Here is a 56309-nt window from a genome sequence, read left to right on the forward strand (position 1 = left end):
AGCCGCAGCGAAAGTCCGAATGTACGGGTGCAATCGAACCTTCAAGTCATCATCAACTGACTGCCTGGCATATTGGGGGGCGTCCATGTACGGACATTCAAACTTGATCATGAGCTTACTTGCACCAGTACCACTCTCTTGGTGTCTTGCTGCCGGCCTTAGCCTTCCTGTAGTGGCTATTGCTCAAGATCAAATGAGCCAACCGGGCTACGAAAAATTCGATGCTGAACGAAGCATCATGAAGCAGCGCTTCTCCGGGGATTTGGAGTTGCGAGGCAAACCTTTGCCGGAGGCACTCGCCTTGTTGATGCAACAGCATTTTCTTTGCGGTATCGGCAGCGACGAGGTTCCGGGGTTTGAACCTGAGCGATGGGGTTCGCCCAGAAAGATGGTCTGTGTGCAACGCCCGTCATTTGATGAAGCGAATTGCAGAGAGCAAAAACTATCTTTAATAGGAAGCTGGCCCACGTCTACTCTGTCCCCAGAGCAGATCTACGACCAATTGGAGACATCGATAGTCAAAGGTTACAACGTGATATGCCCGTGGCCTCAAAGGGTCTCGCTGCAATCTTTGATGATCGAGCGACCTAAGGCCGAGGTGAAGTTCGCAGCGTCAATAGAGCGATTGATGCTTGCAGGAGGATCTGCACGCGAGGCCTACGGCCATTTCATGAAAGACCGCTTCAACTGTGGTTTACAAGTGGAGGAAGGAGCGGCAACGGCCGGCCAATCGCCACAACTGGTATGCGCCAGAACGCCGTCAAGGATCACTGGATGTTGGGAGGGGCGGGTAACGATGACTGTGCAGTGGCCTGACCCAACCAAAATTTCTTCCAACGTGTTCCATCAAATGGATACGGCGCGTGTCTCTATGGTCAAGACGGAGTGTGCCGTCCCCTACGATCTGGAAGATTCGAACAAGAGCCTCAAGGGCTAGTCACTGCTGCCCTGATCTGTCTGAATTAGCTCAACGGAAGATATCTTGAGAGGCCGCCATCGGGGAGGCGCGGTGACTGCAACGGGCCCAACACGGCCGTACGTTTTTCTCCGAAGCCGTCATTCAAGAACGTATAGATGCGGTTTAAGCCAAAACCATACTGCTGCGCCCACGGCCAGCCACAGGACCGCGACGAGGAGTGCGCCGGCCCTGCTGCTTGGCTTCGAGCCCTTCGTCTGCATCCACTCGTCTGCTTGGCTGCGACATTCCGCGAGGACTTCAGGCGGCAGCAGCCTGATGGTCAGCCAGATTAAGACGGGAAGTAGCAGAACGTCATCGACGTAGCCCAGCACGGGGATAAAGTCTGGAATCAGGTCAATGGGACTCAGCGCATAGGCAACCACAAAAACACCCAACGCCTTCGCGTACCAAGGCGTTCGAGGATTTTTGCCTGCAAACCAAAGCGTCACGCCGTCGCGTTTGATTCGCTTGGCCCAAGTCTTCAAGTTGTCGCTGATTCGCATGGGCGCAAGCATGCCAGGGTCACGTGGCCGAACTCTGCCCGCGGCTTCGAAGGACTGCTGATCGCCGATAGTACCCGTCCGCACACACCCTATCGAACAACAGCGACGAGCCTGAAGCGGGGGCGGAGCCTGATCTCAAACGACCGTTCTTGGTACTGGCGTCCACAATTGGCAAAGCCTCATCCAAAACCCGTCCAGCCGCGTACACGCACCCACGGCACACACTCCGAAGTGCCCCCAAACGAGGAAACCGCACATGCCGCAGGACATCGCATTCGCCATCCGCTGGGTCGAAAAGGGCCTGGTGCCTGACACCGTCGTCCGCCAGGGCATCCGCCGCCTGCTGAAAGACCGGCTCGCCGAACTGCACGCCGGCAACGCCCTGGCCGTGGCCGATCTGACGCAAGACTTCGTCGCCCGCATGGCCGCTGAAAACCTGGCGCCGCTGCCCGAAAAGGCCAACGAACAGCACTACGAAGTGCCCGCCGCCTTCTTCGCCGAGGTGCTGGGCAATCACCGCAAGTACAGCAGCTGCTACTGGCCCGAGGGCACCCGCACGCTGGAAGATGCCGAGTCCGCCGCGCTGGCCGCCACCTGCGAGCGCGCCGGCCTGGGTAACGGGCAAGACGTGCTGGAGCTGGGCTGTGGCTGGGGTTCGCTCACGCTGTGGATGGCCGAGCGCTATCCGGGCAGCCGGATCACGGCGCTGTCTAACTCGAATTCGCAGCGCGAGTACATCGAGACGCAGGCGGCGCAGCGGGGGCTGGGCAATGTGCGCGTGCTGACGCGCGACATCAACGTCTTCGACACGGACGAGCGCTTCGACCGCGTGGTGTCCGTCGAAATGTTCGAGCACCTGCGCAACTGGCCGCAGGCGTTTGCCAACGTGGCGCGCTGGCTCAAGCCCGGAGGGCGCTTCTTCATGCACGTGTTTGCCCATCGCGAGGCGCCGTACCCTTTCGAGGTGCGCGACCCGAGCGACTGGATGAGCAAGTACTTTTTCTCCGGCGGCATGATGCCCAGCGACGATCTGGCGCTGCACTGCCAGGACGACTTGCGGCTGCTGCGCCGCTGGCGTTGGGAAGGCAGCCACTACCAGCGCACGGCCGAGGCCTGGCTGCGCAACATGGACGAGCGTCGTGACGCGCTGCGTCCGTTGTTCCAGGCCACGTACGGCGCCGAGGCCAATGTGTGGTGGACGCGCTGGCGGCTGTTCTTCATGTCGGTGGCGGAGCTGTTCGGCTTCGACCATGGGCAGCGCTGGTGGGTGAGCCACTATCTTTTCGAGCGCAGGGCATGAGCGGCGTGGCAGAGGTAGCGCTGGCGGGCCTGGCATGGACCGCATCGCTGGCGCTGCTGACGTGGGTGGCGAGCCTCGTGCGGCACGACGCGAGCCTTGTCGATCGCATGTGGCCGGTCTTCATCGTTGGCGCGGGCCTCGTGTATTTCGCGCTGCTGCCGGTGCAGACGGTGCGCGGGTTGTGGATGGCCGTGCTCGGCGCGGCGTGGGCAGTGCGGCTGTGCCTGTACATCACCTGGCGCAACTGGGGCCATGGCGAGGACCGGCGCTATCAGGCGATTCGCGCACGCAACCAGCCGAACTTCGGCTTCAGGAGCCTGTATCTCGTGTTCGCCCTGCAGGCGGTGCTGGCGTGGATCGTCTCCGCGCCGTTTCTGCCGGGCATGTTGGCGGCACGACCGCTGGGCGTGCTCGATGTGTCGGGCGTGGCGCTGGCGCTGTTCGGCATCTTCTTCGAGGCCATCGGCGATGCGCAGATGGCGCGTTTCAGGGCCGACCCGAAGAATGCGGGCCAGGTAATGGACCGCGGCCTGTGGCGCTACACACGGCACCCTAACTACTTCGGTGAGGCCTGCGTCTGGTGGGGCATCTGGCTGATGGCCATGGGCGGGGCAGGGTGGAGCGGCGCGTGGAGCGTGGTGTCGCCGCTGCTCATGACGTGGTTGCTGCTCAAGGTCTCGGGCGTGCGCATGCTCGAGGCCGACATCGGCGAGCGTCGCCCCGCATACCGCGAGTACATCGCGCGCACCAATGCCTTTGTTCCGGGGCCGGTGCGGCGGTGGCACTATCCGGATCAGTGAAGCCCTCGTTCAAAAGTCTGCTGATGCGCATCGTCCTCTGGAGCACGGCAATCGTCGTGCTGGTCGTCCTCGTGGGCGTGGTGTACGAGCAGGTCGGCCGCTACCGCGCGGCGCGCGACTTTCCCGCACCGGGGAAGATGGTCGACATCGGCGGGCGAAAAATCCAGCTGGATTGCCGGGGCTCCGGCTCGCCCACTGTCGTGTTCGAGGCGGGGCTGAGCGTCGACGGCTCGTTGAGCTGGTCGGCCGTGCAGTCGAAGATCGCGGCACACACGCGTGCTTGCTCGTACAGCCGCGCGGGCTTGATGTGGAGTGACGCTTCGGATGCGCCCTATAGCGCCAGGCAGGTGGCGCAAGACCTTCACGAGGCCCTGACCCGTGCGGGCGAGCACGGCCCCTTCCTGCTGGTCGGCCAGTCGCTGGGCGGTCTTTATGCGACGAGCTTCACGAAGTACTTCGGCGCCGAGGTGGCGGGGCTGGTTCTTGTCGACCCATCGCATCCGGGCCAGGTCGCGCGTGTCGCGGCTTTCATGACGGAGACGCGGTCGTTGCGGTCTCGCATCGCCGTGTGGCTTGCGTGGTCCGGCCTGTTGCGCGCGGCGGCCCCCTCGCTGCTGCCGCAGGCACCGAACCAGACGGCGCGCGATTCACAGGCGGTTCACGCCTTTGCGCCGAAGTCGATGGTCACGCAACTGGTGGAGAGCGATGCGACCGATGCGTCGCTCGCCGAGGCCGGTGCCTTTCGCGATCTGGGCAACCGGCCGCTGGTGGTGCTCACCGCCATGGCACCGTACACCGAAGCGGAACTCCGGGGAATGAAGATCACGCCCGAGCAGGGCAAGCAGGTGCAGGCCATCTGGGAGAAGCTGCACGAGGACATGGCGACATGGTCCTCGCGAAGCACGCACCGGCTGTTGCCGAACGCCGGGCACGACATCCAGTTCGACGACCCGGCTGCGGTGATCGACGCGGTGATGTCAGTCGTCGAAACGGTCCGTGCGGACCGCGACAACGGATCGCACTGACGCCGCGCCTCACCAGCGGATCTTCACGCCCACGCTGCCGTTGACTCCGCTCTTCGTGCGCGTCGCGCCGCCCGAGTCCCACAGCTTGCCCAGTTCCGCATACACGCTCGTGCTTTGCGTCAGCTGCAGCGTGGCGCCTACCGCGAGCTCGGTGCTCGTGCCGCCTGTGCGTGTGGCAATGTCGGTGTACGCGGCCGGGCCGATGAAGCGGCTGACGTCGGTGCCGCTGCTGCTGCGGTAGACATTGGCCCGCACATAGGGCTGCAGCAGGCCGGCGGAAGTGGCGATCTCGCCCTTGACCCGCACGCCCGCGCGCGCCAGCCAGCCGTTGTGGCTGTCTTGTTGCACCAGGGCGCCCGTGATGCTGCCGTCGTCGAAGTTCACGCGCTGATGCACCAACTGCAACTGGGGCTCGATGGTCCAGCCCGGGGCGATGTTAAAGGCCTGGCCCACCTCGATGGAGGCCAGCAGGCTGCTGCCCTTGCCGGAGCTGCCGAAGCCCAGCGTGGGCGACACGGTGTAGCGGTGGCGCCCGGCCTGCAGCACGCCGTCGACGTACAGGCCGCTGTCGTTCTTCCAGGTGGCGTAGGCGCCCAGGTACTGGCTGCGCAGGTCGTTGGAGCCGGCTGCGTAGTTCACGATGCCGCGCGCGAAGCCGGTCACGCTCATGTCGCCGTCGAGCTGGCCGACGTAGACGCCGGCGCGCCAGTTGGCGTCGGCCCACAGGTCGGTGCCGGCCTGGAAGCCCGTGAGGCGCCCCTTGCTGGTGGGGCTGACGGTGCCGCTCTGGCTGATGGTGCGGTCGGTGCTGATGATGCGGGCCCAGGCCTGGCGGTAGCCCTGGTCTGGCGTGGCGGTGTTGGCGCCGGTCGGGCCGTCGTCGCCAACGCGTTGGTGCATGTTGCCGAGCATCGCCAGGTTGGACTGGCGGAACTGCTCGGGCAGCGCGGCGTAGAGCGGCACCTCGGTGCGGTAGGTGGGCACGGTCACGCCGCCGCTTCCGCCACCGCTGGCCGGTGGAACGACGGTGGCAGTGGAGCGCAAGTACCAGTTCTCGCCCGCGCCACTTGCGTCGGCGGCGTACAGCCGGTACTCGTAGGCGCCGGCATCGACGTGGCCGCCTGCCAGGGCGAAGGCGCTCTTCGTGGTCTGTGCGGTGGTCGTCGCCCCGTTCAGCGCGCTGACGACTTCAATGCCGCTGCCGCTGGTCAGCGCGCCCAGGCCTCCGAGGTTGGTGATCTGCACGTTGGTCGTGCCGCTGGCAATGGCGGTGCTGCCGCTGAGGATCAGCCGGTCGCTTGCGCTGCTGCTGTCGCCCAGCGCCGTGCCAAGGCGCAGCGTGCCGCCGCTGCCCACCCACGGGCCGGTCACCGTGAGGGTGGTTCCGGGCACGGTGCCCACCAGCGAGACGGTGCCGCCGTTGGCCATCGACGCGATGGTCTGGCTTCGGCCGGCCAGGTCGAGCGTGGCGCCCGATGCGACCGTGAAGGCGCTGGCGCTGCTGAGTGCGTTCGCCGCACCGGCGCGCAAGGTGCCGGCGGCGACGTTGGTGGCGCCGGTGTAGATGTTGGCGCCGGCCAGGGTCAGGGTGCCCGCGCCGCTCTTCACCAGGTCGCCGGCGCCCGAGATCGGGCCCGACCAGCCCATGTCGTGGCCGTTGGTGTTGATTGTGCCCGTGCCGCCCAGCAGCAGGGCATTGCTCATGCTCAGGCCGTCGGCGCCGGCAATCACGCTGGCGGTGGCGCCACTGTCGATGGCAACGGCGCCCGTCAGCGCCGCGCCGGCGTTCAGGGTCAGGCTGTTGCTGCCGCCGGTGAATTCCACGGCCGACGCACGGGTGAGGCCGTCGCCGGCCAGCCCGCCCGAGATGCTGCCGCTGTTGGCAATGGTGAGGTTGGCGCCCATCACGCCGACGCCGCCCACACCGTTGGCGCCGCTCGCGCCCCCGTTGCTGTTGGCGCCACCGGTGCTGCCGGCCCCGCCGGTGATGGAGCCGCTGTTGGTGATCGTTGCGCTGGCGCCCGTGGCCCACAGGCCGATGCCGCCGTCGCCGCCGGCCCCCGGCGCACCGGTGCCGCCCGCGCCGCCGCCACCGGCTCCGCCTGCACCCCCTGCGCCACCAGTGACCGTGCCGGTGTTGGTCACCGACACCGCGCTGCCTGCGAGCGTGATGCCGTTGCCGCCGGCCCCGCCGCCGCCGCCCGATGCGTTGCTGCGCGCCGGCAGCAGTTCTGCCCCGCCGGTGCCGCCCGCACCGCCAGCGATCGTGCCGCTGTTGGTGAAGGTGAGCCCCGCCGTCGTGGCATTCAGGAAGAACCCGCCGCCGCCACTGCCGCCGCCGCCGGCTTGCGAGAAGGCATTGCCGCCATTGCCGCCCGCGCCGCCCGTGGAACTGCCGGAAGCCGTGTAGTTGCCGGTCGGCCCGATGAGGATGGAGCCGAAGCCGCCTGCGCCGCCGCCGCCGGCGGCCCAATAACCGTTGCCGCCCACGCCCCCGGTGCCGCCGGTGTAGCTGTTGGAAGAGGAGGTAACGGCGCTGCCGATCGACGAGCCCTGGAATCCGCCGCCACCGCCGCCACCGTATCCGTTGCCGTTGGCGGCGTCGCCGGTCTGCGATTGGCCCGCGCCGCCGTTGTCGCCCTGCAGCACGCCGGGGCTGACGACGTTGCTGGTCGTGCCCGCCGCGCCGCCCGTGCCTGCGGTAGCGCCGGCAAAGGAGCCGATGTTGGCCGTGGAGCCCGCCGTAACGCCGGCATCGGTCGACGATCCGCCGGCTCCGCCGTTCGCGCCCACCGTGGTGTCGTTGAGCCCGCCGCTGCCACCGCTGCCGTTGCTGCCGCCCGCGCCGGCGTGCAGCGAAGGGTCGCCGACGGGCTGGCCGCCAGCGCCGCCGGCCGCCATCGCCGGCCCGGCGCCCAGGAGCAGCACCGCGACGGCGACGGCTCCCAGTTCGCCCAGTCTGGCTGACCGTGCGTGGCCGCGAGATGTTTCAGGAGCGGCTACCCAAGTGCCGAGCGTTGGATTCCAGAGGGTGCGAAAAATCTTGTTCATGGCTTCAATTTGTTCGTTTGTTGTTACCTGACAGGCAGGCTCCCGTGCGCAGGTGCGCTCTCTCTTGCGTCTGCGCGTTCCGTCGTTTTCCATTTACAAGTCAAAAATGTAAGTACGCGTACACGCTGGCGATATGCCTGAAAGCGGGTACCCCCTGAGGGAGTGATTGGCGAGGAACGGGAGCACCAGGCCCGTCCCGAGGCTGCGTACTGAGGCCTACGGCACTACAGGCGCAGCGCCGGCTGACGCAGGTCTACCCTGAACTGCGTCTGAAAGTAACCAATGATTCGCGGCGGATACAAAGGTCCGGCTCGCGAGGCGAGCTACGTGCCCGGCCTTTGGGAGATCGCCAGACGTGCGGCCAGGCCGGCCAGCACCGAGCCCATCGCATAGCGCTGCACGGCCAGCCAATGCGGGTTGTGCTCGAACCATCCGGCAATGCGGGAGGCAGACATCGCCATGGTCAGCAGCACGACAAAGCTGATCGCGATCTGCGTGGCGCCGAGGATCAGGCTCTGCGCGAACAAGGAGCCGTGCTCCGGCGAAATGAACTGCGGGAACAGCGAGAGATAGAAGAACGCGACCTTCGGATTCAGCAGGTTCGTCAGCAACCCCATGACGAAGAGCTTGCGGGGCGAGTCATGCGGCAGCTGCCGCCCCTGGAACGGCGAGCGCGCGCCGGGCCGAACAGCCTGCCAGGCCAAATACGCCAGGTACACAGCGCCCGCCCACTTCAGCAGCTCATACGCCAGCGGCACGGTCACGAACAACGCCGAGAGGCCCAGCGCGGCCGCCATCATGTGCGCGATGAACCCGGCGAGCACGCCGAGCAGCGAAACAAAACCGGCCTGTCGGCCCTGGCAGATCGACCGCGAGATCAGATACACCATGTTGGGCCCCGGCGTGATGGCCAGCAGAACCACCGCACCGGCAAAGATCGCCAGATCGGTCAGGGGGACCATGGCAGCCTCCGTGCGGAAGACGACGTGACGATGCGCAGCACCGCGGCGCTTGCTCCATCGCTCTGCACCACGACCGGTCCGTTGTGCTGCAGCAGCAGCGATTCGCCGCTGGCGACGAAGTGGTCGTCGAGATCGCCGGGTTCGGTGAGCCACACGCGGCCGCTCGTCACTTCGAGGCGTGCGCCGGCGCGGTGGCGCAGCGTGCGTGCCTCGCCGATGGGTAGCGTCATGAGAGACGGGGCGGATGCGCCGTGGCGTGTTCCGGGCGATGGGGTGTGAGTGAGTGTGTTCATGGACTCGACAGTAGAGATCGGGCGTCGAGCCGCACAGCCACAGGCATTCGCCATCTGGAGTGGTACAGACCGGGCGCAGCCGCATCTGTGCCAGTCGCGGCGGCCGTCATCTGTACCTGTCGGGCCACTTCGGCGCGGTACAGAATGCGGCCATGCCCGAGCACGACCAAGCCGAGGTGCTGTACCTGCAGATCGCCGAATCGATCGCCATGCCGATCCGCGCCGGCACGCTCGCGCGGGGCGAGCGCATTCCGTCGGTGCGCGAACTGGCGCGGCATCACAGCGTGTCGCTGGGCACGGTGGTGCAGGCCTACCGCATGCTGGAGGATTCGCGCCTGATCGTGGCGCGGCCGCGCTCGGGCTACTTCGTCGCGGCCCGCCCGCCGAGGCCACCCGAGCCAGAAACCTCGAACCCGCCTGCGGACTCGATGGCAGTGGACGTCAGTTCGCTCGCAGCGCGCGTGATGCAGCTCGCGCACGACCCGGGCTACGTCTCTTTCGGCGCCGCATGCCCGAGCGCCGACCTGTTTGCCGAAGAGCGCGTGCGCCGCGCAACCAGCCGCGCCATGCAGCGCCATCGCGCAACGCTCACCCAATACATCGTCGGCTCCGGCGATGAGAGCCTGCGCCGCGCGATTGCGCGCCATGCGCTGCGCATGGGCTGCCAGCTCGACGCGCGCGACATCGTCGTGACGAACAGCTGCCTCGAATCGATCACGCTCTGCCTGCGCGCGGTAACGCAGCCCGGCGACGTGGTCGCGCTCGAATCGCCAACGCTCTTCAGCTTTCTGGAGATCCTCGAAGACCTGCACCTGCGTGCGCTGGAAATTCCGACGCATCCGCGCACCGGGCTCTCGCTCGACGCGCTGCAGCTGGCCTTCGAAACGCAGCCGGTGAAAGCCGTGCTCGCCGTACCCACGCTCTCCAATCCGATGGGCGCGAGCATGCCGCCGGCCGACCGGCGCCGCCTCGCGCAGATGGTTGCCGAGCGTGGCATCCCGCTGATCGAGGACGTCACCTACAACGACCTTGCCGAGCAGGACGAGCAGCGCCGTGCCGTGCGCTCCTTCGACACCACGGGGCACGTGATGCTGTGCTCCTCGTTCTCCAAGACGGTCGCACCCGGGCTGCGATTAGGCTGGGTCGATGCCGGGCGCTGGGGTACGAAGGTCGCGCGCATGAAGCAGGTGACCAGCGGCAGCCAGTCAGCGATGCTGCAGCGCGCAATGGCCGACCTGCTGATGCAGCCGGGCATCGAGGCCAACTATCGCCAGATGCGCTCGACCATCGCGGCGCGCGTCGATGAAGTGCGCGGGCTCATCGCACAGCACTTTCCGAAGGGCACGCGCGTCACCGATCCTCCGGGCGGGTTCATCCTGTGGGTCGAACTGCCGCATGGCACCGATTCGCTCGCGCTGTTCCAGGCCTGTCTTGCCGAGGGCATCGTCATTGCTCCAGGCACGATGTTCAGCGCCACGAACCACTTTCGCCACTGCATCCGGCTGGGGCTCGCCGGCCGCTGGGACGACGCCCATCGCCATGCACTGCGGCGTGTGGGCGCGTTGGCGGAGGTCATGTCAACGCCGCGCTGAACGGCTGGTGCGTTTCTTCTGGCCGTGCCCGAGGCTTTGGAGGTACGCGCAGAACATGTCGGCCATGGCGTCTGCGTAGGCTTCGATCTCCGCGTCGGTTCGCGGGCTTTCCGAGAACTGCTTTCCCACCGCGCTGAACGTCGTCGTGATCAGGTCGCCGGCCAACGCGCGCGTGGCTTCGGAGGCATCGGGCAGGGCCTCTTGCATGAAGGCCTGCACGGTGCGGTCTCCGGCGGCCCTGGCCTCATGCGCCTCGGGTGCGTCCCGGTAGAGCGGGGCGGCGTCGCTCAGCGCCACGCGCATTCCGGCTTCTTCGCACTCCGAGCGGATGAAGGCGTGCACCAGCATGCGCAGCCGCTCCAGCGGCGGCCTTTGTGCGTCTTCGAGGATGCCGCACAGCATCTCCGTCGTCTGCCGCCATTCGTCGCTCTGGAGGCGAAAGAGGATCGACGCCTTGTTCGGAAAGTACTGATACACCGACCCGACACTGACGCCGGCCCTCTCGGCCACTCGCGTAGTGGTGAAGCGGTTTGCGCCTTCCTTCGCCAAAACCTGAAGGGCGGCTTCGAGGATCGTGGCGACGAGCCCGGTCGAGCGGGCCTGCTTGGGCTGTCTTCTAGAGGAGATCGGTGCGTTTCGGCGTTCGGTCATCGGTGGGGCTCGCAACGCGAATAGGAAATGTGAATGTTCCTTCATATTATGAGTGCTCGTTCACTCCAACACGAAGACCCCTGTGACAACCCTGACCACCACACCGCTCGAGCCCTTGCTGGAGCGCCTGTTCGAAGAGGCCGCCGCCGCGTCGCCTGCAATGAGCTCCGCAGTTGCCGATCTCTCCAGCGAAGAGCGCACGCGCCTGATGCGCAGCAAGACCGACTACCTCGACTTCTACGCAAAGCTGAAGGACGTTCCGCTCCCCGTCTCGCGCGAGACGGGCGCGCTGCTCTACATGCTGGCGCGCAACAGTGGCGCGCGAACTGTCGTCGAGTTCGGAACCTCGTTCGGCATCTCGACCCTGCACCTCGCCGCGGCCCTTCGGGACAACGGCGGCGGCCGCCTCATCACCACCGAGTTCGAGCCGTCCAAGGTGGCGAGGGCTCGCCAGAACCTGGCGGCCGGCGGCCTCGACGACCTGGTCGAAATCCGTGAGGGAGACGCGCTGCAGACGCTTGCCGCCAACCTCCCGGATTCGATCGACCTGCTGCTGCTCGACGGTGCCAAGGCCCTCTATCCCGAGATCCTGGAGCTGGTCGAAAGCCGCCTCAGGCCGGGCGCTTTCATCGTCGCCGACAACGCCGACTACAGCCCCGAGTACCTGGCGCACGTGCGTTCGCCTGAAGCGGGCTACATGTCCACGCCGTTCGGCGGAGATGTCGAGCTGTCGATGCGGCTCGGCTGACAACAACACCAGCGCGGACACAGCGTCCGCGGTGCCAGTCGCACTGGCCGTAAGCGTCTGACGTCAAGCAACGCACTCAACGATCCTCGTCGGTCGGAGTGCGTTCGTTTGCGCGCTCCGATCGATAGGGAGCAGCCTGGACAACACCATGACTTCTCAATCGACACAGTCGACAACATCTTCGACACGTCACCCGGCGCAGGGCCGCCTGCTGCTGCTGACGGCCATCCTCTTCATTTCCTATCTTTGCGTCGGCATGTCCCTGCCCATCGTGCCGATCTTCGTGACCGGGCGGCTGGGGCTCGGCAATGTGTGGGCCGGGCTCGGCGTCGGCATCGCCTTTCTTGCCACCGTCGTCAGCCGGGCGCATGCCGGCAGCCTTTCGGACCGTCGCGGGGCCAAGGTCGCGGTGGCGCGCGGGCTGGCTTTCTATGTGGGCGGGGCGGTGGTCTCGCTGATTGCGGGGCTGTCGTTCCTGGCGCCGTGGACGGCCTTTCTTGTCCTCATCGCCGGCCGGCTGCTCATCGGGCTTGGCGAGAGCCTTGTTGCGGTCGGCGTGATCGGCTGGGGCATCGGCCTCGTCGGCCCCGCCCGTTCGGGGCAGGTGCTGGCATTGGTTGGCGCCGCCATCTACGGCGCTCTGGCAGTTGGCGGGCCCATCGGCCTGGCATTGCTCGACCGGTTCGGATTTGCCGGCGCGATGGGCGTCAGTGCGATCCTGCCCTGCCTCGGGCTGCTGACCGTCTGGCGCATCGCAGGCGTTGCCGCGCACCCTGGCACAGAGCGCCCGCCGTTCTGGCGCGTGATCGGCAGGATCTGGCCGCATGGTTCCATCGTCTGCCTCCAGGGCATCGGCTTCGCCGCGATCGGGGCGTTCTTCACGCTCCATTTTCTGGATCAGCACTGGCGCTATGCTGGGCTGGGCCTGACAGCCTTCGGCAGCGGATTCGTTCTGGTCCGCGTGCTCTTCGGCCATCTGCCGGACCGCGTGGGCGGCCTGCCCGTGGCGATCGGATCGCTCGCCGTCGAGACGCTCGGTCAGGTCCTGATCTGGAGTGCGACCGATCCGGTGCTTGCCCTTGTCGGCGCGTTTCTCACAGGGCTCGGCTGCTCGATGATCTTTCCGGCCATGGGGCGCGAAGTCGTGCGCCTTGTGGAGCCGCATCTGCGCGGCACAGCGCTGGGCGGGTTCTCGGCATTCCAGGACATCGCCTACGGCCTGACGGGTCCCGTGGCCGGGCTTCTGGCCGACCGGGCGGGTTACAGCGGCGTCTTCCTCATCGGCGCAGGTGCTGCGGCGGCGGGTCTTGTGATTGCGATCAGTCTCCGCCGGGTGCAGACAACTGCTCCAGGTTGATTTCGCAGGCCGCCTTCAAAGCGGCCGCGACCTTCTCCGGCTCCAGGCGCAATTCCGCGATGTCGCGCTCCCCGACGCAAAGGCCGTCGAGCCGCACGTAGATGCGTGAGAAGTCTCCACCGAGCGCCCGCGCCACGTCGCTCAGGCAGTCGGCAAGCGTGGCGAAGCCGCCGTCGCGGTACGAACTGGGCGGTATCACGCCCTTGGACCGCGGCGCGCGAACGGAATACGCGTACGCCGCCGCTTCCTTCCGGAGCTCCACCACGGGCTGCAGGCAGCGTTGAACTTCCCCGGTCTTTTTCATGAACTCAGTTTAGATGCGGCGCTGCGCCCCATCCAGCTAGCGCGTGCGCTGCTTTGCAACGAATTCCGGCGTCACCGTGCCCTGCTTGTTGCCGAACTGCGCGATAACGTAGTTGGCGAGCGCCGCAACTTCGGTATCGGTGTAGGCCTTGCCGAACGCCGGCATGTAGACCTCCCTGTCGTGCACGTGCATCCGCACGCCCTGCAGGATCATCTGCGTGACGTTGGAGCCGTCGGGGTCGTTCACGCCGCGCGTTCCGAGCAGCGACGCGTTGGCGGTCTGCTGGCCTTGTCCGTTCCACTGGTGGCAGCTCGCGCATGCCGCCGCGAAGAGCCTCAGGCCTTGCTCGTGGCCTTCGGCCGTGTTGGCGGCAGGCGCCGCCGCGCTCGCGGCCACGGCCCATGGCGCCTTCGCATCGACCTCGATCGGGTCTTTGCCGGCCTTTGCGGGCACCGTGCGCAGATAGCTCACCAGCGCCGAGGCGTCCTCCGGCTTCAGGTACTGCAGGCTGTGCTCCACAGCCTCGCCCATGGGGCCAGAGGCCGAGCCGCGGCCATCGGCGTGCCCGGTCGTCAGGTACGAGGCAATCTCTGCATCGCTCCACGCGCCGATGCCGTTCTTCGCATCCGACGTGATGTTGTAGGCGCGCCAGCCCTGGATCGATTCGCCCGCGAGGTTATTACCCGCATCCATCGCGAAGGCGAAGTTGCGTGGCGTGTGGCATTCAGCGCAGTGGCCCAGCGCCGTGGCGAGGTACTTGCCCTGGTTCCACGCAAGCGGTTTCGACGCGTCGGCCTCGAAGCGGCTGCTCTTGAAGAAGGCCGCGTTCCAGAAGCCCATGGCCCAGCGCTGGTTGAACGGGAAGCCCAGGTCGGCCTCCTTGTTCGGCTGGTTCACCTTGGGCAGGCTGAAGATGTAGGCCTTGATCGCGAGCACGTCGTTGCGGCTCAGCGTGGTGTACGAGGTGTACGGGAACGCCGGGTACAGGCGCTTTCCGTCCGCGCGCACACCGTCGTGCAGCGCGCGCACGAAGTCATCGTCGCTCCATTTGCCGATGCCCGTCTCCGGGTCGGCGGTGATGTTCGACGAGTAGATCGTGCCGAAGGGCAGCACGAAGGGCAGGCCGCCTGCAAAGGGCTGCCCCTTGCCGCCGGGCACCGTGTGGCAAGCGATGCAGTCGGCGGCCTTGGTGAGGTATTCGCCGCGCACGAGCAGCGCCGCGTCGCTGGGCGCGCCGGCCAGCACCGGCGCCTCGCCCTCGGACTTGTCGGTGCGGTTCAAAAAGAAATACAGCGCCGCCCCAACGACGAACACCGCCACCAGAAGTTTGAGAAGCCGCTTCATGCTGCGCTCCTTTCGCCAAGCCCTGCACTGGCGATCTTTTTCTTCAGCGCCTCCTTGTCCTGCGCCAGCAGCGCGCGGTTCACCGGCAGCTCGCGCAGGCGCACGCCCGTTGCCGCGAAGATCGCGTTGGCCAGCGCCGGTGCGGCAATGGCGGTGCCGACTTCGCCGAGCCCGCCGGGGGCCTCGCCGCTCTTGACGGTGTGCACCTCTATCGGCGGTGCCTCGTTGATGCGCAGCATCCGGTAGTCGTGGAAGTTGCTCTGCTCGATGGCGCCGTCGCGCACCGTGATCTCGCTGAACAGCGCCGAGCTCAGCCCGAACAGCAGCCCGCCCTGGATCTGCGCCTCGATGGAGCTCGCGTTCACCGCAATGCCGCAGTCGAGCCCGACCACCGCGCGCCGCATGCGCACTTCGCCCTGCGGCGTGACCTCGGCCTCGACGATGGCGCACACGCGGCTGCCGAAGGCATCGCCCACGGCCACGCCGCGCCCGACGCGCGCCGGCAACGTGCCCTGGCCCCAGCCGATCTTGCTTGCCGCCAGGTCGAGCACCGCGAGCGTGCGCGGGTTCTTCTTCAGCATGGCGCGCCGGTAGGCCACCGGGTCTTTCTTCGCGCGGTGCGCCAGCTCGTCGATGAAGCTTTCCATGACGAAGAGGTTGTGCGTCGGCCCCACGCCGCGCCACCAGCCGACGTTCAGGCCGGCCGGCATGTCGTGCCGTACCCATTCGACCTTGAGGTTCGGCAGGTCGTAGCAGGGCTCGGCCACGCATTCGATCAGGTCGCCGTCCATGCCGTCCTTGCCCATGAAGGCGGGAGCCCAGCGGCCCAGCACCGTGCCGCCCGAGATGCGGTCGCCGAACCAGAGGATCTGGCCCTCGCCATCGACCACGGCCGAGATGTCGTCGTGGTACATCGGCCGCACGATGTCGTGGCGGATGTCTTCCTCGCGCGTCCACACCACCTTGAGCGGGTAGGGCACCTGCTTGGCGAAGGCCACGGCCTGCTCGACCGAATCGGTCTCCAGCCGTCGGCCGAAGCCGCCGCCCAGGTACTGGTTGTGCACCACGACCTTGTCTTCGGCCAGGCCGGTGATCTTGGCCGCGGCGGTCACGCAGCGCGTGGGCACCTGCGTGCCGACCCAGATCTCGCACTGGTCGGGCCGCACGTGCACCGTGGTGTTGAGCGGCTCCATGGTCGCGTGGGCCAGCATCGGAAGGTCGTAGGTGGCCTGCACCAGCGTGCCCTCGGGCCGCTTGCCGGCTTCCTTGCCGATGATGGCCTTGTCTTTTGCCAGCGCGTTGGCCAGCGCCGCACGCAACTGCTGCGTGGTGAGCGTGGCGTTCTGCCCCGGCGTCCACTGGATCTTCAATGCATCGAGGCCCCGCTTCGCGGCCCAGAAATGCTCGCCCACCACGGCGACCGCGTCCTTGATGCGCAGCACGTCGATCACGCCGGGAATCGCCCGTGCCGCCTTGTCGTCCACAGAGGCCAGCACGCCGCCGAGCGTGGGAGAGGCCTTGACCGTCGCCACCTTCATGCCCGGCAGGCGCACGTCGATGCCGAATTGGGTGGTGCCGTTGACCTTGCCGGCCGAGTCGACTCGCCGCAGCGGCTGGCCGATCAGCTTGAAATCCTTCGGCTCCTTCAGCGTCACCTTTTCCGGCATCGGCAGCTTGGCGGCGGCGCTGGCAAGCGCGCCGAAGCCGAGCTGCCGGCTGGATGCCGCATGGCTCACCACGCCGCGCGCGACCGTGCAGCTCGCAGCGTCGACCTTCCACTGCGCGGCGGCGGCGCTCACCAGCAGCGTGCGCGCCACGGCGCCAGCTTCGCGCAGCACGCCATAGGTGCCGCGCGTGCTGGTCGAGCCGCCGGTGATCTGCCCGCCGAGCAGCGGCATGCCGTAGAGCGCTTCGTTCGGCGGCGAATGCTCCACGCGCACCTGGTCGAGCTCGACGCCCAGTTCCTCGGCCAGCAGCATCGCCGAGCCGGTGTAGATCGCCTGGCCCATCTCGGCCATCGGCATCACGAGGCGCACGCCGCCGTCGGCATCGATGCGGATGAAGGCATTCGGCGCGAATGCCGGGTTGCCGTCGGCGAGCGCGGCGGCCGCGTCGGCCGGCTGCTGCCTGGGGCTGATCGCGGCGAAGGCCTTGCTGCCTCCGACCCAGGTGAAAGCCAGCGCAAGGCCGCCGGCCTGCAGGGCGGCGCGCCTGCTGATGCCACCGATGCCGGCGGCCTTCACGATGCGCTCCTTGCCGGCATCGCGACCACCGACTGCAGCACTTCGGCCTTGCCGGTGGCGGCCTGCTTGATGGCCGCACGAATGCGCGAGTAGGTACAGCATCGACAGACGTTGCCCGACATGGCCAGGTCGATGTCGGCGTCGCTCGGGTTGGGCGTGCGCTGTATCAGCGCTGCTGCCGACATGATCTGGCCGGACTGGCAGTAGCCGCACTGCACCACGTCGACATCGAGCCAGGCCTTCTGGATGCTCTTGCCCGCAGGGGTCTGCGAGACGGCTTCGATGGTGGTGACGGCTTTCTTGCCGATGGAGCCGACCGGCAGCACGCATGAGCGCACGGGCTGGCCGTCGAGGTGCACGGTGCAGGCGCCGCACTGCGCGATGCCGCAGCCGAACTTGGTGCCGGTCAGGCCGACGATGTCGCGCAATGCCCAGAGCAGGGGCATGTCCTCGGGCGCGTTGAGGGCAACGGACTGGCCGTTGATGTTGAGATCGATCATGGGCCCCGCCTTTTTTCTGGTTCGCCGTGGGTGGCAGCGCGAACCATAGCGCGACTTCGGAAAGTGCGCTTGGCGGGCAGGGCAACGCTCAACCGGGTTACCCGGATTTCATCGACGGGCGCTCATCGAAAGCACCCGAAGGTATTCATCGCCGTGCAGGATCGTCAGGCGGGCACCTTCTGCGCGGGCGCCTGCAGCGGCGGCGTGCCGGTCTTGAACAGGCTTGCCAGCTGCGTGCGCAATTCCGGCGTGTCGGCATGGCCGTGGACGGCCACGGCGTGCTGCACGGCAGCATCGAGCAGTTCGCTCTCGGAGTCGGCAGATAGCGCGACGCTGCAGTTCGTCGTGCTCGGATACTCGCGGCAGTCGATGTATTGGCGTGACATGGTGGCTCCTGGAATGTCCTTACGGACGTGCTTCGAAGATCAGGTTGAACGGGGTCTCGCTGGCGCGGCGGAAGTGCGAGAAGCCGCCTTGCGTGACCACCTCGCGAAGGCGCGCTTCGCCGGCCTGCGCACCCAGGCAGAGGCCCACTTCCTGCGAGCGCGAGGCCGGCGTGCAGATGAAGCTCGAGGCCGAATAGAACACGCGCCCTACGGGGTTGATGTTGTCCTCCAGCCGGTCGTTGGCAAAGGGCTCGACGATCATCCAGGTGCCCTGCGGCTTCAGGCTGCGCCGCACGTGCGCCGCCGCGCCGACGGGGTCGCCCATGTCGTGCAGGCAGTCGAAGACCGCGACGAGGTCGTAGTTTTCTCCGGGGAAATCCTTGGCGCTCGCGACCTGGAAGCGCAGGCGCTTTTCATCGTCGACACCGGCCTTGCGTGCCGTTTCGCGGGCACGTTCGATCGAAGGCGCGTGATAGTCGAAGCCGACGAAGCTGGACTCGGGATAGGCCTGCGCCATCAGCAGCGTCGATGCACCGTGCCCGCAGCCCACGTCCGCCACGCGCGCGCCGCGCTTCAGCAGGGGCTCGATGCCTTCGAGCGCCGGGATCCACTGGCTCACCAGGTTGGCCGCGTAGCCGGGCCGGAAGAAGCGCTCGGTGCCATGGAAGAGGGCCGCATCGTGCTCGTGCCAGCCGATGCCCAGGCCCGTGCGCATGGCCTGGACCATCTTGGGAATGATCTTGAACTGCGCCACCGCGATCTGGAAGGCGCCGGGCACGAAGGCCGGGCTGCCTTCCTCGGCGAGCGCGAAGGCCTGTTCCTCGGTCAGCGAGAACAGCTCGCCTTTGGGGTCGTACTCGACGTAGCCGCTGGCGGCCTGGGCCGAGAGCCATTCGCGCAGGTAGCGCGGATCGGTCTCGGTGCGGCGGGCCAGTGCCTCCGCGGTGGAGGGGCCTTCGGCCAGCGCCTTGTACAGGCCGAGCTGGTCGCCGACGACGATGGTTGCCGCGTGCATCACGGCGCCGATGTCGTGGACGAAGTTACCCATGAACGCGTTAAGCCGTGTTTCGTCGATAGCCATGTGTATCTCCTTCGCCGGTGGGCGGCCCGCGCGCCCCCCGCCTGCCTATACTGTTCGCGGCAAAGGGCCTGCAAGCATCCTGCGTCTCGATGCGTGCAGGCGCCATACGCAGCAATGCGTATGCACCGTGAAAGGGGCATGCCATGACGAACCTGACGCGCAACAATCGCGCGAGCGCACTTCGCCTGCTGGCGCAACTGGAGTCCGGGCATTCGCCCGTGCGGCATCACGGCGCCGGCAACGATGGCTTGCGCGCAACCCACCGCATCGCAACAAAGTCGCCGGGCCGGCGCGAATTCCGCCGCGCTGCGCTGCAGGCCGACTACTACCGGCGCGCGGGGTTGGAGCACGCGGTGGCGGTTGCCTTCCTGTACCGGCTGGCCTGCCGCGCCGAGGCGCCGTTGCCCGAAGCACCGCCTGCCGGCCTCACGCCCCGCGAGGGCGACGTCATGCACTGGCTCTCGCGCGGAAAGACCGATGCCGAGATCGCCGCCTTGCTGGAGATAAGCCCACGCACCGTGCACAAGCACCTGGAGCATGTGTACGTGAAGCTGGGCGTCGAGACGCGCACGGCGGCCGTGATGCGTGCGCTCGGCATGGACAGGAGCCCGTAGGGAAGGAGCAGCCGGGGCCGGCCGGCCCTCGCCGTCAGCGCGAGGCCACCGCCACCGGCGCATCGGCCGGCGAGGCAGACCGCCCGATCATCCACGCGCACACCGCCGACACCACGCCTGCGAACAGCACGTACAGGCAGATCTGCCACGGCTCGCCGCCGCCAGACTTGAGCAGCGCGGTCGCGATGATCGGCGTGATGCCCGAGGCGAAGATGCCCGAGAACTGGTAGACGAAGCTGATGCCCGTGTAGCGCACCTTCGCATCGAACAGGTCGCAGAACAAAGCAGCCTCGGGCCCGTACACAGATGCATACAGGATGCCGAAGGGCACGATGATCGACAGCCAGATCAGCATCACGTTGCCGCCGCTGTGCGTCATGAGCCAGAAGCCCGGGAACGCCGACACCGCAGTAATGAGCGAACCCCACATGTACACCCGCGGCCGCCCCAGCCGGTCAGACATGCGCCCGAAGAAGGGAATGGCAAAGCACATCACCACAGCAGCGGCCATCACGCCCAGCAGCGCTTCGGTGCGGCTGATCTTGATGGTGGTCGTGAGGTAGTTGATGGAGAACACGCCGAAGATGTTGAAGAACACGCCGTCGATGTAGCGCGCGCCCATGCCCTTCAGAACATTGCCCGGGTAGCGCCGGATCATGTCCATGAACGGAATGCGCAGCTCGGCGTTGCGCGCCTTCACGGCCGCGAACTCGGGCGTTTCCTTCACGTGCAGGCGGATGTACATGCCCACCATCACCATCGCGCCGGAGATGAGAAAGGCGATGCGCCAGCCCCAGGCCAGGAACTGCTCGTCGGTGAGCAGCGACGACAGCAGCGCCACCACGCCGGAGGCCAGGCACAGGCCGATGGCCAGCCCGATCTGCGGCAGCGAGGCATAGAAGCCGCGCTTTTCCTTCGGCGCGTATTCGTATGCCATCAGCACCGCGCCGCCCCATTCGCCGCCCAGGCCGATGCCCTGCGCCACGCGAAGCAGCAAGAGCAGCAGCGGCGCCGCGATGCCGATCTGCGCATAGGTGGGCACCAGCCCTATGAGGAAGGTGGCCACGCCCATGATCATCAGCGTGATGATGAGCATGCTCTTGCGGCCGATCTTGTCGCCGAAGTGGCCGAAGATCACGCCGCCCAGCGGCCGCGTGACGAAGCCCACCGCGAAGGTCGTGTACGCCAGCAAGGTCGACACCACCGGGTCGCTGCCCGGAAAGTAGAGCTTGTTGAACACGATGCCGGCCACCACGCCGTACAGGAAGAAGTCATACCACTCGATGGTGGCGCCCACCAGGGCCGAGACCACCACCCTGCGAATCGCTTTCTCGTCGCTTGCGCTCATGTCGTTGTCTCCGATGAGGTTGTCGTGGCGGCCTCTGCGGGCCTTGGGTTTGCAAAAAACAAAAAACTCAGTGCGCGGCTGCTGCCGCTCTCGCGTCCTCTCTGATCAGGTCGACGGCTTTCTCAGCCATCATCACGGCGGGTGCGTTGGTGTTGCCCGACACCAGCGTCGGCATCGCCGAACAGTCGATCACGCGCAGGCCCGCCACGCCGTGCACGCGCAGGCGCGCATCGACCACGGCGAGCGCATCGCTGCCCATGCGGCAGGTGCCGGTGGGATGGAAGATGGTGGCGCCGTTGTTGCGGCAAAACTCCAGCAGGTCGGCGTCGCTCGCGGCATCGGGGCCGGGCTTCACCTCACGCTTCACGTAGGGGCGCATTGCGGGTGAATCGGCAATCGCGCGCGCGGCCTTCACGCCGGCCACGGTGGTCGCGCGGTCGAGCTCGGTGGCGAGATAGTTCGGCTGCATCTCCGGGGGTTCGGCCGCGTCGAGCGAGCGGATGCGCACGTGGCCGCGCGACTCGGGCCGCAGCTGGCACACCGACATCGTGAAGCCCGAGTACGGATGCACCTTGCCGCCCGCCATGTCGGCCGAGAGCGTGGCCACGTGGAACTGGATGTCGGGCGTGGCTGCCATCGGGTTGCCGCTTTCATCCTTCAGCGCACGCATGAAGCAGCCGCCCTGGTTGATGCCCACCGCCAGCGGGCCGGTGCGGTGAAGCAGCCATTCCAGCCCCATGCCCATCTGGCCGAACCAGGAGTTGAGCTGGTCGTTGGTGGTGATGGGCTTGGTGCATTCGTAGCCCAGGCGAATCTGAAGATGGTCCTGCAGGTTCTCGCCGACGCCGGGCAGCTCGTGCATCACCGGGATGCCGAAACGATCGAGCAGCGCGCGCGGCCCGATGCCCGAGAGCTGCAGCAGCTGCGGCGACTGGATCGAGCCGGCCGACAGCAGCACCTCGGCGCGGCAGCGCGCGGTCTTCAGCTCGCCGCCTTGCCGGTACGTGACACCGGCGGCGCGCTGGCCATCGAACACCAGCTTCTGCGCCATCGCCTCGGTCTCGATGCGCAGGTTGGGGCGGCGCTTCACGGCCGGCGTCAGGTAGGCCTTGGCCGTGCTGCAGCGCCAGCCCCTGTGCGTGGTCAGCTGGTAGTAGCCCGCGCCTTCCTGCGCGGCGCCGTTGAAGTCGTCGGTGCGCGGCACGCCTGTCTGCCCGGCGCCGTCGATGAAGGCCTCGATCAGCTCGTGCTTCGCGGCGATGTCCGAAACCCTCAGCGGGCCGTTGCCGCCGTGGAAGGCGTCGCCGCCGCGCCGGTTGCCTTCTGATTTGATGAAGTAGGGCAGCACGTCGTCGTAGCCCCAGCCGGCGTTGCCCAGTGCGGCCCAGTGGTCGTAGTCCTCGCGCTGGCCGCGGATGTAGATCAGCCCGTTGATCGCGCTCGATCCGCCCAGCGTCTTGCCGCGCGGCCAGTAGATGCGCCGGCCGTTCATGTTCGGGTCTGGGTCGGTCTCGAAGCGCCAGTTGTAGGTGGGGCTCCACATCGTCTTGCCGTAGCCGATGGGCAGGTGGATCCACAGCGAGCGGTCGGCGGGCCCTGCTTCGAGCAGCAGCACGCGCGCGGCCGGGTCTTCGCTCAGCCGGCCGGCCAGCACGCAGCCGGCCGAGCCGGCGCCGACGACGATGTAGTCGAACTCTTCTTCAGGCATGAAGGGGTCCTGTAGGGGCCTGTGGGGTCCGGGAGTGGAACAATCGCTTCGCTCGGCCGCATCCTAGGCTAATGATTTTCGGAACGCAATGTTCCATTTTTAAGGTTTACCCGCATGCCCCGTTCCGCGCGCACGCCCGCCGCAGTGATCCCCGCAGTGATTTCTCCGGAGGAGGCGGAGTCCGCTTCCGGCTCCGGTTCGTCGGCCGAGCGCAGCCTGCGCCTGCTGGCGCTGCTGGCCAACGAAGGCCGCGCGCTCACGCTCGCTGAACTGGCCGCGCAGCTCGGCCTGCCCAAGGGCACCGCGCACCGCATCTGCACCCAGTTGCTGGCCACGGGCTTCCTGGCGCGCGACGTGGACGAGCGCTCCTTCAGTGTCGGCCCCGCGCTGCGCAAGCTCGCCTTCGACACGCTGAACCACGGCGTGGTGCGCGGGCTGCGGCACGAGGTGCTGTCGGAACTGGTGCGCCAGGTGGGCGAAACCTGCAACCTCACCACGCTCGACGGCGCGCAGGTGCTCTACCTCGACCGCGTCGAAGCGCAATGGCCGCTGCGGCTGACGCTCGACGTGGGCTCGCACGTGCCGCTGCACTGCACCGCCAGCGGCAAGTTGTTTCTCGCGCAGATGCCGAAGAAGGAACGCGATGCGCTCATCGACAAGCTGCCGCTGGAACGCATGACGGCCAACACCATCACCAAGGCCGCTGCGCTGCGCACCGAGTGCGAGGCGGTTGCGAAGAGTGGTTACTCGTGCGACCGCGAAGAGTTCATCGCCGGGTTGGTGGCCGTGGCCGTGCCGGTGTGCGATGCGGCGGGCGCGGTGCGCGCCGCGCTCGCGGTGCATGCGCCGACCGCGCGCATGTCGATGGACGATGCAGTGAAGCGCATCGATGCGCTGAAGGCGGCGGCGGAGAAGATGAGCGGGCTGCTCTGAGCTTGTCGGCCTGCTCTTACTCTTCGTAGCCGATGTCCAGCCTCACCATGGCGCCGTCGCTGTCGATTCTTTCCGCGCGGAAGTAATAGCGCCCGCGGTAGCTCTCGAAATGAAGGGGAAGGGCGACGGGTTCGTCCCAGCTCGTCAGCGCGAAGCCCTGGTTGCGCAGTTCATGCAACAGCGCATCCAGGCGCTGTGGATCGGGGTCGACGCGAATGTCCGCATCGGCCGGCGGTGTGCCTTGCGGGTCGTGCAGCCATCGCGCGAAGCTGCCGATCAGGGTGAAGACATGGCCCTGTGCGCGGAGGGCGTCGAGCAACCGGGCTGTGCCCTGCAGGTCGATGCGCGCGCGCTGCTTGCGAAACACCAGCGCGTATTCGTGGCGGCGATCCGTGCGCGCTGGGAAAGCTTCGCTGACGGCAGTCGCTTCGCTCTCATGCGGATAGATCAGCACACGCTCTTCTTCCATGGTGAAGAGCGCACCGAGGATGCGCGCGAGGTCGAAGGCCAGGGGCAGCACGCGATCGCCGAGGCGAATGTTCTGCACCATCGCAATGCAATGGCCGCCTTCGCGCAAGCGCGTGCGAACGGCGTGGAACACGTTGCGCAGGCCCTCCAGGTGCTGCGCATAGCTGCGGCTGTCGTAGAGCTGCGAAGCCGTGGAGGCGCCCGACCACTGGCATCCGAAATAGGGCACGTTGGTAAGGCAAAGCTCGAAGGGCAGCAGCGCGGTGGTGTCGAGCGTGTCGCATGAGCCGTGCAGCAGGGTGATGTCACTGTCGCCGATGCCGTGGCGCGTCAGCCGTTCGCGTATGAGCTGGATGCGGTCCGCGTCGATTTCGCAGCCTGCCGCCAGCCGGTTTTCCAGGCGCGTCGCAAGCAAGGTCGTGCCAAAGCCCGCGAAGGGATCGAAGACCGTGTCGCCGCGCTGCGAGAACTGGCGCACGAACGGCGTCATCTGCTCGACCCATCCGCAGTCGCGCGCGCCCAGCGGGTCGCGCGCACGCAGGTCGTCGGGCAGGCGGTGGAGCGGCGACTCGTGGTCGAGCATCAGCCAGCTGTGGCTAGGCATCGGCATGCTCCTGCATCGAACGGGTGTCGAGCAGCACGTCGCGCCCGGGCTCCCAGCCGGCGCACAGCCGTCCATCGGGAAAGTAGACCAGCTTGTAGATGTCTTCGGTCGCATGGCGCGCGTGCATGGCGCCGTAGTCGGAACTCTCGAAGATCACGGACAGGCCATTCGCGGTGCGCAGGCGCAGGTTCCAGAAGTAGTAGCCCTCGGTCAGGCTCTCGACAGTCCATCCGCGCGAGACGGCGGCGTCGTCGAGGCAGGCTGTCAACAGCGCGTCCATTGGCACCCGCTGGGCGTGCAGGTAGCGCGCCGTGGCGTTGTCCCGGTAGTTGCCGTCGAGCCGGGAGAACTCACGGAAGACGACGGTGCCGGCGCCGCAGTGCTGCTGCGCCCACGAGAGGTAGGCCGAAACGTCCCGTGGCTGTGCGACGCCGCTGCGCTGAAGAATGCACACCAGGCGCAACGGCATCGTATCGGCCAGTTGCCGCGCGGTGCGTTCGAACACCGCCTGATCGCTGATTTCCAGACCGGGCCTGAAACGCATGATGGCCTGGTTGGTTGCACCTTCGTGGTGGTGGCGGGACAGTTCGAGCCAGCTCAGTCCGAAGTCTTGCAGCGCACGCGTCAGAGTGGCGCCGCCTGCCTTGGCAAAGCCGGCACCGTTGGTGTACAGCACGCGGTCTTCGACGCGCGGGCCGTCGCTTGCTTCGGCCGCGGCCAGCGTGGCCAGCAGTTGCAGCATCCAGCCGGCGTCGTCGCTGGTCTCCAGGCCCGAGAGCGACCACGAGAGCGGCACGCCGCGCAAGGCCCGAAGCGCACGGGCAAGACCGTCGAAGTACGTGCCGTCGGGCCGCAGCCGGGAGGCCGGCACACCGCCATAGGTCTTGCGAAGATTTTCCGAGCAGAAGCCGCAGCGCGCCGAGCATGGCTGAACGGCCGCATAGGGCGTGAAGGTCAGGGGTTGCGCAAGGCGCCGCCGGACACCGCCAATGGTGTGCGAGTGCCAGCGCGCCGCCTGCCGTGGGTCGGGCGCACGCAGGTTGACCTGTGCGGCAGCGGTGCGAAGGCGCTCGAAGAACGGGGAACTCGCGCTGCGTGGCAGGTCGGCGACGGCCACGCTGTCCATGGGGACGGTGAGGGCGCGCGTGGCACTGTCGGAAGGCATTGCGGAAGGCATGTCGGGCGGAGGAGCCAGGAGTCGATGCACCCGCAACGATACGACACTGCGCTGCGCGCGTTGAACGAGAATCTGCCGCTCACCAACGGGAGAAGCAACGCCATGGCGAATGTCGTCAAAACCATCCGCAACTTCAACGCCGGTCGCGACCCCGAGCGCCTGGCGATGAAGTACGAGAAGCTGCGCTCCAGTCCGTTTGTCTTCCTGCGCGGTACCTGCCACCTGTTCTACGACCGCCTGCCGGCCGATGCGCTGTTCACCAGCAAGGCACCGACGGCATGGCTGTGCGGCGACGCCCATCTGGAGAACTTCGGCAGCTACAAGGGTGACAACCGGCTCGCGTACTTCGATCTCAACGACTTCGACGAAGCGGCCCTCGCGCCGGTAACGTGGGAACTGGTGCGCTTCCTCACGAGCATCCTGGTGGCCGGCGACAGCCTGCGCGCCTCGCGCGACGATGCGAATGCGCTGTGCAAGGTGTTTCTTGAAGGCTATGCCGGCGCATTGGCGCTCGGCAAGGCCCGCTGGGTGGAGCGCGACACAGCCAGTGGCCTGATCCATGAACTGCTCGCGAAACTCAAGGCCCGCAGCCGCCCCGATTTCCTGAACAAGCGCACCGAACGGAAGAACGGTCGCCGAAGCATCCTGCGCGACGGCGAGCATGCGTTGCCAGTCGACAAGGTCGGGCGCGAACGGGCGAAGAATCTGATCGGCGCATTCGCGGCAACGCATGACAACCCCGACTTCTTCAAGGTGCTCGACGTGGCGCGGCGCATCGCCGGCACTGGCAGCCTGGGCGTGGAGCGCTATGTTGTCCTCGTCAAAGGCAAGGGATCGCCCGACGGCAACTACCTGCTCGACCTGAAGCAGGCGCCCGTGTCGTCGTTAGTGCCGCACCTGAAGAAGATCAAGCAGCCCTCATGGCAGTCGAATGCGCACCGCATCGTGGGGCTGCAGCGCCGCATGCAGGCCGTGTCGATGGCCTTCCTGCACCCGATCGTCGATGGCAAGTCTTCCTACGTGCTGCGCGACCTGCAGCCCAGCGAAGACCGGGTGACCCTCGACGTGCGTCACACCGGGCTCGACCAGGTCCGCGACGTGATCGGGGAGATGGGGCAGATGATGGCCTGGGCGCACCTGCGCAGCTCGGGGCGCCAGGGCTCGGCCATCGCGGATGCGTTGGTCGACTTCGGCGCTTCGGCGAAGTCGTGGCGGCGCGATCTGCTGGATGCGGCGCACCAGTGCGCGGCGCAGGTCGAGAGTGACTGGGAGGTCTACAGCGAGGCTTATGACGCGGGGGCGATAGTGCCTGCGAAGGCGAAGCCCTAGCCGTGCTACTCCTATGAACTCAATGACTGACAACGCGCCCAAGCCCTCAAAGCCTCTGCCTGAAAAGAAATACTGCTTGCGGAGCGAGTCGAATGGCGACGACATCGTCCTATTCTTTGATTCGGTCGAGGGGCTGCCCGACGGGTGTATCGAAAAAGAAGGCACCGAGACCGAAGACTTGCTCCTTGTCATCGAAGGCATGGAGGCGCCGAAAAACTGCCCGGCGTTGAGAGAGGGGGCTGTCTACACGATCTGCAGAGTCATCGGTGATATCGAGGTGGACGTCGCGGGAATCCATTGCAAGCAACTGCTGCATCGCGCGGGAACGCGTCACCATTGGCTCATCTCGGTTGGCTGGGCCCGCATGCCGCTTGCTCTTATCCTGGATGCTTGGCTGGGCGGCGTTCCCGTTGGGTGGCGTGCGCTGAATCCGTTGTACAGGCCCTCGTGGATCGAGGCCTGCATGAAGTTGGCTGCATCTCGAAACTGGCGGCAGGTACTGGTAACAGAGCGTGTGGTGCTGAGCGTGACAGGGCTGCAAGCAATAGAAGACTTTTATTGCCATCTGGGGGAAGCGCTCTTTGGTGATTGGGGTTATGCGGGTAACAGCAACCTCGATGCCTTCGAGGAAGTGCTGAGAGCCAACCAACCCGAGCGCATCCTGTTCTGTATTCCGGACGAGGCTGGGTTTGACGCGTTCCTTGCGCGAACTACGGGCAGACCAGACTACGCCACTGTCTTCAAGCAGATCGTCATTGAGGCCGGAGCTCGTCTGAGCACGGCGTGTTAAAGCTGGAGGGTTTACAGCGAGGCCGTTGAAACTAGGCGTGGTCCGGACTTCGCCTGCACCGGGCGGCTGACGCATCTACCCGTTCGGCACCTGAGCATTTCCGCGCCCGTGAGGGGGATGGCTCACCCGATCAGACCCACCACCGACCGCACCACACTCACCAGCGCCAGCGCAATCAGCAGGTTCAGCACATGCCTCCTGAACTGCTCCGGCGAAACCCCCTTGAACGAGCGCTGTCCGTACCAGATGCCGGCAAGCATCGCCGGTGCCAGCCACAGCGCCCACTTGAGGGTGTCCGGCCCCAGCAGGTTGCCGGACGCGTGGGTTGAAGAAGGCATCAGCGCCGCGCAGATCAGCGACACCACGTCGCTGAACAGCAGCAGCGCAATCAGCGTGGCCCGCAGCGCGGCCGGTGCCATCTTCGCGGTGCTGAGCAACACCGCGATAGCGATGCCGCCAATGGCCGCCACGCCGTTGATGAAGCCAGAGGCCAGCCCTGCCGCCAGCCGCACGCCGCGCGTGGGCACCAGCGTGACGTGCGCGCCGCCGCGCAGCAGCAGCGCGGCCGCCATCAGCAGCGCGCCGATCAGCAGGCGCAGCGGCGTCTCGGGCAGCCATGCGAGCAGCGCCACGCCGATGGGAATGCAGATCAGGTTGCCCAGCATCAGCCAGCTGAGCCAAGGCATGTCGACATCGCGCGCGATGCCGCGCAGCTGGCTCAGGCTTGCCAGGATTTCGAGCATGAAGATCGCGGGCACGACCAGCGCGGGTGACACCACCAGCGACATGCCCGCCACGGTGACGGCCGAGAAGCCGAAGCCCGCGAAGCCGCGCACGATGCCGGCGGCGAACACTACGCACAGGCTGTAGACCAGCGTTACCGGCGCCAGCGGCGGCACCAGCAGTTCAGCCGCCGTCATGCCTCGAAAAGCGGCAACAGCTTCAGGCGCTGCACCTTTCCAGAGGGGCCGCGTGGCAGGTCTTGCACGAAGCGGTAGTGGCCGGGCGCCTTGTAGCGGCCGAGCGTGGTGGCGCTGAACTCGCGCAGCTCGTCTTCGGTGCAGGCGCAGCCTTCGCGCAGCACGATGCACACGCCGATCTCCTGACCGTAGTGGCGGTCGGGTACGCCCACGGCAGCGGCTTCGAGCACGGCGGGATGTTGCAGCAGGGCTTCGTCGATCTCGCGCGGCGCGATGTTCTCGCCGCCCTTGATGATCAGCTCCTTGATGCGGCCGGTGACGAAGAAGAAGCCGTCTTCGTCGCGATGGCCGAGGTCGCCGGTGCGCAGCCAGCCATCGGGCGTGAAGCTTGCGCGGGTGGCTTCCTCGTTCTTGTAGTAGCCGAGCATCACGTTGGGCCCGCGGATCACGATCTCGCCGGTCACGCCGGTGGGTACGGCTGCGAGCGTGGCATCGACCACGCCGGCCATGCAGCCCGACGCGCGGCCCACCGAACCGAGCTTGCGCGCGGCCGGGTCCATGGGGTTGGAGAACGAAGGCGCGGCCGTCTCGGTGAGGCCCATGGTTTCGACGATGCCGATGCCGAACATCCGCTCGAACGCACGCAGGTGCTCGGGCGGCAGCGCGGCCGAGGCCGAGCGGCAGAAGCGGATGGCCAGCGTCTGCGCCAGCGGCGGCTTCGGGCCTTCGAGCAGGTACGAGATCATGGTGGGCACCACGTTGATCCAGCTGCACTGCGTTTGCGTGGCCTGCTCCCAGAAGCGGCCGGCCGAGAACTTCGGTGGCATCGCCAGGCTGCCGCCGTGCGCGAGCGGCGCGAGCATGGTCACGGCAAAGGCGTTGATGTGATACAGCGGCAGCACGGCGAGCACACGGTCGGAGGGGCGCAGCGCGTGCTCGACGCTGATGGCGTGCGCGTTTGCCGCGAGGTTGCGCTGCGTGAGCATCACGCCCTTGGGCATGCCCGTGGTGCCGGAGGTGTACATCAGCAGCGCGACGGCATCGGGCGAGGGCGGCGGTGTGTCGACGGCCGGTTCTTCCTCGTCGGGCAATGCATCGCCTTCGGGGTCGACCACGACCAGCGTCACGGGCCGGTCGAAGCCTTCGACGATGCCGCGCACACGCTCTTCCCACTCGGGCGCAACGCAGACCACGCGGCAGTCGGAGTGCGAGAGCACATAGCGCATCTGCTCCGGCTGCGAGAGCAGGTTGACCGGGTTCACGCAGAAGCCGCCGTGCATCGCGCCCAGCAGCAGCCGCAGGGTCTGCAGGCCGTTGGGCATGACGACGGACACCGTGTCGCCGGGCTGCATGCCGAGGCCGTGCAGTACGGCCGCCACGCGGCGGCAACCGGTCGCGAGCTCGCCGTAGCCCAGGTGGCGTTCGGTCTCGGTGGCGCGGGCATACACCGCGTGCGGCTGCTGCCGCGCCTGTTGCTCGATCAGCGCATGAACCGTTGTTGCAGCCGCCGTCATGCTTACTTCGCGCCGTGCTCGGCGAAGAAGGCGCCGAAGATTTCTTCCTCGCTCGGCACCTTCTCCGGAATCGGCCGTGACACGCGCGTGATGTTCAGGTAGTGGCGGTAGTTCATGTTGTCCGAGAAGTTGTTCTTGCCCCAGGTGCCACAGCCCATCGACAGCGAGAACGGCAGGCCGTTGTCGAAGCTGCCGCCGGTGGCAATGCAGTGCGCCTGGTCGACGATGACGCGCGACACCGGCAGCGTGAGGCCCAGCGTGAGCGCGCGTTCGGGCACCGCACTGTGCAGGCCCACCGAGTGGCCCGCGCCTTCGTACGCGTAGATGCGTTCGACGGTGGCCATGGCGTGCGCGAAGTCGCGCGCCGCATACACCGCGAGCACCGGGCTCAGCTTCTCGCCCGAGAACGGATGGTCGTGGCCCACGCCGTCTTCGGCCACCATGAGGATGCGCGGATCGGCATCGGCAATTGCCAGCCAGGCGGCGCGGTTGGCGCCGTCGATGGCGGCCGCTCGCTCGGCGATGGTGCGTGCCGACTGGCCGATGACGGCGGGCGAGAGCTTGCCTTCGGGCCACATCAGCGCCTGCAGCGTGGCCTTCTGCGCGTCGGCGAGCATGACGGCGCCGCGGTCTTTCAGCGCGGCGAGCGTCTGCGCGCGCACTGCGTCGATGATGACGAGGCTGTTTTCCGACGAGCAACTGGTCGCGTTGTCGAAAGTCTTCGAACGCACGATGCGGTCTGCGGCCGCGGCGATGTCCGCCGTTTCGTCGACGATGCCCGCCACGTTGCCCGCGCCCACGCCGAAGGCCGGCGTGCCGCTCGCATAGGCCGCGCGCACGTTGGCCTGCGAGCCGGTTGCAACCACAAGGTCGCACAGGCGCATCAGCTCGGCGGTCGATTGCTTGTTGACCGGCGAGGGCAGCAGTTGCACCAGGTCGCGCGGCGCGCCGATGCGGTCGAACTGCTGGTGGATGAATTCGATGAGCCGCGCCGCCGTTGACCAGCCCTTGGGCGATGGCGCGACGATGACCGCGTTGCGCCCCTTGAGCGCATTGATGATCTTGTTGGCCGGCGTGGCACCCGGGTTGGTCGATGGCGTGACGGCGCACACCACGCCCACGGGCCGCGCAATTTCGACGATGCCGCGTGCCGGGTCTTCTGCGATCACGCCGACCGAGCGCGCCCCGTGCAGGTCGCGCAACAGGCCGAAGGTCTTGCGGTGGTTCTTGCGCACCTTGTCCTCGACGTTGCCCACGCCGGTGGCAGCCACGGCCAGTTCGGCCAGTTCGCGGTTGCGCGCCGGCTCGATGATGGCCCAGCCGGCCGCGACCACGGCGGTGTCGACCTGTGCCTGCGACCAGGTTTCGTAGATGCGCTGCGCGGCGCGTGCGCGCGCCACGAGTTCGGCGATGGGGGAAGAGGGGGCTGCGTTTTCCATGAGTCTGTCCGTGTCGATCAATCGACTTTGATGCTGGCTTCCTTGGCGAGCTTTTGCCAGCGCACGAGTTCTGTGGTGACGACCTTGCCGAGTTGCTCGGGTGTGCCGCCGACGCCTTCGCTGCCCTGTGCGAGCAGCTTGTCGCGGATGTCCGGTTCCTTCACCACCGTGTTGATCACGCGGTTGAGCTTGTCGATGGCGGGCTGCGGCGTCTTCGCGGGCACGAACACGGCGTACCACGAGTCCACGTCGAAGTCGGGCACGCCGGCTTCCTGCATCGTCGGCACGTCGGGGAAGGCCGCGCTGCGCTTGGTGGTGGACACTGCGAGTGCCTTGAGCTTGCCTGCCTTCACGAACTGCGCGGCCGCCGGAATCGACACCCACAGCAGCGGCACCTGCCCGCCCATCACGTCGGTCACGGCCGGGCCGCCGCCGCGGTAGGGAATGTGCGTCATGTGCGTGCCGGTGCGCAGCTTCAGCAGTTCGCCCGCCAGGTGCCCGGGCGAGCCGTTGCCCACCGAGGCGAAGGCGACGCTGTCGGGCTTGGCCTTGGCCAGCGCGATGAGTTCGGCCACGGTGTTGGGCGCGAACTGCGTGTTGGCCACCAGGATCTGCGGCAGCGAGGCGACCATGCCGACCGGAGCGAAGTCTTTCGCGGTGTCGAAGCTCAGCTTGGCGTAGATGGCCGGGTTGATGGTGTGCGAAGACAGCGTGAACAGCACCGTGTAGCCGTCGGGCGCCGACTTGGCAACCACCTCGGTGCCGATGGAGCCGGCTGCGCCACCGCGGTTGTCGATCAGCACCGGCTGGCCCAGCAGCGTTTGAAAGCGCTCCTGCACGATGCGCGCAATCACGTCGGTGCCGCCGCCGGGCGGGTAGGGCACGATCAGGCGGATCGGCTTCGTCGGGTAGTCGCTGCCGTTCTGCGCCTGTGCGGCGAAGGGCGACGACAAGGCGGCGAGAGCCAGCAGCCCGGCGTGCAGCCAGGGGGCGAAGAACAACTTCATTCCGATCTCCTTCTCTTTGTGATGGGCGTCGACGGCAACGGCGCGGCCGGTGCGGCGTTCAAGCGATAGCCCAGCGTGACGCTGGCGTCGCGCGCGCAGGCCATCAGGTGATCTGCCAGCCCGCGTGCCTGTGTGCGCGCAAAGCGGATCGAGGGCACGCTCATGCCGACGGCCGCCACAGCTTCGCCGCGCGCATTGAGCACGGGCACGCCGAGGCCGCAGACGCCGATGCGCCATTCCTCGCGGTTCTCGGCATAGCCGCGTGCGCGCGAGCGTTCCAGTTCGCTGAAGAGGGCGTCGAAGTCGGTGATGCTGTTCTTCGTGTGCGCGACCAGCGTGCCCAGCCGCTCCTGCAGCGCCGGCACGTCGAGCGCGGCCGCAGCGAGCAGCGCCTTGCCCGAGGCCACGCAGTACGCCGCCGCCCGGCCGCCGATGCGTGAGTACGCGGCCACGGGCAGCGGGCTGTCGAACTTGTCGAGGTAGACGATCTCGGCGTCGTCCAGCACTGCGAGGTGGATGGTCTCGCCCGTGGCTTGTGCCAGCAGCGCGAGGTGGGGCCGCAGCAGCGCGCCGATGTCCGATGCATCGGACACCATGGCCCCCAGCTCGAACAGCCGCAGGCTTGGCCGGTAGGCGCTCGTGTCCGGGTCTTGCACGGCCCAGCCGCATTCGACGAGCGTCTGCAGCGTGCGGTGCGCATTGCTGCGTGCCATGCCAAAGGCTTGGGCCAGTTCGGTGACGCGGCAGTCGCGCTGTTGGCGCACCATCCATTCGATGGCGGCGAGGCCCTTGGCAAGCGTGGAGTCCATGAGGCTTTCTATGGGATATCCGATGTTCCAAATATTGGAACTGCGTTCTCGGATGTGAAACGCAATGTAAGAACGCTGGGTGCCCTTTGTCAATCAGGGACTTGGATGTAATGCCAAACGTCTCAGGTTGCAGGCCTCAGCGGCGATGGCGCCCGGCCATGAGTTCGATCACCTCGCGGAAGATGGTGTTGCCGCTGGAGGTGGCCAGGTCGAGCACGTGACTGCGGCTGTAGTAGGGGCTCAGGTCGAGGCCCACGCCGATGCCCGCAATAGCGATGTCGCCGCGCTGCTCCTGGCGCGCGACCACGTCGCGCAGGTGGTGGTCGAGGTAGTGCGCGTCGTTGGCCAGATGCGTGGCGCTGTCCATCGGCGAGCCGTCGGAAATCACGAGCAGCAGCTTGCGCGCCTCGCTGCGCTGGCGCAGCCGCATGCACGCCCAGTCGATGGCCTCGCCATCGATGCCTTCGCGGAACAGGTCGGCTTTCAGCAGAGCCGCCATTGCGGGGCGTGCACGCCGCCATGGCGTAGCAGCACTCTTGAAGACAAGGTGGCAGCGCTCGTTGAGCCGGCCCGGATGCGGTGGCCGGCCGGCGCGCACCCATTCGCGCTGCGGGCGTCCGCCGTTCCACGCGCCGGTGGTGAAGCCCAGCACCTCGCTGGTCACGCCGGCCTGTTCGAGCGCACGCGCGAACACGTCGGCCATCATCGCGACCGACTCGGCATGCTCCTTCATCGAGCCCGAGCAGTCGATGAGAAAGGTGACGATGCAGTCGGCCACCGGCTCCATGCGCTCGGTGCGGAACAGGCGGCGCTCGGTAGGCGAGGCCACGAGCTGCGCGAGGCGGCGGCCGTCGATCAGGCCTTCTTCCTGGGCACCGTCCCAGCCGTCGCGCTCGGGCTCGGCCAGCAGGGCGCGCAGCTCACGCGCGAGGCGGGCGATGTTCACTCCCTGCGCGGCAATGCGGCGATCGAGCTTCTCGCGGTGGTCGGCGAGCACTTCCTTGCGCGCGAGCGTGGCGGCGTCGTGTTCGCGGTCGTAGGCGTTGGAGAAGACGCGGTAGGCGCCACCTGCGTCGTCGAGCACCGCGCTGCGGCCCGACTCGGCGGTGGTGAAGCGCTCGACGATCTCCTGGTCCATGTCGGCCACGAGGCTGAACACGCTGCGCTTGTCGTCCACATGCGGGTCGCGCGCGGCGTTGCTGCCTTTTTCATCGGCTTCGTGCAGCATCGCGGCGACGGTGCGCGCGATGGCACGGGCGTGCACTGAGTAGGCGGCCTGGTCGGCGCGGTCCTTGCGCAAACCTGCCAGCGCATGGCCGATCAGCGGTGCGAGCGCGAAGCGCGTGGCTTCGAGCATGTCTTCGGTTTCTTCCACCACCTGCTGGCCGCTGACGCGGGCGCGGCAGATCTGCGCCACAGCGTACAGCAGCAGCCCGCGCGCGGTGTCGGTCAGGCCCGAGTGATGAAAGGCGAGCGACCACTGTTCGTGCCGGTGCCGCAGGTTGTGCCGCATGCCGGCCATGACTTCGGGCGCCATCGCCTCGACGCGGAACTGCTCGAGCATTTCGAACAGCATGCGTTCGACCGGCTCTTCGGGGCGCAGGCTTTCGTGCAGTGCTGCGTCCGATTCGGTGAGCCGCAGCGCGAGCCCGTCGGCCACGCCACGGAACGAAGCGAAGTCGTCGGTGTCGGGCGAGGGATGCAGGTGCGGCGCAAACCACGGCAGCGCCACGCGGCCACGGTGCAGCCGCCGGCCGCGAAAGTGCAGGTCGCGCTCGCCGCTGAAGGCGCGCACCACGCCCGCGCAAAGCTCCGCGACCTGTTCTTCTTGCCGCACGCGACGCTGCATCGCGCTCGCGGGTTCGGCATTCATTCGCGCGGGCCTTCAGAGAGCTGGTGCGACTCCTTCAGTTCGCGGTCGAAGCAGCGCTGGAAGTATTCGGCGACCAGGGGCCGCTCGGCGTCGTCGCACTTGTTGACGAAGGACAGGCGAAACGCCAGCGCCGGGTCCTTGAAGATCTCGATGTTCTCTGCCCAGGTGATCACGGTGCGTGGCGACATCAGCGTAGAGAGGTCGCCCGCCGCGAAGCCCTTGCGAGTGAGGTCGGCCACCGCCACCATCGACGCGACCAGCTTCGTGCCCGCCTCGTCGGCCAACGATGGCACGCGCGCCTGCACGATGGCGATCTCTTCATCGGCCGGCAGGTAGTTGAGCGAGGCCACGATGTTCCAGCGGTCGATCTGCGCATGGTTGAGCCGCTGCGCGCCGTGGTACAGGCCGTTGAGGTTGCCCAGGCCCACCGTGTTGGCGGTGGCGAACAGGCGGAAGAAGGGGTGCGGCCGCAGCACCTTGTTCTGGTCCATCAGCGTGAACTTTCCGTCGCGCTCCAGGATGCGCTGGATGACGAACATCACGTCGGGCCGGCCCGCGTCGTACTCGTCGAAGACCAGCGCCACGGGGCGTTGCAGCGACCACGGCACGATGCCTTCCTGGAACTCGGTGACCTGCTTGCCTTCGCGCAGCACCACTGCGTCCTTGCCGACGAGGTCGAGCCGGCTGATGTGGCCGTCGAGGTTGAGCCGCACGCAGGGCCAGTTCAGCCGCGCCGCCACCTGCTCTATGTGCGTCGACTTGCCGGTGCCGTGCAGGCCCTGCACCATCACGCGCCGGTCGCGCGTGAAGCCCGCGAGGATGGCGAGCGTCACGTCGGGGTTGAAGCGGTAGACCGCGTCGACCTCGGGCACGTGGTCGTCACGTTCGCTGAAGGCTGGCACCCGCAGGTCGGTGTCGATGCCGAACACATCGCGCACGCTGAGCATCCGGTCGGGTCGAAGGTCGGCGGTATCGGTCATGGCGGCTTTCGGGGAATGTGAGGTTCTTCAGGCCTGCGCGCGATCGGAGGCCGCGTCGGCATCGATGCGGCTCAGCGCCTGTGCGGCGCGTTGCAGGGCGGGCAGCAGCGTCTTCGCCTTGGCGGCGTCGAGACGCATCACCGGCGCCTGTACAGCGATGCACAGGTTGGAAGGCGCGTCGTCGCCCGAAGGCACCAGCGTGGCGATGCACAGCAGGCCCGGCAGGAACTCTTCATGGTCGATGGCGTAGCCGTCCTTGCGCACGCGCTGCACTTCCTTCTCCAGCGCCTCGGGGTCGGTCAGCGTCCGGGGCGTGTAGGGCTCCAGCGGCGCGTTCGACAGCAACCGGCGGCGCTGAGCCGCGCTCATCTGCGAAAGAAAGATCTTGCCGCTGGCCGAGCAGTGCACCGGCACGCGCGAACCCGAGTGCAGGTAGAAGCGCAGCGGCGCGGCGGTTTCCACGCGGTCGAGGTACACGACCTCGCTGCCCGAAAGGGCGGTGAGGTTGCAGCTCTCGCCGATCTCTTCCACCAGCTGGCGCAGCACCGTGTGGCGCGCACCGTGCAGGCTGTCGTTGAGCAGCAGGTTCTCGGCCAGCCGCCGCAGCCGCGTGCCGATGCCGTAGTGCCGGCCGTCGCCTTCGCGCTGCAGCAGCCCCGCGCCTTCGAGCTGCTGGAGCATGCGGTGCAGCGTGGGTTTTGGCAGGCCGGTTTCTTCCACCAGGCCCTGCAGCGAGTAGCGCTGGTCTTTCGCGGCCATGACTTCGAGCAGCGCGAACAGGCGCATGGTGGGCGTGTCGCCCGCCGGTTCCTGCGCTTCCGGTGAGAGGCCTTTGACGATCTTCATGGGGCCGGATTATATTCTTTTTACGAAAAACAAGACAATACGTTCCGATTTTTGTAAATTGTTTGACGCCGCGGCGATGCCGACCTATATTCCGCCGGAATGAAATCCGGAACGAGAAGTTCCGACTTTTGACGCGCAACCACTGCCCACTTTCCTTCAGGAGACGCCTTCCATGAGCCAGAAGCAACCCGCAGCACCCACACGCGAAGCCGTCACCGGCGTGCAGAAGATGACGCCCTCCGAGGCCTTCGTCGAGACCATGGTCGCCAACGGCGTGACCGACATCTTCGGCATCATGGGCTCGGCCTTCATGGATGCGATGGACATCTTCGCGCCCGCCGGCATCCGGCTGATTCCGGTGGTGCACGAGCAGGGCGGCGCCCACATGGCCGACGGCTATGCGCGCGTGTCGGGCCGTCACGGCCTCGTGATCGGCCAGAACGGCCCCGGCATCAGCAATTGCGTGACGGCCATTGCGGCCGCCTACTGGGCGCACAGCCCGGTCGTGATGATCACGCCCGAGACCGGCACCATGGGCATGGGCCTCGGCGGCTTCCAGGAGGCCAACCAGCTGCCGATGTTCCAGGAGTTCACCAAGTACCAGGGCCACGTGAACAACCCCAAGCGCATGGCCGAGTACACGGCGCGCTGCTTCGACCGCGCCATCTCCGAGATGGGCCCCACGCAGCTGAACATTCCGCGCGACTACTTCTACGGCGAGATCACCACGGAGATCCCGAAGCCGATGCGCGTCGAGCGGGGCGCGGGCGGCGAGAACAGCCTGAACGCTGCCGTCGAACTGCTGGCTTCGGCGAAGTTTCCGGTCATTCTCTCGGGCGGCGGCGTGGTCATGGGCGATGCGGTGGCCGAGTGCCAGGCACTGGCCGAGCGCCTGGGTGCGCCGGTGGCCAACGGCTACCTGCGCAACGACTCCTTCCCCGCGAGCCACCCGCTGTGGGCCGGCCCGCTGGGCTACCAGGGCTCCAAGGCCGCGATGAAGCTCATCGCGCAGGCCGACGTGGTGCTCGCGCTCGGTTCGCGCATGGGCCCCTTCGGCACGCTGCCGCAGCACGGCATGGACTACTGGCCGAAGGACGCGAAGATCATCCAGGTCGAGGCCGACCACACCAACCTCGGCCTCGTGAAGAAGATCACCGTGGGCATCCACGGCGACGCCAAGGCCACGGCCAAGGAACTGCTCAAGCGCCTGCAGGGCAAGACGCTGGCCTGCGATGCCAGCAAGGCCGAGCGCGCCGCGAAGATCAAGGCCGAAAAAGCTGCGTGGGAAAAAGAGCTCGACGAGTGGACCCACGAGCGCGACCAGTTCAGCCTCGATGCCATCGAGGAAGCCAAGGGCGAGAAGACGCCCACCGGCGGCAGCTACCTGCACCCGCGCCAGGTGCTGCGCGAACTCGAAAAGGCCATGCCGCCGCGCGTGATGGTCTCGACCGACATCGGCAACATCAACGCCATTGCCAACAGCTACCTGCGCTTCGAGGAGCCGCGCAGCTTCTTCGCGCCGATGAGCTTCGGCAACTGCGGCTACTCGCTGCCGACCATGATCGGCGCCAAGTGCGCGGCGCCCGACCGTCCGGCCGTGGCCTATGCCGGCGACGGCGCCTGGGGCATGAGCATGGTGGAAATCATGACGGCCGTGCGCCACGACATTCCGGTGACGGCCGTGGTCTTCCACAACCGGCAGTGGGGCGCGGAGAAGAAGAACCAGGTCGACTTCTACAATCGCCGCTTCGTGGCCGGCGAACTCGAAAGCGAAAGCTTCGCAGGCATTGCCAAGGCCATGGGCGCCGAGGGCATCGTGGTCGACAAGCTCGAAGACGTGGGCCCGGCGCTGAAGAAGGCCATCGACATGCAGATGAACGAAGGCAAGACCTGCGTGATAGAGATCATGTGCACGCGCGAGTTGGGAGACCCCTTCCGCCGCGACGCGCTGTCGAAGCCGGTGCGCTTCCTCGACAAGTACAAGGACTACGTCTGAGCCATTCCATGACCGACTCGTTGCTGACGCTGAACGCGGGTTCTTCGTCGATCAAAGTCGCATTGTTCGATGCGGCTGGTGACGGCGATGCCTCGTTGCCGGCGGCGCGTTGGTCGGGGCAGGCGGATGGACTCGGCGCGGGCCTGAAGGCGCGGCTGCATGTGCGCGATGCCCAGGGGCAGACGCTGCACGATGCGGCGCTCGATGGCGCGCAGGCTTCGCATCAAGGCGCGCTTGCGGCCTTGCTCGAATGGCATGCGCAGCAGGCCGATGGCCGGCGCATCGCGGCGGTCGGGCACCGCATCGTGCATGGTGGTGCGGACTTCGTTGCGCCGGTGCGCATCGATGCCTCGGTGCTCGATGCGCTCACCAAGCTTGAGCCATTGGCTCCGCTGCACCAGCCGCACAACCTTGCGGGCGTGCGCGCGGCGATGGCAGCGTTCGAAGGTGTGCCGCAGGTCGCGTGCTTCGACACGGCCTTTCATGCGGAGCAGCCCGAGGTCAACCGCCGCTTCGCGCTGCCACGTGCGCTGCATGACGCGGGCGTGCGACGCTACGGCTTTCACGGCCTTTCCTACGAATCGATCGTTGCGCAGTTCGCAGGCATCGCGCCCGAGCTGGCGCAGCGGCGCGTGATCGTCGCGCACCTCGGCAATGGTGCGTCAATGTGCGGCATCGCGCAGGGCCGCTCCGTCGCGACGACCATGACCTTCTCGCCGCTCGACGGGCTGACCATGGGCACGCGCTGCGGCCACATCGACGCGGCCGTCGTGCTGTACCTGATGCGCTCGCACGGCATGTCGGCCGACCGGGTCGAGGCGCTGCTGTTCCGCGAATCGGGCCTGCTCGGCATCTCGGGCGTGTCGAGCGACATGCGCGCGCTGGAGGCATCGGCCGAGCCTGCTGCGGCCGAGGCCATCGGGCATTTCGCCGAGCAGGTGGTGCAGCACATGGGCAGCCTCGCGGCCGCGCTGCGCGGTGTCGACGCCATCGTGTTCACCGGCGGCATCGGCGAGAACGCGGCCCCGCTGCGTGAGCGCATCCTCGAAGACTGCGAATGGTTGGGTGTGAACGTCGATGCGGCCGCTAATCGCAGCGGCGCCGCGCGGCTCACCACTGCCGAGAGTCCTGTCAGCGCGTGGGTGCTGCGCACTGACGAGGAGGCGGTCATTGCGCGCCACACGGCGAACGTGCTGCGCGCTGCTGGCTGAGGGCTTTCTAGCGCGCCGATGAAGCGCGCGGCACGCTGGCGCCGCAGTGGCGCAGGAAGTCGGCCGTCGCGCGGCCCAGCAGCTTGTCGCGGTGCATCACCGTTGCCAGCCGCCGTGTGCCCGCCGGCAGTCGCGTGCGCAGCTCGACCAGGTGGCCGTCTTCCAGCGCCTGCGCCACCGTGTAGCGCGACAGGCACGCCAGCCCGGTGCCCGAGGCCACCACACGCTTGATCGCCTCGGTGCTGCCCAGCTCGAAGCCCACGCGCACCTGCTCGAGGTTCTGGATCAGCCATGCGTCCGTTACCTGCCGTGTGCCCGAGCCATGCTCGCGCAGCACCCACGTGGCTTGCGACAGCTGCCTGTGCGTGGCGACACGGCCCGCCAGTGCATGGTTGGGCGCGGCGACGATCACCAGCTCGTCTTCGCGCCAGGCGCGCACCACGAGGTCGGGGTGCGTCTGCGGGCCTTCGATGAAGCCGACGTCCACGTCGAAGCCCGCGACCGCCTGGATCACGTCGTGCGTGTTCGCGATGTGCAGGTGCACCTGGCTCTGCGGATGCAGGTGCGTCCATTGCGACACCTTCTCGGGCAGCAGGTACTCGCCGATGGTGAAGCTGGCCGCCACGCGCAGCGGCGCCGCATGCTCGCCGCTGAACAGCGCCTCGACCTCGCCCGCCTGATCGAGCAGCGCCTGTGCCTTGGGCAGCAGCGCGCGGCCGTTCTCGTTGAGCACCAGCCGGCGCCCGAGCCGGTCGAAGAGCAAAACGCCCACTGAAGACTCCAGGTCGGCCAGCGCGCTGCTCGCGGCCGATTGCGAACGCGCGATGCGGTCGGCTGCGGCACGGGTGCTGCCTTCGCGCGCGGTGGCGACGAACACCTCCAGCTGCCGCAGGTTGAGGCGCAGGCGCTGGCTCGAAGCCTGACTCTGACTCTGAAGCTGATCTGTTTTTCCGGTCATGGTGAGCGATATTCTCTGCTTTTTCGTTTGATCGAGGCTGCATAACATCGCACGGACCCCGCCTGAAAACAAAGGACCGCCAGTGTTCAGCTTCCTGTCTCGCGAGCCGGTGCACGACCCGCTGGTCGCGCCCACGCCCACGGCCGACACCACGGTCAAGACCACCACCTGCTACATGTGCGCCTGCCGCTGCGGCATTCGCGTGCACCTGCGTGAAGGCGAAAAGGGTCCCGAGGTTCGCTACATCGACGGCAACCCGAACCATCCGCTGAACCAGGGCGTGATCTGCGCCAAGGGCTCGTCGGGAATCATGAAGCAGGTGTCGCCGGCACGTATCACGCAGCCGCTGCTGCGCAAGGCCGGCAGCGAGCGCGGAGCCGGCGAGTTCGAGCCCATCAGCTGGGAGCGCGCCTACGACATGCTCACCGAGCGGCTCGGCAAGATCCGCGCGACCGACCCGAAGAAGTTCGCGCTGTTCACGGGGCGCGACCAGATGCAGGCACTCACGGGCCTGTTCGCGCGGCAGTTCGGCACGCCCAACTACGCGGCGCACGGCGGCTTCTGCTCGGTCAACATGGCCGCGGGAATGATCTACACCATCGGCGGCAGCTTCTGGGAATTCGGTGGGCCCGACCTGGAGCGCGCCAAGCTGTTCGTGATGATCGGCACTGCCGAAGATCATCACAGCAATCCGATGAAGATCGCGATCAGCAAGTTCAAGCGGGCTGGCGGTCGCTTCATTTCGATCAATCCGGTGCGCACGGGCTATTCGGCGATTGCCGACGAGTGGATTCCGATCAAGCCGGGGACCGACGGCGCGCTGTTCATGGCGCTGCTGCATGAGCTGATAGCCAACGAGCTTGTGGACCACGCCTTCCTCAAGCGCTTTACCAACGCACCGCAGCTCGTGGTGCTCGACAACTGCGAGCGCGAAGGCTTGTTTGCCTTCGACCCTGAACGCGGCCCACCGGGCGACGGCCGTAACCCGCACAACAAGCTGGTGTGGGACAAGGCCAGCGGCACGGTGATGCCCGCGTATCCCGAAGGCATTGCCGACGGCTGCGATCCGGCGCTCGAAGGCCACTACACGCTGGCCGACGGTACGCGCGTCGCGCCTTCATTCCAGCTGCTGCGCGAGCGGGTAGCGAGCTGCACGCCCGAGTGGGCGCAGGCCATCACCGGCATCGACGCGGCGCGCATTCGCAAGCTGGCGCGCGAGATGGGCGAGACGGCGCTGCAGCAGGCCTTCGAGCTGCCCATTCCGTGGACCGATGCATGGGGCAAGCACCACGCCACCACGCAGGCGCGCCCCGTGGCCTTCCATGCGATGCGCGGGCTGGCGGCGCACTCCAACGGCTTCCAGACCGTGCGTGCGCTGGCCGTGCTGATGAGCGTGCTCGGCACCATCGACGCACCGGGCGGCTTCAGGCACAAGGCGCCGTATCCGCGTCACATCGTGCCGAACTACCGGGCCTTCAACGACCCTGGAATGATCCAGCCGAACACGCCGCTCAATGCGGCACCGCTGGGCTTTCCGGCCAGCCCGGAGGAGCTGGCGATCAACCCCGATGGTTCGCCGATCCGCATCGACCATGCGTTTTCGTGGGAGCACCCGTTGTCGGCGCATGGGCTGATGCACAACGTGATCACCAATGCGGCTAAGGGCGACCCGTACCGCATCGACACGCTGCTGATCTTCATGGCCAACATGGCGTGGAACTCCAGCATGAACACGATGGCGGTGCGCGAGATGCTCAACCGCAAGGACGAGAAGGGCGAGCACATGATTCCCTTCCTCGTGGTGTGCGACGCCTTCCAGAGCGAGACAGTGGCCTTTGCCGACCTGGTGCTGCCCGACACCACGTACCTCGAGCGCCATGACGTCATGGGCATGCTCGACCGGCCGATCTCCGAATTCGACGGGCCGGTGGACTCGGTGCGCGTGCCGGTGGTGCCACCGACGGGGGAGTGCAGGCCCTTCCAGGAAGTGCTGATCGAGCTGGCTTCGCGGCTGAAGTTTCCGGCTTTCACCACGCCGGAAGGCGGGCGCAAGTTCACGGGCTACCCCGACTTCGTCGTCAACTTCGAGCCGCAGCCGGGCATCGGCTTTCTCATGGGCTGGCGCGGCAAAGACGGCACCGAGCACCTGCGCGGCGCGCCCAATCCGAAGCAGTGGGAGGCGTACGCGCAGAACAATTGCGTGTTCCAGTACCACATGCCCGAGACCATGCACTACATGCGCAACTGGAACCGGGAATACCTGGACTTCGCAAAAGACAAGGGCTGGCGCCAGCGCAACGACCCGGTGCAGCTGGCGCTGTACTCCGACACGCTGCAGAGCTTTCGCCTTGCGGCGCAGGGCAAGAGCGCGGGGCGGCAGCCGCCCGATGCGCTGCGTGAGCGCATCGACAAATACTTCGACCCGCTGCCGTTCTGGTATGCGCCGCTCGAGGAGGCTGCGACCGATCTCGATGCGTACCCGCTCAATGCGCTCACGCAGCGGCCGATGGCGATGTACCACTCGTGGGACTCGCAGAACGCGTGGCTGCGGCAGATACACAGCCACAACTACCTGCACGTGAATCCGCTGACCGCGCAGGCCGCTGGCATCGCCGATGGCGGCTGGTGCTGGGTCGAGAGCCGCTGGGGCAAGGTGCGCTGCATGCTGCGCTACAGCGAGGCGGTGGAGCCTGGCACTGTGTGGACGTGGAATGCCATCGGCAAGGCGGACGGCGCATGGCAGCTGGCGCCTGGAGCGGACGAGGCGCGCAAGGGCTTTCTGCTGAACCACCTGATCAGCGAGGAGCTGCCCTGCGCCGGCACTGCGAGCGGGACCATCAGCAACTCCGACCCGATCACCGGGCAGGCCGGCTGGTACGACGTGCGCGTGCGCATACGGCCGGCCGAACCGGGCGAGCCCGAAGAGAGCTACCCGCAGATCGCGAGCATGCCGGCGGTGCCCGGGGTGCTGGGCAAGGCGGCGAGCGTGTTGACGTACTTTGCGGGGAGGGGGAGGAAATGATGCAGTGGTTGAAGGACCTGATGTCGTCGGCTCCGGTCTTGCCCCCTCTCCCGCAAGCGGGAGAGGGCTGGGGTGAGGGCGGCGGCGCTGGAACTGGAAGCCTTGCCGTCATGAAGGCCGCTGCACCCTCACCCCAACCCTCTCCCGCCAGCGGGAGAGGGAGCAACACGGTGCGTGCGGCACAGGGCGAGACACTCGCCAAGCAACTCGCCCTCGTCATCGACCTCAACGTCTGTGTCGGCTGCCACGCCTGCGTCACCTCGTGCAAGCAATGGAACACCTCCGGCAGCGCAGGCCCGCTCGCCGACGAGCGGCCCTATGCCGCCAACCCCACCGGCACCTTCTTCAACCGCGTGCAGACCTACGAGGCCGGCGCCTTCCCGGTCACTGAAACCATCCACTTCCCCAAGAGCTGCCTGCACTGCGAAGATCCGCCCTGCGTGCCCGTGTGCCCCACGGGCGCGAGCTACAAGCGCAAGGAAGACGGCATCGTGCTGGTCGACTACGACAAGTGCATCGGCTGCAAGTACTGCGCATGGGCCTGCCCCTACGGCGCACGCGAGCTCGACGAAGAGCGCCAGGTCATGACCAAGTGCACGCTGTGCGTGGACCGCATCTACGACGAGCAACTGCCGAAGGAAGACCGCAAGCCGGCCTGCGTGAAGGCCTGCCCCACGGGCGCGCGCATCTTCGGCGACGTGAAGGACCCGGACTCCGAAGTGTCGAAGGCCATCCGCGAGCGCGGTGGCTACCAACTGATGCCCGAGTGGGAGACCAGCCCGGCCAACCAGTACCTGCCGCGTCACATCACGCAAGCCCCGCAGGCAACGGACGCGCGGGAGTAGCCGGATGCATCCCGCGTTCTCGATTCTTTTCTTCACCACGCTGGCCGGCGCGGCTCAGGGGCTGGTCTTCACGCTCGCGCTTGCGGCGCTGTTCGGCCTTGCGCTGGCACCCGGCTTCCTGACGTTGGCGCTTGGTGTTGCCGAAGTGCTGCTCGTGGCCGGGCTTGCCGCATCGTTCATGCACCTGGGGCGCAAGACTCGTGCGTGGCGTGCAGTGCTGATGTGGCGCACTTCGTGGATGTCGCGCGAGGTGATCGTGCTGCCAGCCTTCATCGCGCTGGTGGGGCTGTGGTGGCTGTCGCTGATGCTGGGTATCGGCGCGCCGTGGTCGTGGCTGCTGCCCGTGCTGGTGCTGTGCGGGGCCGTCGCGCTCTGGTACTGCACCGCGATGATCTATGCCTGCCTGAGCTTCATCGAGGAATGGGCGCATCCGCTGACTATCGTCAACTTCACGCTGATCGGGTTGTCGTCGGGGCTGGTGCTGGCCTGTGCAATGGCGGCTTTGAGCGGTGAGGCGCGCTTCGTACAAGTCTTCGGGCCGTGTGCGCTGGTTGCCACGCTGGCAGCGTGGGCTGCGCGCGGGCAAGCGCTCCGGCGCAACGCGGGCATCCGCCACAAATCGACGCTGCAGTCCGCCACTGGCATCCGCACGCAGAAGCTGGTTCAGAAGTCGATGGGCATGTCGGCCGGGTCGTTCAACACGCGCGAGTTCTTTCATGGTGCATCGCTGGCTGCGCTGAAGAACATGAAGCTTGGGTTTCTGCTGCTGGCCTTCGTGTTGCCGGCGTTGCTTTTGGTGTGGGGCCTTGCGAGTGCCGCGGTGTTGCCGTGGTTGCTCGCGGTGCTGGTGCAGGCACCGGGCCTGCTTGCCGAGCGCTGGTTCTTCTTCGCGCAGGCGAAGCACCCGCAGAACCTGTACTACCAGGTGGTGTCTTAGCGAGCAACAGCGTGATCGCGCTCGGCTCGAGAAGGCAGGCCTGCTTACCTGCGTGATGGAAGCAGCGTCGACAGCGCATCTGCTTCCTTCTTCATGGCCAAGGCCAGAGCGGTGCCGGCCGCACCGGCCAACTTGTCAGACAGGCCAGTGGCGACAAGTGTGTGCGCTACCCGCCCGGAGGCATCGAGCAGCGGCACGGCAATCACCGTCACGCCGCTCATGTAGTAGCCGCGATCGATGCTGAAGCCGCGCTTGCGGACCTGCTCGACCTCGCGCTTCCAGGTGGCAAGATCGATTGGCTTGTCCCATCGCAGGGCCTTGAAACGCTTTTCGATCTGCGGCCACGTCTCGCTGCTGAAGGCCGCCACCAGGCGCCCCGTGGCACTGACCAGCGCAGGGAAACGACTGCCGACATCCACATGCAGGCGGAAGGGAGCGTTGGAGCGCGACAAGGCCAGCACGACCATCGGCTCCATGTCATGGGTTTCGACGCCGATCATCGTTACGTTCCACTCGTTGGCCAGAACGTCGAGTACTGGTTGTGCGAGGCTGGCGAAGCTGCTGCTTTCGATCGCGCTGCGGGCCAGGCTCAACATGCCGGTTCCCAGCGAGTAGCGCTTGGTGTCGCTGTCGATCTTGACCAGGTCTTCAACGATGAGTGCACGAAGAATATGCAGGCAGGTGCTGGGGACGAGTTCGAGTTCATCGGCAATGGCCTTGACGCCCATCGCATGCGCGGAGCGCCCGAGAAGTCGCAGGATCGCGATGGCCCGCGTGACGCCGGGCACCGGCCTGACACGCACGGGCTTGGTGGGCTTGGCGCCTGTTTTCGTTGGCTTCGAGGCGGAAGAGGAACTGGACTTCATGGGGCTTGCGATTGGCGGGCGCAAGCTTATCCCAGAAGGCGCGCGGCGAACCAGGCCAGCCCAGGTGTTCCCGATAGCGGAGAGAGGGTCGGTCAGCGCAGTCATGGTGTCCATCGGTCCTAGTCCGCCTTCATTCCCGACGTCTTGATGATCGGCTCCCACTTTCGGCGCTCGCTCTGCACGAACTCGGCCAGCTGCTGGCGCGTGCCGCCGCCCGGGTCGAAACCGTACTCCAGCAATTGCTGGCGGGTCTCGGGCTTCTTGAGAATCCGGTTCATTGCTTCGTTCAACACGTCCAGCGTGGCCGAAGGCGTGCCGTGTGGCGCGAAGAGCGCGTTCCATGCGATGACCTCGAATCCCGCATAGCCCTGTTCCGCCACCGGCTTGATGCCCGGGACGAGCGCGCTCGGCACCGCAGAGGTGACGGCCAGAGCGCGCACGTGGCCTGCCTGCAGCTGCGAGCGCAATGCAGTGGGGGTATCGATCAGCAGCGGCAACTGCCCGCCGAGCACATCGGTCATCGCACTGCCGGAGCCCTTGTACGGCACCTGGAAGATCTGGAGCCTGGAGCGCTCCTTGAGCAGTTCGATGACCAGGCGGGCGCTCGTGCTCGGTGTCGCGATGTCCGCGGAGCGAGGGTCGCTCTTGAGCGCACTCACCAGATCGCCGATGGATCGCATCGGCGACTTGACGTTCACAACCAGCACCATCGGAAAGCTGCCCGTCAGAACGATCGGTTCGAAGTCCTTCTCCGTCTTGATGCGCTGGCCGGCATAAAGGTACTGGTTGACCGCATGCGTGGCATTGGTCCCCATCGTGAGCGTGTAGCCGTCGGGCGGCGCGTCGGCGGCAAGCTCGGTGCCGAGATTGCCACCGGCGCCCGGCCGGTTGTCGACGATGACCGGTTGCCCCAGCTCTTTGGCCAGCAGATTGCCCAGATAGCGCGTGGCGATGTCCGTGCCTTGCCCGGCCTGGTAGGCCACGATGATCCGGATCGGCTTGGTGGGGTAGGTCTGTGCCGGCGCACCGTGCGAACAAAGAGCGATTGCGCAGCCCGTGGCGAGCAGTTTCCAAAGTCTCATTTTTGTCTCCTGTGAAGGCATCGTCGGTCCGGGCCTGACGCCCTTTTTCGGGTCTGTGTCACAGGCCTGGCCTCCGTTCGGAGTGTTGTGATTCGATGGCACACCACGGTCGGACGGGTTGAATCAAGTATCAAAGTCGCGGATGAAATTGTCAAAGAAGATGCAAATTTGTACTAAGACAAAATTAATTTTTGTACTTTCATGAGCGCCTGCGCGACCAGAACCTCCTGACCCGCAGCCTGCAGCTGGCCGCGCATGAACAGCAGGCTCGAGGTGCGGCGCACCAGCTGCGCTCGAGCTTCCACGAGCACGCCGGCTGCTACCGGCGCCAGAAATTGCGTGTCCAGCTGCACCGTCACGCAGGGCATGCGTGAGGCGGCCTCCCAGGCCACGGTGCTGATCGCGTGATCGGTCAAGGTGGCCAGAAGGCCACCGTGCACGACACCCGCCGGGTTCAGATGAGCGTCGGTCGACCAGACGGCGTAGACCCAGCTCGTGCCTTCGCGCCTGGTCCACAGCGGTCCGGCGGTCGACATGAAGGCACCGGCTGTGCGGATGCGACGCCAGCCTGCAGCGGCAAGGTTCTCGAATGGATCGATGGGTTCTTCCATGGCATGAGAGGTGTTCGTTGGAGGATGTCGAAGGTCTTCTTTCTACCGCAACTGAATTCGTGGGTTTGTCTATATACAAAACAGAGTCGTATTTGACAATGAAACATCGTGAGTCGCATAGTTCAGGCATCGCAAGAGGACCTGAACTGATGACCCACCTGACCGACTACACCTCCTTCTCAGACGCACAGTCGCATTGCTCGACGGAGACGCTCTGGGCGCTTTTCGACGGCGACCGGCAGTCGTTCAACATCGCCTACGAGTGCGTCGACCGCCATGCGAGCGAAGGAAAGGTGGCCATCGTGGTGGCGTATGCGAATGGCAGCGAAGAGGTCATCACGTTCAAGGCGCTGTCGCGCCTGTCGAATCGCTTCGCCAATCTGCTGGTGGCGCGTGGCGTCCAGCCCGGCGATCGCGTCGCGGTCATGCTCGAGCCCTCGCTGGCCTTCTACGTGGCGATCTTCGGCGCGATCAAGACGGGCGCGATCGCCGTGCCGCTCTTTACGCTCTTTGGCCCGGACGGCATTCGCCTGCGCGTGGAAGACTGCAAGCCGAAAATTCTCGTGACCAATGCCGAGAAGGCGCCGGTGTCCCAAGGCATCGACGGTGTCGAGGTGCTCGTGGCCGATGGCGGCTTCGTGCAGAGCCTGAGTGCGTTCCCCGACACCTTCGAGGTTCGGACAACGGCCGAGGACTACGCGATATTCCAGTACACGTCCGGCACCACCCGCGAATTGCCGGCGGCCGTCAAGCACAAGCAGCGCGCACTCGTCACGTTGATGCTGGCGGCGCTCTACGGCACCGGCGTCCGGCCCGGTGACCGCTTTTTTTGCCCGTCGTCTCCCGCATGGGGGCATGGGCTCTGGCACGGCACGCTGGCGCCGCTGGCGCTCGGGGTGACCATCGGCGCCTACTCCGGAAAGTTCGATGCGGCACGGCTGCTCAAGGCCCTGCAACACGGCCGCTTCAACAACATTTCGGCCGCGGCAACGCACTTCCGGATGATGCGCAACTCAGGTGCCGCGGACAAATACAAGTACTACCTGGAAAAGGTTTCCTTCACCGGCGAGCCGATGGACAGCGAAACAGAAGATTTCGTCCGCGCCACTTTCGGGCGGCCCGTGTGCAGCATGTACGGCACCACCGAGATCGGCGTGATTCTCGTGAACTACCCCGGCGCTGCGGATTTCAAGGTGAAGCCCGGTTCGCTCGGCAAGCCCATCCCCGGAGGGCGGGTCGATGTTCAGGACCCGGAAGGCAAGACATGTGCACCGGGTGTCGTGGGCGAACTCAAGATCTGGCGCAACGACGCCTGGGTGCCCACCAAGGACCTGGGCAAGGTCGACCAGGACGGCTACTTCTTTCACGCTGGCCGGGCCGACGACGTGATCATCTCCGCGGGCTGGACCATGAGCGCGGTGGAGATCGAAGACGCGGTGCTCAAACACCCCGACGTGCGCGAGGCCGCTGCGATTGGCGTAGCCGACGAACTCCGGGGCCAGGTGGTGAAGGCCTTTGTCGTCACGGAGCGCGAGGGCAGTGATGCCTTCACCAAGGAAATCCAGGACCTCGTGCGCAGCCGACTGAGCCAGCACGAGTATCCGCGCCACGTGGTCTTCGTGTCGGACCTTCCCAAGACACCCGCCGGCAAGGTGCATCGCAAGGTCCTGCGAGACCGCGAGCGGCAGCCCGCGAGCGTCTGACCCCTTTATTCCCCAACCCTCTCATCTACAACCACCAGGAGACCAACGATGTCTGTGCAAAGCGAAAGAACCTTCCCGAAGATCACCGAGCGCGGCCTGGACGAATTGCGCGAGCGCATCGGCCAGAAGATCGAAAACACCCAGGAGCCATGGTGCTACGAAGCCACGCGCGACAACATTCGCCATTACGCACACGGCATCGGAGACGACAACCCGCTCTGGTGCGATCCGGCCTATGCCGCAAAGACGAGGTACGGCAGCGTCGTGGCACTTCCGAGCTTCCTGTTCTCGACCAGCCGGATCGTGTCGGGCTATGTGGGTGGCCTGCCGGGTGTGCATGCGATGTGGTCGGGCGCCGACTGGACCTGGCACAAGCCCGTACTGCGCAATGATGAGATCCGCACCGAGGCCTACCTCAAGGACCTGGTCGAGCACCAGACGCGTTTCGCGGGCCGCGCGGTCCAGCAGATCTATCACGTCGACTTCTACAACCAGAAGGGCGACAAGGTGTCCGAGGCCGACAGCTGGTGCTTCCGCACCGAGCGCGATCATGCCCGGGAGCAGGGCACGAAGTACAAGGAAGTGCGCGCACGCACGCCCCGGCAGTACTCGCCCGAGGAGATCCAGGAGGCCTTCAAGCTCTATCGCAACGAGGAAGTGCGCGGCGCGACCCCGCGCTACTGGGAAGACGTGGTCGAAGGCGAGGCGCTGCCTGTGATGTTCAAGGGCCCGATGACCGTGACCGGCTTCATCGCCTATGCGCAGGGCTGGGGCGGCCTTTATATCCGTGCCAACAAGATGGCCTGGAAGCTGATCGACGCGCATCCCGGCGTGGGCATTACCAACCGCTTCGGCATTCCCGACGTGCCCGAGCGCGTGCATTGGGAAGAAGACTTCGCGCTTGAAGTGGGCGCGCCAGGCGCCTACGACTACGGCCCGGAGCGCACTTCCTGGCTCACGCATCACCTGACGAACTGGATGGGCGACGACGGCTTCCTGCGGAAGGCCAGCTGCAAGATCCGCCGCCACAACCCCGAGGGCGACATGCTGTTCATCAAGGGGCATGTGAAGCGCAAGTACGTCGAGGACGGCAAGCATCTGGTCGAGATCGAGCAGGAGGCGCGCAACCAGGACGATGAGCTCTCCGTGCTCGGTTCCGGCGTGGTTGAATTGCCCAGCCGCGGCTAGTATTTGCGGCCGGAAACAAAAAAAGGCCAACAAGGAAGACAAACGATGCGTGGTGCGCTCAGCGGCATTCGGGTAGTGGATCTGTCGCGCGTGCTGGCGGGGCCGATGTGCTCGCAAATGCTCGCGGATCACGGCGCGCATGTGATCAAGGTGGAGCCGCCCGGTGGTGACGACACCCGCACGCTCGGGCCGCCCTTCGACCGGCACGGTGACGCGTCCTACTTCGGCGCGATAAACCGGGGCAAGCAGTGCATCAGCATCGATCTTTCGAAGCCGCCGGGACGGCGGATCCTCGAACGGTTGCTCGAGGAGGCCGACGTCCTGATCGAGAACTTTCTGCCCGGTACGCTGGAAAAATGGGGAATTTCTTACGAAGGGTGGATCAAGGAGCGCTTCCCGCGCCTCATCCACTGCAGCATCAGCGGCTTTGGCGCAGACGGCCCGCTGGGTGGGCTGCCCGGCTATGACGCGGTGCTGCAGGCGCTGTGCGGACTCATGAGCGTCAATGGCGAACAGGCGAGTGGCCCGACACGGATCGGCGTGCCCATCGTCGACCACCTCACCGCCTACACCGCGCTGTCGGGCATCCTGCTTGCGCTGCAAGGCCGCAACGTCTCGGGCCAAGGGCAGCACGTGGAGGCTACGCTGTTCGATGCGGCGCTGAGCCTGCTGGTCCCGCATGCGGCCAACTACTTTCAATCGCATCAGGAGCCGGGTCTGCTCGGCAGCGCCCATCCCAACATTGCGCCCTACGACCGCTTCACGTGCGGCGACGGCGAGATCTTTCTCGGGATCATGAACCGTGGCCAGTTCGAGCGCTTCTGCGGTGTGGTCGAACGACCTGACCTTGCGGTGGACGAACGCTTCGCCGACAACGCTGGGCGTCTGCAGCATCGGGATGCCCTTCGGGTCGAGATCGAACACGCCATCTGCCACCGCGCGCGCAAGATGCTGTGCGATGCGTTGATGGCGGCGGGGGTGCCCGCGGCGCCGGTGCATTCGGTGTCGGAGGCCTTTGCCCAGCCTCACGCAAAGCATCGCGAGATGGTGGTCGCTCGCGATGACTACAAGGGAATCGGTCTTCCTGTCCGGTTGCACGGCACGCCAGGCTCGCCGGGCGCGAGTCCTCGGCCTTTCAATTCAGACGCCGTCTGCGTCCTGGAATCGCTCGGATTCACCGCGCTCGAGATCGAGCAACTGTTTGCCGACGGCGTCGTGCCCGCGCCGAACACGGCCATTCCCTTTGCTAGGCTTCGAAGTTCAACGTGAGCCCGGGCGTCGGCCAGTCATCGATGGCAATCAGCCTCCCGCTGCCCGAGAGCGTGACGTAGGCCGTGCGCCGGTCGCGCCCGCCGAAGCAGATGTTGGTGGTGTAGCGGTCGGGCAGCGGCACATGCTCGACGGTGCTGCCATCGGGCGACACGATGCTGATGCCGCCGTGCAGCAGCGTCGCCACGCAAAGGTTGCCAAGTGCGTCGACCGCCATCGAATCGAAGCGCTGGTAGTGCCCGCCCGGCGAGGCACAGAGCATGCGGCCGCCATGCGGCGAGGGCCAGCCGTCCTTGCGAACGCGGCCCGGCGCGGTGATGTCGAAGGCCCAGACGCGGGCGCCCTCGGTCTCGGCGTAGTAGAGCGTGTTGCCGTCCGGCGAAAGGGCGATGCCGTTGGGCGTCATCACCGGCCGTGCAATGGTGCCTGCGGCGGCGCCGTCGGTATGGCCGTAGAAGAGGCCACCGCGATCCATATCGCGCTCGCGCACCTTGCCCAGGTCGGTGAAGTAGAAGCCGCCTTGTGCGTCGAACACGATGTCGTTGGGGCCACACAGCGCGCCGCCTTCGACTGCGTCGTACAGGCGCTCGGCGCGGCCGGTGGCGAGGTTCACGCGTTCGATGCGGCCGCCCGAATAGTCTTCGGCCTGGCCGACCGGCCGCAAGCAGCCGTCGGCTTCTGTGTGCCACTTGAAGCCACCGTTGTTGCAGACATAGACCGCACCATCGGGCCCGATGGCCGCGCCGTTCGGCCCGCCGCCGAGGTCGGCAACCACTTGCACCAGTCCGTCAGCACGTACGCGGGTGAGCGTGCCACGCGCGATCTCGACCAGCAGCACCGAGCCATCGTCCATGGCGATCGGGCCTTCGGGAAACTGCAGGCCGGTGGCGAGTTCGCGAATGTGCATTGGAGGGCCTCGGTGATTGATCCTCTTACTTTTTCGGATTCTGCATGCGCGCGATGATCTTGGAAGTCTCGTTGCCTTCCTCTCGACCGTCCGCGTAGCGGCGCATGTAGTCGAACACCTTGGCCTGCGAGACCTTCACCATCTGGCCCGCGTGCAGGTTCGGCACCTCGACCGGCTCGTTCTTCAGCAGGCCTTCGATGACGTCGCCGTTCCAGCGCGCGACTTCGACCCACATCCATTCGTTGCTGCCGCTGCGCGTGGTGAACGGTGCCTTCACGAGGATGTATTCGCCGGGCTGCAGGCCCTTGGCGAAGGCGTCGCGCAGCTTGGGCAACTGCGCGTTGGCTGCCTTGCTGGCGGCGAGCAGTTCGTCGTTGTGCTTGAGCCGCGTGACGCTGTCTTCGTCAGCACCGAAGACCGAGACCAGCATGGCGGTCTGCTGCGCATAGCGGTCGGGGCCCTTGTAGCGATCGAAGCGGATCTCGTACAGCCGGTTCTGCGGATCGCCGCTTTCCCATGTGCCGTTGACCAACGAGAGCCTGGCCACCGCTGCGGCATTGGGCTTCAGGTGCGTGAGCTGCGGGTCGCGCGCGGCAGCGTGCTTGAGTGCGCGCAGGTCCAGGTCGTACTGGCCGGGCTGCGCCAGCGTGGCGCCTTCGACCATCGCCTGCGAGAACATGTTGACGAGGTTGCCCATCGGCCGGTTGCTCGACCACGAGAAATCGCTCACCACCACGTCGGGCAATCCGAACTTCGACATGCCGAGCGTGATGGCCCGCACGAGGTCGCCGCTGCGGTAGGCATGAATGGTCGTGTGCTGCGACATGTCGGGCACGCCGCCGGCCCAGGTGTCGATGCGGCGCTTCTGCCATTCATCGGGCGAAAAGACCTCGCGCGTTTCCTCGTCCCACAGCAGGCCGTTGGTGTCGCGCGCCACCTGCAGTGTGAGCTGCAGGGCTTTCTGCATGGCGGCCGAAGACTGCTGCGCCGGGTGCGCGAAATCGATGATGAGTGCCTTGTCCGCGGTCTGCAGGGCTTCGGCCTGCTCGCGCGAGATGCCGCGGCCGAAGCGCTGCAGCATCTCCATGCTCGGCGCGCGGTACTCCTTGAGCACCGTGGTGGTGTTCCAGTTCGCGAAGACCACGGGCTCGGTGGCCGTCGCTGGCGTGGGTGCCGCCTTCAGCAGCTTCGGGCCGCCGCCGAGCTTGGCGAGCCGGCTGCGCAACGCGGCCATCGGGTCGGTAGCCGGGGCCTTGGCGTAGTAGATGGCGAACTGGAAGTGGACCGGGCCGGCCTGCTGCGGCGAGCCTGCAGGCACTGGAGCGCCTGGTACGGCCTTGGCTGCGCTTTGCGCAGTCGCTGGCGCCGCAGTCGGCGTGGCCGCGAAGGCGACGGCACCGGCAGAAGAAAGAACCAGCGCGGCGAGCGCGAGGCGGGGGAAGAAGGCGGTCGTCTTTGGTGAGGGCATGGTCAGGACGTCTTCGTTGCTGCGGATGCCGGCATTCTCCACACGGCCCGGCCTCAGCTTCGCCGGCCCCCCGTCGCGCGAGGCTTGCCCGGCGTGCCGGGCAGCAGGTGGTCGAGCGGCAGCGCCGTTTCCGACTTGATCTCGCGCAGCACGATGCTCGAACGCACATGCGTCACGCCGGGCAGGCTGAACAGCACCTCGTGCAGGAAGCGCTCGTAGTGCTTCATGTCCGGCACGGTCACGTTCAGGATGTAGTCAGCGGGCCCGGTGGCCGACACGCAGCGAATGATCTGCGGGCTCGCGGCCACGGCCTCTTCGAAGCGCTGCACCATCGCCTCGCTGTGGCGGTCGAGGTTCACCTCGGCCACGGCAGACACGTGCAGGCCCACCAGTTCGGGGTCGACCAGCGCCGTGTAGCCGCGGATGACGCCGGCCGTTTCCATGTCTTTTATGCGCTTCCAGCAGGGCGTGGGCGACAGGCCGATGGTGTCTGAAATCTGCTGCACCGTCTGGCGGCCATCGTGCTGCAGTGCAGAAAGGATCTTGAGGCAATGCTCGTCAAGGGAAAGAGAATCGACGTTCATGGCAAATTCCGAGAAGATTATTCTTCAAACAAGGGTCTGCGCCAGTGTATTGAAGAAGCACTTCCCTGGTGTGTCGCAGAACAATTCCGGGCATGAACGCCCCACATGACACAGCCGCACTCAGACGGCCCGGCTACCAGCTCTCCGACAACCTCTGGGCCCCTTCGGGCTCGGTCTTCATCACCGGCACGCAGGCGCTGATCCG

Annotated in this window: 50 protein-coding genes (1 of these 50 running past the window's edge); 20 read left to right on the forward strand and 30 right to left on the reverse strand. The window is 66.6% G+C overall.

The annotated features are described in order from the left end of the window. On the forward strand, positions 1-937 hold a 937-nt coding region (locus BLV60_RS34195; protein ID WP_218132260.1), incomplete at its 5' end, for a hypothetical protein. Positions 938-1056: 119 nt separating this feature from the next. Here BLV60_RS34195 and BLV60_RS31780 read toward each other — a convergent pair. Further along, complete coding sequence (locus BLV60_RS31780; protein WP_093059534.1) at positions 1057-1461, reverse strand: YkvA family protein; 405 nt, start codon at positions 1459-1461, stop codon at positions 1057-1059. Positions 1462-1717: 256 nt separating this feature from the next. Between BLV60_RS31780 and BLV60_RS31785 the strand changes: the two genes are divergently transcribed. The 3 genes from BLV60_RS31785 to BLV60_RS31795 are packed head-to-tail and all read left to right on the forward strand — an operon-like array spanning position 1718 to position 4586. Beyond that, complete coding sequence (locus BLV60_RS31785; RefSeq protein ID WP_093059444.1) at positions 1718-2761, forward strand: SAM-dependent methyltransferase; 1044 nt, start codon at positions 1718-1720, stop codon at positions 2759-2761. Next, the gene (locus BLV60_RS31790) at positions 2758-3561 is read left to right on the forward strand and encodes a DUF1295 domain-containing protein (protein ID WP_093059446.1); all 804 of its coding nucleotides are present in this window, start codon (positions 2758-2760) and stop codon (positions 3559-3561) included. The genes BLV60_RS31785 and BLV60_RS31790 overlap by 4 nt, the downstream gene beginning before the upstream one ends. A gap of 23 nt (positions 3562-3584) precedes the next feature. Further along, the gene (locus BLV60_RS31795; RefSeq protein WP_093059536.1) at positions 3585-4586 is read left to right on the forward strand and encodes an alpha/beta hydrolase; all 1002 of its coding nucleotides are present in this window, start codon (positions 3585-3587) and stop codon (positions 4584-4586) included. Between the two features lie 9 nt (positions 4587-4595). Here the strand turns inward: BLV60_RS31795 and BLV60_RS31800 are convergent, their stop codons facing one another. The 3 genes from BLV60_RS31800 to BLV60_RS31810 all read right to left on the reverse strand — a co-directional run bounded on the left by BLV60_RS31800 (position 4596) and on the right by BLV60_RS31810 (position 8892). After that, positions 4596-7637: an autotransporter outer membrane beta-barrel domain-containing protein gene (locus BLV60_RS31800; RefSeq protein WP_093059448.1), complete on the reverse strand. Its 3042-nt coding sequence runs from the start codon at positions 7635-7637 to the stop codon at positions 4596-4598. A 323-nt stretch (positions 7638-7960) separates the two neighbouring features. Further along, the gene (locus BLV60_RS31805; RefSeq protein ID WP_093059450.1) at positions 7961-8599 is read right to left on the reverse strand and encodes a LysE family translocator; all 639 of its coding nucleotides are present in this window, start codon (positions 8597-8599) and stop codon (positions 7961-7963) included. Continuing rightward, positions 8587-8892, reverse strand: coding sequence for a DUF2917 domain-containing protein (locus BLV60_RS31810; protein ID WP_176929026.1), 306 nt, complete (start codon positions 8890-8892; stop codon positions 8587-8589). Before BLV60_RS31810 ends, BLV60_RS31805 begins: the two co-directional genes overlap by 13 nt. Before the next feature lie 152 nt (positions 8893-9044). On the opposite strand from BLV60_RS31810, the gene BLV60_RS31815 reads away from it, so the two are divergent. Continuing rightward, positions 9045-10484 carry an aminotransferase-like domain-containing protein gene (locus BLV60_RS31815; protein WP_093059538.1) on the forward strand — a complete coding sequence of 480 codons (1440 nt, stop codon included), beginning with the start codon at positions 9045-9047 and terminating at the stop codon, positions 10482-10484. Here BLV60_RS31815 and BLV60_RS31820 read toward each other — a convergent pair. Next, a complete protein-coding gene (locus tag BLV60_RS31820) occupies positions 10470-11135 on the reverse strand; it encodes a TetR/AcrR family transcriptional regulator (protein WP_093059454.1) in 666 nt (221 codons plus the stop codon). The genes BLV60_RS31815 and BLV60_RS31820 overlap by 15 nt on opposite strands. Positions 11136-11217: 82 nt before the next feature. Between BLV60_RS31820 and BLV60_RS31825 the strand changes: the two genes are divergently transcribed. After that, positions 11218-11883 (forward strand): O-methyltransferase, encoded by a 666-nt coding sequence (locus BLV60_RS31825; RefSeq protein ID WP_093059456.1) that lies wholly within the window; start codon positions 11218-11220, stop codon positions 11881-11883. A gap of 148 nt (positions 11884-12031) precedes the next feature. After that, a complete protein-coding gene (locus BLV60_RS31830; protein ID WP_093059458.1) occupies positions 12032-13240 on the forward strand; it encodes an MFS transporter in 1209 nt (402 codons plus the stop codon). Here the strand turns inward: BLV60_RS31830 and BLV60_RS31835 are convergent. The 6 genes from BLV60_RS31835 to BLV60_RS31860 form a co-directional block, all read right to left on the reverse strand. Next, positions 13203-13544 carry a hypothetical protein gene (locus BLV60_RS31835; protein WP_093059460.1) on the reverse strand — a complete coding sequence of 114 codons (342 nt, stop codon included), beginning with the start codon at positions 13542-13544 and terminating at the stop codon, positions 13203-13205. The genes BLV60_RS31830 and BLV60_RS31835 overlap by 38 nt on opposite strands. A gap of 36 nt (positions 13545-13580) precedes the next feature. Continuing rightward, positions 13581-14888 (reverse strand): c-type cytochrome, encoded by a 1308-nt coding sequence (locus tag BLV60_RS31840; RefSeq protein WP_093059462.1) that lies wholly within the window; start codon positions 14886-14888, stop codon positions 13581-13583. After that, positions 14885-17233 (reverse strand): xanthine dehydrogenase family protein molybdopterin-binding subunit, encoded by a 2349-nt coding sequence (locus tag BLV60_RS31845; RefSeq protein ID WP_371127423.1) that lies wholly within the window; start codon positions 17231-17233, stop codon positions 14885-14887. Before BLV60_RS31845 ends, BLV60_RS31840 begins: the two co-directional genes overlap by 4 nt. Continuing rightward, a complete protein-coding gene (locus tag BLV60_RS31850; protein ID WP_093059465.1) occupies positions 17128-17631 on the reverse strand; it encodes a (2Fe-2S)-binding protein in 504 nt (167 codons plus the stop codon). Before BLV60_RS31850 ends, BLV60_RS31845 begins: the two co-directional genes overlap by 106 nt. Positions 17632-17795: 164 nt before the next feature. Further along, positions 17796-18017 carry a DUF1059 domain-containing protein gene (locus tag BLV60_RS31855; protein ID WP_093059467.1) on the reverse strand — a complete coding sequence of 74 codons (222 nt, stop codon included), beginning with the start codon at positions 18015-18017 and terminating at the stop codon, positions 17796-17798. A gap of 19 nt (positions 18018-18036) precedes the next feature. Further along, positions 18037-19098: a class I SAM-dependent methyltransferase gene (locus BLV60_RS31860; RefSeq protein ID WP_093059469.1), complete on the reverse strand. Its 1062-nt coding sequence runs from the start codon at positions 19096-19098 to the stop codon at positions 18037-18039. A gap of 143 nt (positions 19099-19241) precedes the next feature. On the opposite strand from BLV60_RS31860, the gene BLV60_RS34890 reads away from it, so the two are divergent. Beyond that, complete coding sequence (locus BLV60_RS34890; protein WP_093059471.1) at positions 19242-19712, forward strand: helix-turn-helix transcriptional regulator; 471 nt, start codon at positions 19242-19244, stop codon at positions 19710-19712. A gap of 34 nt (positions 19713-19746) precedes the next feature. On the opposite strand, the gene BLV60_RS31870 is transcribed toward BLV60_RS34890, so the two are convergent. Both BLV60_RS31870 and BLV60_RS31875 read right to left on the reverse strand, forming a co-directional pair. Further along, a complete protein-coding gene (locus BLV60_RS31870) occupies positions 19747-21060 on the reverse strand; it encodes an MFS transporter (protein ID WP_093059473.1) in 1314 nt (437 codons plus the stop codon). A gap of 67 nt (positions 21061-21127) precedes the next feature. Then, positions 21128-22768, reverse strand: a complete 1641-nt coding sequence (locus BLV60_RS31875; protein ID WP_093059475.1) for a GMC family oxidoreductase — start codon at positions 22766-22768, stop codon at positions 21128-21130. A gap of 114 nt (positions 22769-22882) precedes the next feature. Here BLV60_RS31875 and BLV60_RS31880 point away from each other — a divergent pair, with 114 nt between their 5' ends. Further along, on the forward strand, positions 22883-23701 hold the full coding sequence (locus BLV60_RS31880) for an IclR family transcriptional regulator (protein ID WP_093059477.1): 819 nt from the start codon (positions 22883-22885) through the stop codon (positions 23699-23701). 16 nt (positions 23702-23717) lie between these two features. Here the strand turns inward: BLV60_RS31880 and BLV60_RS31885 are convergent, their stop codons facing one another. Together BLV60_RS31885 and BLV60_RS31890 are read right to left on the reverse strand one after the other, a co-directional pair. Further along, the gene (locus BLV60_RS31885; RefSeq protein ID WP_093059540.1) at positions 23718-24773 is read right to left on the reverse strand and encodes a DNA methyltransferase; all 1056 of its coding nucleotides are present in this window, start codon (positions 24771-24773) and stop codon (positions 23718-23720) included. After that, the gene (locus tag BLV60_RS31890; RefSeq protein WP_256329666.1) at positions 24766-25938 is read right to left on the reverse strand and encodes a hypothetical protein; all 1173 of its coding nucleotides are present in this window, start codon (positions 25936-25938) and stop codon (positions 24766-24768) included. Before BLV60_RS31890 ends, BLV60_RS31885 begins: the two co-directional genes overlap by 8 nt. Before the next feature lie 114 nt (positions 25939-26052). Between BLV60_RS31890 and BLV60_RS31895 the strand changes: the two genes are divergently transcribed. Further along, a complete protein-coding gene (locus BLV60_RS31895; RefSeq protein ID WP_093059542.1) occupies positions 26053-27279 on the forward strand; it encodes a DUF2252 domain-containing protein in 1227 nt (408 codons plus the stop codon). Between the two features lie 22 nt (positions 27280-27301). Then, entirely contained in the window at positions 27302-28069 is a 768-nt protein-coding gene (locus tag BLV60_RS31900) for a barstar family protein (RefSeq protein WP_143042665.1), read from the forward strand. Positions 28070-28191: 122 nt separating this feature from the next. Here the strand turns inward: BLV60_RS31900 and BLV60_RS31905 are convergent, their stop codons facing one another. From BLV60_RS31905 to BLV60_RS31940, 8 genes are all read right to left on the reverse strand, one after another. After that, the gene (locus BLV60_RS31905; RefSeq protein ID WP_093059482.1) at positions 28192-28989 is read right to left on the reverse strand and encodes a sulfite exporter TauE/SafE family protein; all 798 of its coding nucleotides are present in this window, start codon (positions 28987-28989) and stop codon (positions 28192-28194) included. After that, positions 28986-30503, reverse strand: coding sequence for an AMP-binding protein (locus BLV60_RS31910; RefSeq protein WP_093059484.1), 1518 nt, complete (start codon positions 30501-30503; stop codon positions 28986-28988). The genes BLV60_RS31905 and BLV60_RS31910 overlap by 4 nt, the downstream gene beginning before the upstream one ends. 2 nt (positions 30504-30505) lie before the next feature. Further along, entirely contained in the window at positions 30506-31942 is a 1437-nt protein-coding gene (locus tag BLV60_RS31915; protein ID WP_093059486.1) for an acylating sulfoacetaldehyde dehydrogenase, read from the reverse strand. Positions 31943-31959: 17 nt separating this feature from the next. Then, complete coding sequence (locus tag BLV60_RS31920) at positions 31960-32949, reverse strand: tripartite tricarboxylate transporter substrate binding protein (RefSeq protein WP_093059488.1); 990 nt, start codon at positions 32947-32949, stop codon at positions 31960-31962. Next, positions 32946-33758, reverse strand: coding sequence for an IclR family transcriptional regulator (locus BLV60_RS31925; RefSeq protein ID WP_093059490.1), 813 nt, complete (start codon positions 33756-33758; stop codon positions 32946-32948). Before BLV60_RS31925 ends, BLV60_RS31920 begins: the two co-directional genes overlap by 4 nt. Positions 33759-33894: 136 nt before the next feature. Next, positions 33895-35631, reverse strand: coding sequence for a cobaltochelatase CobT-related protein (locus BLV60_RS31930; protein ID WP_093059492.1), 1737 nt, complete (start codon positions 35629-35631; stop codon positions 33895-33897). After that, positions 35628-36611 (reverse strand): AAA family ATPase, encoded by a 984-nt coding sequence (locus tag BLV60_RS31935; protein ID WP_093059494.1) that lies wholly within the window; start codon positions 36609-36611, stop codon positions 35628-35630. The genes BLV60_RS31930 and BLV60_RS31935 overlap by 4 nt, the downstream gene beginning before the upstream one ends. A 27-nt stretch (positions 36612-36638) precedes the next feature. Then, a complete protein-coding gene (locus BLV60_RS31940; protein ID WP_093059496.1) occupies positions 36639-37457 on the reverse strand; it encodes an IclR family transcriptional regulator in 819 nt (272 codons plus the stop codon). A gap of 172 nt (positions 37458-37629) precedes the next feature. Between BLV60_RS31940 and xsc the strand changes: the two genes are divergently transcribed. Then, positions 37630-39453, forward strand: coding sequence for a sulfoacetaldehyde acetyltransferase (gene xsc / locus BLV60_RS31945; RefSeq protein WP_093059498.1), 1824 nt, complete (start codon positions 37630-37632; stop codon positions 39451-39453). Between the two features lie 8 nt (positions 39454-39461). Further along, positions 39462-40664, forward strand: a complete 1203-nt coding sequence (locus BLV60_RS31950) for an acetate/propionate family kinase (RefSeq protein ID WP_093059500.1) — start codon at positions 39462-39464, stop codon at positions 40662-40664. Between the two features lie 7 nt (positions 40665-40671). Here the strand turns inward: BLV60_RS31950 and BLV60_RS31955 are convergent, their stop codons facing one another. Next, complete coding sequence (locus BLV60_RS31955) at positions 40672-41622, reverse strand: LysR family transcriptional regulator (RefSeq protein WP_093059502.1); 951 nt, start codon at positions 41620-41622, stop codon at positions 40672-40674. Positions 41623-41704: 82 nt separating this feature from the next. Here BLV60_RS31955 and BLV60_RS31960 point away from each other — a divergent pair, with 82 nt between their 5' ends. The 3 genes from BLV60_RS31960 (at position 41705) to BLV60_RS31975 (ending at position 46426) form a co-directional block, all read left to right on the forward strand. After that, positions 41705-44644: a molybdopterin oxidoreductase family protein gene (locus BLV60_RS31960; RefSeq protein WP_093059504.1), complete on the forward strand. Its 2940-nt coding sequence runs from the start codon at positions 41705-41707 to the stop codon at positions 44642-44644. A 110-nt stretch (positions 44645-44754) separates the two neighbouring features. Further along, positions 44755-45489 (forward strand): 4Fe-4S dicluster domain-containing protein, encoded by a 735-nt coding sequence (locus tag BLV60_RS31970; protein ID WP_256329667.1) that lies wholly within the window; start codon positions 44755-44757, stop codon positions 45487-45489. A 4-nt stretch (positions 45490-45493) separates the two neighbouring features. Continuing rightward, positions 45494-46426: a dimethyl sulfoxide reductase anchor subunit family protein gene (locus tag BLV60_RS31975; protein WP_093059508.1), complete on the forward strand. Its 933-nt coding sequence runs from the start codon at positions 45494-45496 to the stop codon at positions 46424-46426. A gap of 44 nt (positions 46427-46470) precedes the next feature. On the opposite strand, the gene BLV60_RS31980 is transcribed toward BLV60_RS31975, so the two are convergent. The 3 genes from BLV60_RS31980 to BLV60_RS31990 form a co-directional block, all read right to left on the reverse strand. Further along, positions 46471-47406 (reverse strand): IclR family transcriptional regulator, encoded by a 936-nt coding sequence (locus tag BLV60_RS31980; RefSeq protein WP_256329668.1) that lies wholly within the window; start codon positions 47404-47406, stop codon positions 46471-46473. A 5-nt stretch (positions 47407-47411) separates the two neighbouring features. Continuing rightward, positions 47412-48374 carry a Bug family tripartite tricarboxylate transporter substrate binding protein gene (locus tag BLV60_RS31985; protein WP_093059512.1) on the reverse strand — a complete coding sequence of 321 codons (963 nt, stop codon included), beginning with the start codon at positions 48372-48374 and terminating at the stop codon, positions 47412-47414. 173 nt (positions 48375-48547) lie between these two features. Then, on the reverse strand, positions 48548-48985 hold the full coding sequence (locus BLV60_RS31990) for a PaaI family thioesterase (RefSeq protein WP_256329669.1): 438 nt from the start codon (positions 48983-48985) through the stop codon (positions 48548-48550). A gap of 149 nt (positions 48986-49134) precedes the next feature. Here BLV60_RS31990 and BLV60_RS31995 point away from each other — a divergent pair, with 149 nt between their 5' ends. From BLV60_RS31995 to BLV60_RS32005, 3 genes are read left to right on the forward strand one after another with little or no spacing between them, the layout of a single operon-like run. Beyond that, complete coding sequence (locus BLV60_RS31995; RefSeq protein ID WP_093059514.1) at positions 49135-50688, forward strand: acetate--CoA ligase; 1554 nt, start codon at positions 49135-49137, stop codon at positions 50686-50688. Between the two features lie 48 nt (positions 50689-50736). Next, on the forward strand, positions 50737-51876 hold the full coding sequence (locus BLV60_RS32000) for an FAS1-like dehydratase domain-containing protein (RefSeq protein WP_093059516.1): 1140 nt from the start codon (positions 50737-50739) through the stop codon (positions 51874-51876). 45 nt (positions 51877-51921) lie between these two features. After that, positions 51922-53145: a CaiB/BaiF CoA transferase family protein gene (locus BLV60_RS32005; protein ID WP_093059518.1), complete on the forward strand. Its 1224-nt coding sequence runs from the start codon at positions 51922-51924 to the stop codon at positions 53143-53145. Here BLV60_RS32005 and BLV60_RS32010 read toward each other — a convergent pair. From BLV60_RS32010 to BLV60_RS32020, 3 genes are read right to left on the reverse strand one after another with little or no spacing between them, the layout of a single operon-like run. Further along, a complete protein-coding gene (locus BLV60_RS32010) occupies positions 53123-54052 on the reverse strand; it encodes an SMP-30/gluconolactonase/LRE family protein (RefSeq protein WP_093059520.1) in 930 nt (309 codons plus the stop codon). The genes BLV60_RS32005 and BLV60_RS32010 overlap by 23 nt on opposite strands. Before the next feature lie 25 nt (positions 54053-54077). Beyond that, positions 54078-55520 (reverse strand): DUF2314 domain-containing protein, encoded by a 1443-nt coding sequence (locus BLV60_RS32015; RefSeq protein WP_143042666.1) that lies wholly within the window; start codon positions 55518-55520, stop codon positions 54078-54080. A gap of 53 nt (positions 55521-55573) precedes the next feature. Further along, positions 55574-56104, reverse strand: coding sequence for an Lrp/AsnC family transcriptional regulator (locus tag BLV60_RS32020; protein ID WP_093059524.1), 531 nt, complete (start codon positions 56102-56104; stop codon positions 55574-55576). A 92-nt stretch (positions 56105-56196) separates the two neighbouring features. On the opposite strand from BLV60_RS32020, the gene BLV60_RS32025 reads away from it, so the two are divergent. After that, on the forward strand, positions 56197-56309 hold the 5' portion of the coding sequence (locus BLV60_RS32025) for an indolepyruvate ferredoxin oxidoreductase family protein (RefSeq protein ID WP_093059526.1). 3496 nt of this gene lie beyond the right edge of the window; only the first 113 of its 3609 coding nucleotides appear in the window; the start codon lies at positions 56197-56199; the stop codon falls past the right edge of the window.

It is taken from the genome of Variovorax sp. YR634, assembly GCF_900106655.1.
In the GTDB taxonomy this organism is placed as follows: Bacteria; Pseudomonadota; Gammaproteobacteria; order Burkholderiales; family Burkholderiaceae_C; genus Variovorax.

Bases quoted from the DNA above. Each gene is read 5' to 3' on its own strand.
- BLV60_RS31850 (WP_093059465.1), bottom strand. From the start codon at position 17,631: ATGATCGATCTCAACATCAACGGCCAGTCCGTTGCCCTCAACGCGCCC.
- BLV60_RS31840 (WP_093059462.1), bottom strand. From the start codon at position 14,888: ATGAAGCGGCTTCTCAAACTTCTGGTGGCGGTGTTCGTCGTTGGGGCG.
- BLV60_RS32000 (WP_093059516.1), top strand. From the start codon at position 50,737: ATGTCTGTGCAAAGCGAAAGAACCTTCCCGAAGATCACCGAGCGCGGC.
- BLV60_RS32005 (WP_093059518.1), top strand. From the start codon at position 51,922: ATGCGTGGTGCGCTCAGCGGCATTCGGGTAGTGGATCTGTCGCGCGTG.
- BLV60_RS31860 (WP_093059469.1), bottom strand. From the start codon at position 19,098: ATGGCTATCGACGAAACACGGCTTAACGCGTTCATGGGTAACTTCGTC.
- BLV60_RS34890 (WP_093059471.1), top strand. From the start codon at position 19,242: ATGACGAACCTGACGCGCAACAATCGCGCGAGCGCACTTCGCCTGCTG.
- BLV60_RS31930 (WP_093059492.1), bottom strand. From the start codon at position 35,631: ATGAATGCCGAACCCGCGAGCGCGATGCAGCGTCGCGTGCGGCAAGAA.
- BLV60_RS31855 (WP_093059467.1), bottom strand. From the start codon at position 18,017: ATGTCACGCCAATACATCGACTGCCGCGAGTATCCGAGCACGACGAAC.
- BLV60_RS31995 (WP_093059514.1), top strand. From the start codon at position 49,135: ATGACCCACCTGACCGACTACACCTCCTTCTCAGACGCACAGTCGCAT.
- BLV60_RS31845 (WP_371127423.1), bottom strand. From the start codon at position 17,233: ATGCTGTACCTACTCGCGCATTCGTGCGGCCATCAAGCAGGCCGCCAC.
- BLV60_RS31950 (WP_093059500.1), top strand. From the start codon at position 39,462: ATGACCGACTCGTTGCTGACGCTGAACGCGGGTTCTTCGTCGATCAAA.
- BLV60_RS31920 (WP_093059488.1), bottom strand. From the start codon at position 32,949: ATGAAGTTGTTCTTCGCCCCCTGGCTGCACGCCGGGCTGCTGGCTCTC.
- BLV60_RS32020 (WP_093059524.1), bottom strand. From the start codon at position 56,104: ATGAACGTCGATTCTCTTTCCCTTGACGAGCATTGCCTCAAGATCCTT.
- BLV60_RS31970 (WP_256329667.1), top strand. From the start codon at position 44,755: ATGAAGGCCGCTGCACCCTCACCCCAACCCTCTCCCGCCAGCGGGAGA.
- BLV60_RS31890 (WP_256329666.1), bottom strand. From the start codon at position 25,938: ATGCCTTCCGACAGTGCCACGCGCGCCCTCACCGTCCCCATGGACAGC.
- BLV60_RS31830 (WP_093059458.1), top strand. From the start codon at position 12,032: ATGACTTCTCAATCGACACAGTCGACAACATCTTCGACACGTCACCCG.
- BLV60_RS31975 (WP_093059508.1), top strand. From the start codon at position 45,494: ATGCATCCCGCGTTCTCGATTCTTTTCTTCACCACGCTGGCCGGCGCG.
- BLV60_RS31880 (WP_093059477.1), top strand. From the start codon at position 22,883: ATGCCCCGTTCCGCGCGCACGCCCGCCGCAGTGATCCCCGCAGTGATT.
- BLV60_RS31910 (WP_093059484.1), bottom strand. From the start codon at position 30,503: ATGACGGCGGCTGCAACAACGGTTCATGCGCTGATCGAGCAACAGGCG.
- BLV60_RS32010 (WP_093059520.1), bottom strand. From the start codon at position 54,052: ATGCACATTCGCGAACTCGCCACCGGCCTGCAGTTTCCCGAAGGCCCG.
- BLV60_RS31870 (WP_093059473.1), bottom strand. From the start codon at position 21,060: ATGAGCGCAAGCGACGAGAAAGCGATTCGCAGGGTGGTGGTCTCGGCC.
- BLV60_RS31805 (WP_093059450.1), bottom strand. From the start codon at position 8,599: ATGGTCCCCCTGACCGATCTGGCGATCTTTGCCGGTGCGGTGGTTCTG.
- BLV60_RS31790 (WP_093059446.1), top strand. From the start codon at position 2,758: ATGAGCGGCGTGGCAGAGGTAGCGCTGGCGGGCCTGGCATGGACCGCA.
- BLV60_RS31795 (WP_093059536.1), top strand. From the start codon at position 3,585: ATGCGCATCGTCCTCTGGAGCACGGCAATCGTCGTGCTGGTCGTCCTC.
- BLV60_RS31815 (WP_093059538.1), top strand. From the start codon at position 9,045: ATGCCCGAGCACGACCAAGCCGAGGTGCTGTACCTGCAGATCGCCGAA.
- BLV60_RS31800 (WP_093059448.1), bottom strand. From the start codon at position 7,637: ATGAACAAGATTTTTCGCACCCTCTGGAATCCAACGCTCGGCACTTGG.
- BLV60_RS31990 (WP_256329669.1), bottom strand. From the start codon at position 48,985: ATGGAAGAACCCATCGATCCATTCGAGAACCTTGCCGCTGCAGGCTGG.
- BLV60_RS31955 (WP_093059502.1), bottom strand. From the start codon at position 41,622: ATGACCGGAAAAACAGATCAGCTTCAGAGTCAGAGTCAGGCTTCGAGC.
- xsc (WP_093059498.1), top strand. From the start codon at position 37,630: ATGAGCCAGAAGCAACCCGCAGCACCCACACGCGAAGCCGTCACCGGC.
- BLV60_RS31980 (WP_256329668.1), bottom strand. From the start codon at position 47,406: ATGGACACCATGACTGCGCTGACCGACCCTCTCTCCGCTATCGGGAAC.
- BLV60_RS31925 (WP_093059490.1), bottom strand. From the start codon at position 33,758: ATGGACTCCACGCTTGCCAAGGGCCTCGCCGCCATCGAATGGATGGTG.
- BLV60_RS31780 (WP_093059534.1), bottom strand. From the start codon at position 1,461: ATGCGAATCAGCGACAACTTGAAGACTTGGGCCAAGCGAATCAAACGC.
- BLV60_RS31875 (WP_093059475.1), bottom strand. From the start codon at position 22,768: ATGCCTGAAGAAGAGTTCGACTACATCGTCGTCGGCGCCGGCTCGGCC.
- BLV60_RS31785 (WP_093059444.1), top strand. From the start codon at position 1,718: ATGCCGCAGGACATCGCATTCGCCATCCGCTGGGTCGAAAAGGGCCTG.
- BLV60_RS31900 (WP_143042665.1), top strand. From the start codon at position 27,302: ATGACTGACAACGCGCCCAAGCCCTCAAAGCCTCTGCCTGAAAAGAAA.
- BLV60_RS31915 (WP_093059486.1), bottom strand. From the start codon at position 31,942: ATGGAAAACGCAGCCCCCTCTTCCCCCATCGCCGAACTCGTGGCGCGC.
- BLV60_RS31940 (WP_093059496.1), bottom strand. From the start codon at position 37,457: ATGAAGATCGTCAAAGGCCTCTCACCGGAAGCGCAGGAACCGGCGGGC.
- BLV60_RS32015 (WP_143042666.1), bottom strand. From the start codon at position 55,520: ATGCCCTCACCAAAGACGACCGCCTTCTTCCCCCGCCTCGCGCTCGCC.
- BLV60_RS31895 (WP_093059542.1), top strand. From the start codon at position 26,053: ATGGCGAATGTCGTCAAAACCATCCGCAACTTCAACGCCGGTCGCGAC.
- BLV60_RS31985 (WP_093059512.1), bottom strand. From the start codon at position 48,374: ATGAGACTTTGGAAACTGCTCGCCACGGGCTGCGCAATCGCTCTTTGT.
- BLV60_RS31810 (WP_176929026.1), bottom strand. From the start codon at position 8,892: ATGAACACACTCACTCACACCCCATCGCCCGGAACACGCCACGGCGCA.
- BLV60_RS31835 (WP_093059460.1), bottom strand. From the start codon at position 13,544: ATGAAAAAGACCGGGGAAGTTCAACGCTGCCTGCAGCCCGTGGTGGAG.
- BLV60_RS31935 (WP_093059494.1), bottom strand. From the start codon at position 36,611: ATGACCGATACCGCCGACCTTCGACCCGACCGGATGCTCAGCGTGCGC.
- BLV60_RS31885 (WP_093059540.1), bottom strand. From the start codon at position 24,773: ATGCCTAGCCACAGCTGGCTGATGCTCGACCACGAGTCGCCGCTCCAC.
- BLV60_RS31905 (WP_093059482.1), bottom strand. From the start codon at position 28,989: ATGACGGCGGCTGAACTGCTGGTGCCGCCGCTGGCGCCGGTAACGCTG.
- BLV60_RS31820 (WP_093059454.1), bottom strand. From the start codon at position 11,135: ATGACCGAACGCCGAAACGCACCGATCTCCTCTAGAAGACAGCCCAAG.